Below are 57,671 nucleotides of genomic sequence, written 5' to 3'. Positions count from 1 at the left end.
GTGCTGGTGCGCCACGCGGGCAGCACGCCGGGGGCCCCGTTCACTACGCCGGAAGAGGTGCGGGCAAGCACGTTGCGCACGATGCGGGTACGCCAGGTGATGGACAGCGAAGTGGTGTGGCGGCTGAAAGCCGACATGCTGGCGGATATTGCTGACTACATCACCGCCACGGGCGGGTGCTTCCCGTACAACTGCCGGCGGGTCCTCGACCGATTGGACTACGTGCGCCAGGCGGGGGTTGAGAACGCGCAGATCAACGCGGCGCTGTCGACAATCCTGGAGGTGCCGCTGGACCAGATGCCGCCGTTGGAGGCAGACGAGCATGAGCGTGTGAAGAGCGGGTGGTCGGATGGATTCAACGACATCTACTACCAGTCCTGGTTGCTGCGGGATCTGCAGGTCATGCACGCACAGATGATGCGGGAGTATCCGCGGCGAGCTCCCGCCCCGTGGTTGCCGCGGTTGTTCAGCGATCCGCTGCGCGATACCCGTTTTGTCTGGTAGCGGGAGCATGATGGGCATCATCTGCCAGGGCAGGTAACACCGCTTTTGTAGGGTCGAGCTTGCTCGACTGCTCTCCGCTCAGCCATCGAAATGCCCGAAGCACAGTGCGGACCAACGGTCCGCACCCACCCAAGGCAGGCACCGCTGCGCTACCGTCACCCGCCGATATACGCGGTGATTTCCGCTTCGGCCAGCAGCTGCCGCAACTGCGCCACCGACGCACGTCGCATAGGCTTCTCATCCACCGGCGACAGCGGTGCCTGGCGCAGGGCATCGTAGGGCAGCACGGCCAGGTCGAAGGTCAGCTCCTCGGCACTGAACACCCACACCGGCACATCCAGGCTGCGCTCGCGATCCATGCGCAGGCGACGCGTCCGCGATTCGGCGGGAATGCCGTGTTCGTCCAGGAAGCGGTGCACGGCTTCCGGGTCGTCGCTGTGCAGGTGCAGCTGCACGGGGCTGTTGGCGTCGGCGGTGCCCTCCAGCACAGGGCCGGCCAGGCGCGGGGCGAAGCCGTGCAGGAACTCCAGCGCACGCATGGCGGCCTCTCGGCGGCGCTGCAGTTCGTTGCCGTGCTGGGGGCCGGAGAACAGTCGCTGGTACTCGCGCAGGGCGTCTTCGATCTCGGTGTTGCGGGGCAGGGAGGCATCGTCGTGGATGCCGAGCCGGCTGGCGGCCTTCAACTTGGCCTGGTGGTAGTCGCGGATGCCGCCTTCAGCCATCAGGCGGGCGGCTTCGTGGGCGAGGCGGTGGCGCCGCTCGCGGGTCTGGCTGGCAGCATGCTGACGGGCGCGATGCATGCGATGACTCCCTGTTGCGACCTGGCTACAGATTAGCGCACGGATGTGACATCTGCGTGGGTATGGCGCGGAGATGCCAACCAACGGTTGGCACCCACCGATGCTTTGGCAGGTGCCGACCTTGGTCGGCACGGGGCGCCAACCAAGGTTGGCAGCTACCAGAGCAGCGCGGGGCTGTGCCCGGCGGATGCATCGATGCCAATCAACGGTTGGCACCCACCGACGCTTTGGTAGGTGCCGACCTTGGTCGGCACGAGGCGCCAACCAAGGTTGGCCTCTACCAGGGTCGCATCGGTGCCAACCAACGGTTGGCACCCACCCATACCTGCCTCTTAGAAGATATCGAACGCGGCGGCGTCGGCCTGCGGCGTATTGAGGTTCAGGTCGTAGTCGGTCAGGCGGTCCATGTCTTCCACCTTCACCCACTCGGTCGCGCCGTTGAGCGTGGCCTGGACCATGCCGCTGGGCGGCTCGTTCTGCGCGATCGGGGTGTCCTTCAGCGCGGTGCGCATGTAGTCGATCCAGATCGGCAGGGCCGCCTTGCCACCGTACTCGCGGTAGCCCAGCGAGCGGAAGTCGTCGCGGCCCACCCACACGGTGGTCACGTACGGGCCGCCGAAGCCGGAGAACCAGGCGTCGCGGTGGTCGTTGGTGGAGCCGGTCTTGCCGCCCACGTCCTCGCGGCCGAGCACCTTGGCCTGCACGCCGGTACCGCGCTGGACGACGTCGCGCATCATCGATACCAGCTGGTAGGCGGTGCGGGCGTCGATCGCACGCGGAGCGGTGCGGGCATCGGGGTTGGCCGGCGCGGCCGGGGTTTCGGTCTTGGCTTCGGCCTTGGCCGCAGCGGCCGGGTCCACCTTCGGGGCCGGGGCGCCGAAGTTGAAGCCGTCCACCACCTGGTTCACCGGCTGGTCGCTGCTGCCGGCGCAGTCGCGGCAGGCCAGCGCCGGGTTTTCCTTGAACACCAGGTTGCCGTCGCGGTCATTGACCTGGTCGATCAGCCAGGTGTCCACGCGCGAGCCGCCGTTGGCGAACACAGCGTAGCCACGGGCCACCGACAGCGGGGTCAGCGAGGCGGTACCCAGCGACATCGACAGGTTCGGCGGCAGTTCGGATTCGGCGAAACCAAATTCGCTGATGTACTTGCGCGCGTAGTCCACGCCCATGCCATCGAGCAGGCGCACCGAGACCAGGTTGCGCGACTGCACCAGCGCCTCACGCAGGCGCATCGGGCCGCGGAAGCCGCCGCCGTCGTTCTGCGGGGCCCAGGTCTTGCCGCGGCGGTCGCGGAACACGACGGGCGCGTCGAGCACGATCGAGGCCGGGTTGTAGCCCTTGTCGAAGGCCGCGGCGTAGATGAAGGGCTTGAAGCTGGAACCCGGCTGGCGTCGGGCCTGGGTGGCACGGTTGAACTTGTTGCCGGAGAAGCTGAAGCCACCGACCAGCGCCTTCAGGGCGCCGTTGTGGGCGTCCAGCGAGACCAGCGCGGACTGGCCGCGCGGGATCTGGTCCAGCAGCCACTCGCCTTCCTTGGCACCGGCACGCACGCGCACGATGTCGCCGCGCTGCACCAGCTTGCCCGGGGTCTTGTTGGTCCACTTGGCGGCACCGGCCGGCAGCACGATCTCGCTGCGGTTGGCCAGCACCACGGTGGCGCTGCCATCGGCGCCGGTGCTGGCGACGATCGCCGGCAGCAGGCCGGCCTGGCCGTACATGCCGCGCAGGTGCTCGGCCAGGGCGGCGGCGTCTTCGCCGGCACCCACCTGCACCTGCTTCTCCACGCCGTGCCAGCCGTGGCGGTGGTCGTACAGCAGCAGGCCGTCGCGCACCGACTGGTTGGCGGCGGTCTGCAGGGTGGAGTCGATGGTGGTGGTGACGTGGTAACCCTTGTTGACCACATCCCCGCCGAAGCGGGCGATCATTTCCTGGCGCACCAGCTCGGCCACGTACGGCGCGTCGACCTGCACCGGCGGCTCATGGGCGGTGGCGTGCATCGGCACGGCCTTGGCCGCGTCGGCCTCGGCCTGGCTGACGAACTTCAGGTCGGCCATGCGCTGCAGCACGTAATTGTCGCGGCGCTGGCGGGCGCGCTCCGGATTGGAGATCGGATTGCCCGAGGACGGGAACTTGGGGATGCCGGCCAGCGAGGCCATCTCGTCCAGGTCCAGCTCGTTCAGCTTCTTGCCGTAGTAGAACTCGGCGGCGGCGGCCACGCCGTAGGCGCGGTTGCCGAAGAAACTCTTGTTCAGGTACAGCTCGAAGATCTCGTCCTTGCTCAGCTCGGACTCGATCTTCCGTGCCAGCAGGATCTCGGCCAGCTTGCGGGTGTAGCTGTACTCGGAGCTGAGGAAGAACTGGCGGGCCACCTGCTGGGTGATGGTGGAACCACCCGGCACGCGCTTGTCGTTGGTGGTGGCCAGCAGCCACACCGCACGGCCGATGCCCATGTAGTCCACGCCGCCATGCTCGTAGAAGCGGGCGTCCTCGGTGGCCAGGAAGGCCTGCTTCAGGCGCTCGGGCACGTCCTTCATGGTGATCGGGGTGCGCCGGGTCTCGCCGAACACCGCCATCAGCTTGCCGTCGGCAGCATAGACGTACATCGGCTCCTGCATTTCCACGTCGCGCAGGGTCTGCACGTCGGGAAGCTTGGAGGACACAGCGTAGTACAGACCGCCCACGGCGGCCGCGCCGATCAGCGCCAGGACCAGGACAATCAGGAAGATCCAGCGCAGCCAGCGGCGGAGTCGAGTCATCGGGTTCAGATTCCGATTGCGAATTTCGTGGTCGCAGAGTATAGATTACGCAAGGTGGCGGCTGGGGTCGGCACCGGGGAGCGCAAGGGGAACAGTCAGGGGCTGCATCGTGAATCCGTGAGGAACTTCACAGCAGGGCCGTTGCCATTTGCTAAGAATACGTTATTAATGCTCGGGCGCAGGTCTTGCGTCCAAGTGCCCGTCGGCAGGGGAGAAACCGTGGGGCTCATCCCAAAAAGTCAGTCGCCGCTTGTAGGCGTCGACATCAGTTCGACTGCGGTAAAGCTTTTGCAGCTGTCCCGCAGCGGCAATCGTTTCCGTGTGGAACATTACGCTGTGGAACCTCTTCCGCCGAACGCGGTGGTAGAGAAGAACATCGTGGAAGTGGAGGCCGTGGGTGAGGCCATCCGCCGTGCGATGAACCGTTCAGGCAGCAAGGCCAAGCTGGCCGCTGCCGCCGTCGCCGGGTCGGCGGTGATCACCAAGGTGATCCCGATGCCGGCCGAGCTCGACGAGAACGACATGGAAGCCCAGATCGAGCTGGAAGCGGTCAACTACATTCCGTACCCGATCGAGGAAGTGAACCTGGACTTCGAGGTGATCGGGGCGATCCCGAACAACCCGGAGATGGTCCAGGTGCTGCTGGCCGCGTCGCGTTCGGAGAACGTGGAACTGCGCCAGTCGGCCCTGGAACTGGGTGGCCTGCAGGCCAAGGTGATGGACGTGGAGGCCTTCGCGGTCGAGAACGCCTACGCCCTGGTCGCCAGCGAGCTGCCGGTGTCCATCGACGGCGTGGTCGCGCTGGTCGATATCGGCGCCACCATGACCACCCTCAACGTCCTGCGCGGCGGCCGCAGCCTGTACAGCCGCGAACAGGTGTTCGGTGGCAAGCAGCTGACCGACGAGATCATGCGCCGTTACGGCCTGAGCTACGAGGAGGCCGGCCTGGCCAAGCGCCAGGGCGGGCTGCCGGAAAGCTACGAGATGGAAGTGCTGGAGCCGTTCAAGGAAGCCACGGTCCAGCAGATCAGCCGCCTGCTGCAGTTCTTCTATGCAGGCAGTGAGTTCAACCGCGTTGATCACATCGTGCTGGCCGGCGGCTGCGCCGTGCTGGGCGGGCTGCCGGAAATGGTCGAGGAGCAGCTGGGCGTGCCGACCGTGGTCGCCAACCCGCTGGCACAGATGACGTTGGGCCCGAAGGTGAACGCGCATGCGCTGGCCCAGGATGCCCCCGCGCTGATGATCGCCACCGGTCTGGCGCTGAGGAGCTTCGACTGATGGCACGCATCAATCTATTGCCCTGGCGCGCCGAGCGGCGCAAGCAACGCCAGCGCGAGTTCTACGCAATGCTGGGCATGGCCGCGATCGGTGGCCTGCTGCTGTCGCTGCTGATCTGGTTCTATTACGACCGGCAGGTGAGCGGCCAGATGGACCGCAATGCCTATCTGGAAGCCGAGATCGAGAAGGTCAAGGAACAGAACAAGGAGATCGATCGCCTCGATGCGCAGAAGGACCGCCTGCTGGCCCGCAAGAAGGTGATCGAGGAACTGCAGGCCAAGCGCTCGCAGATGGTCCACCTGTTCGACGCGTTGGTGCGCACGATTCCCGACGGCGTGGTGCTGACCGCCCTGCAGCAGGAGGGGGACATGCTCACCCTCGAGGGACGCACCCAGTCCAATGCACGCGTGTCGGCTTACATGCGCAACCTGGAAACCTCCGGCTGGATGACCAACCCGGAGCTGTCGATCATCCAGGCCAGTGCCGGCGACAAGAGTGCAGCCGGTCCGGTATCGGACATCAAGGCACTGCCGTACATGTTCAAGGTCACGGTGAAGCTGCCGGCGCAGAGTGAAGAGACAGGCACTGCCGGTTTGAATGCGGATGGCAGCGTGGCGGCTGCCCCGGCTGCGACGCCCGCCGTGGCGCCGCTTGCCGCCGGCCCCGATGCGGCGGCCCCGGCTGCTGCACCAGCACCGGCCCAACCGGCGGCGGCCCCGGCCGCAGCACCCGCCAGCGCACCGGCGCCTGCACCGGCCAAGCCGAACCAGCCCGCCGCACCGGCTCCGGCCGCCAGGCCTGAGGGCAGCCGCCTGGCGCAGCCGCCGCAGGCCTCTTACGCCCCGCTGCAGGGGGACCGCGCATGAGCCAGAAAATCGATCTGAAGAACCTGGATTTCAACGACATCGGCAACTGGCCGCAGAAGGCCAAGATCGTCTTCTGTTCGTTGCTGGCCCTGGTCATCATGTTCGTTGCATGGATGCTGCTGATCAGCGGCAAGCGCGATGAACTGGCCAGCCTGGAATCGAAGGAAAGCGATCTGCGTACCGAGTTCTCCAAGCAGCAGGAACGCGCGGTGAACCTGGGGCCGCTGAAGCAGCAGCTGGCGCAGATGGAGCAGGTGCTGCAGCAGATGCTGCGGCAGCTGCCCAGCAAGACCGAAATGCCGGACCTGATCATCGACATCTCGCAGACCGCGCTGTCCAGCGGCCTGACCAGCCAGCTGTTCGAACCGGAACAGGAGCAGGTCAAGGAGTTCTACGCCGAGAAGCCGATCAAGCTGAAGATGGTGGGCAGCTACCACCAGTTCGGTGCGTTCGTCAGTGGCGTGGCCTCGCTGCCGCGCGTGGTGATCCTGACCATGCACGACATCAATCTGAAGCCGGCGGACAAGGCTGGCGGCGGTGGTTCGCGTGCCGGTGCGCTGGAATTGTCCGGCACGGTCAAGACCTACCGGTATCTCGACGAGACCGAGGTGCAGGAACAGCAGAAGGCTGAAGCCGGCAAGGAGGGCAGCAAGTGATCCGTTCCTTCTTTGCACGCTGCGGGATGGCCGCTGCCGTGTTGCTGCTGGCCGCCTGCGGCCGTGGCGTGACCAGCACGCCGGGCGATGCGCCGAATCTCGAGAAGTGGGTGGAAGGCGAACGTGCCCGGCCGGCGCAGCCGCTGGAACCGTTGCCTGTGATGCAGCAGTTCGAGACCTTCGAATACTCCGCGCAGGGCCTGCGTGATCCGTTCACCGATGCCTGGACCAATCCGCAGGGGAATGGCGGATTGCGGCCGGATCCGAACCGGCGCAAGGAGCCCCTGGAGGGCTTCCCGCTGGACGCACTGGACATGGTCGGTACCATCGGCACCGGCGGCGGCACCGTCGCACTGGTGATGGGGCCGGACAAGGTGACCTACCGGGTGCGCCCGGGCGGTTACCTGGGGCAGAGCGACGGGCGGGTCACTGCGGTCTTCGAAGACCGTGTGGAGCTGATCGAACTGGTGCCGGATGGCGCGGGTGGCTGGCTGGAACGGCCGGCAACGCTCTCGCTTGAAGATCAATGATCGTTTACTGGGGATAGCACGATGACCTTTCACCAAGCCAAGGGGCTGCGTCCCAACCGGCGCTCTACCTTGAACCGTGTCAGCGCGTTGGGAGTCGCGCTGATGCTGGCCTGCGCTCCGGCGCTGGCCGCCGCACCGGCGGAGAAGCCGGTGGGCACCACCGTCGCACCGGCCGCGGCACCGGCCGGCCTGTCGGTGGCCAAGATCGATTTCAAGCGCGGCGATGATGGCGCGGGCCGCCTGATCGTGCAGTTTGACGGCCAGGGCGCGATCCCGGACCTGCGCACGCAGGGCAACAGCGTGGTGGTCGACGTGGGCAATGCCCGCCTGCCGGCCAACCTGCAGAAGCCATTGAACGTCGTCGACTTCGCCACGCCGGTGCAGCGCATCGACGCCAAGCCGTCCGGCGCCGGCACCCAGCTGGTGCTGAGCACCGGCGGTGCGGTGGAGTCGCTGGCCTACCAGAGCGGCAACGAATACGTGGTGGAGATCAGCGCGCGGCAGGCTCCGGCCGCCGTCGGTGCAGTGACCGCCGGCAGCGTCACCCAGGCCGCAAAGGCCGTCGGCCAACGTGGCTTCACCGGCAAGCCGGTGACCTTCAACTTCCAGGACGTGCCAGTGCGCACCGTGCTGCAGTTGATCGCCGAAGAGTCCAACCTCAACGTGGTGGCCTCCGACTCGGTGCAGGGCAATGTGACCCTGCGCCTGGTCAACGTGCCGTGGGACCAGGCACTGGACATCGTGCTGCGTGCCAAGGGCCTGGACAAGCGACGCGATGGCAGCGTGATCTGGGTCGGCCCGCAGGCAGAGCTGGCCAAGTTCGAGCAGGAGAAGGAAGACGCGCGCATCGCCATCGAGAACCGCGAAGACCTGGTGACCGATTACGTCCAGATCAACTACCACAGCGCCACCCAGATCTTCAAAGCCCTGACCGAAGCCAAGGGCATCGGCGGTGGTGGCGGTGGTGGCGCAGGTGGCGGTGGTGGTGGGTCGTCGCAGGAGGAGAGTGGCTTCCTGTCCGGCCGTGGCCGCATCGTTGCCGACGAGCGCACCAACACGCTGATGATCAGCGACATTCCGAAGAAGATCGCGCGCATGCGTGAGCTGATCAACGTGATCGACCGCCCGGTCGACCAGGTGCTGATCGAAAGCCGCATCGTGATCGCCACCGATACGTTCGCGCGTGAGCTGGGCGCGCGGTCGGCATCAGTGGCAGCCGCGACAACGCCTACTTCAGCGGCAATCTGGAAGCCAACGAGGCAACCCGCAAATCGCAGGTCGAAGCCAATGCGACCAACGCCAAGGCCTACCGCGACTGGCTGGCCGGTGGCAGTACGGGCCCGGCGCCGGTGCCGGTCGGCTCGGCAATCACCCGTGGCCTGAACTGGGCCATGCCGGCGGCGTCCACCAACCCGGCAGGCTCGCTTGCGCTGTCGATCCTCAATGCCGGCTACCTGCTGGACGTCGAGCTGTCGGCCATGCAAGAGGAGTCGCGTGGTGAAGTGATCTCCAACCCGCGCGTGGTCACCACCAACCAGCGCGAGGCCCTGATCAAGCAGGGTAAGGAAATCGGCTATGTGACCATCAGCGCCGGTGCGGGCGGTGTCGCTACGCCGAACGTGCAGTTCAAGGAAGTGGTGCTGGAACTGAAGGTCACCCCGACTATCACCAACGACAACCGCGTGTTCCTCAACATGCAGGTGAAGAAGGATGAAGTGGACCGGCTGATCCAGCTGGAAGGCTATGGCACCGTGCCGTCGATCAACCGCCGCGAAGTGAACACCGCAGTGCTGGTCGAGGACGGGCAGACCGTGGTCATCGGTGGTGTGTACGAGTTCACCGACCGCAACAGCATCAGCAAGGTTCCGTTCCTGGGCGATGTACCGTTCCTGGGCAACCTGTTCAAGAAGCGTGGCCGCAGCAAGGACAAGGCCGAGCTGCTGGTGTTCGTTACCCCGAAGGTGCTGCGCGTAGCCAGGCAGAACTGAGCCAGCGCACCCGCGACACGAAGAAGGGCCGCCATGTGCGGCCCTTCTTCGTTCATGCCGGACGTAATCCGCGGATGATCCGGTAGATCCACGCCCTGCGTGGAGGAGAGGCCCGTTCAGCCGTTCTTGATGCCAATCGCAGGGCACCCTGCGATGATGTGGGGAACCCGTGCCGTCCCGCGCCGGTCAAAGGCCCCCATGAACCTGCCACCGCCGATGCCCGAAACCGCCTCGCCGCCGCCCGCGCCGGCCGCCTCCCGCCTGCATGGCGCCTTCAACCAGTTGCGCGACGCGCTGTCGGCCGAAATCGTCGGCCAGGCGGCTTTGGTCGAACGCCTGTTGATCGCATTGCTGGCCGACGGGCACCTGCTGGTGGAGGGCGCCCCGGGACTGGCCAAGACCACGGCCATCCGCGCACTGGCCTCGCGCCTGGAGGCGGATTTCGCCCGCGTGCAGTTCACCCCCGACCTGCTGCCGGCCGACCTGACCGGCACCGAGATCTGGCGCCCGCAGGAAGGGCACTTCGAATTCGTACCCGGCCCGATCTTCCACCCGATCCTGCTGGCCGATGAAATCAATCGCGCGCCAGCCAAGGTGCAGTCGGCACTGCTGGAAGCGATGGGCGAGCGCCAGGTCACCGTTGGCCGCCACACCTATGCGTTGCCGCCGCTGTTCCTGGTGATGGCCACGCAGAACCCGATCGAGCAGGAAGGTACCTTCCCGCTGCCGGAAGCGCAGCTGGACCGTTTCCTGATGCACGTACGCATCGGCTATCCGGACCAGGCCGCCGAATCGGAGATCCTGCGGCTCGCCCGCGAGCGTGCCCGTGGCGCACTGGGCGAGGCGGCACCCGCACCGGAGAAGCTGCCGATGCAGGATGTGTTCGACGCCCGCCGCGAAGTGCTGGACCTGCACATGGCGTCGGCGCTGGAGCGCTACCTGGTCGAACTTGTGCTGGCCTCGCGTGATCCGTCGCGCTATGACGCCGGCCTCGGGCGCCGCATCGCCTGGGGCGCAAGCCCGCGTGGTTCCATCGCGCTGGAACGCTGCGCCCGTGCACGCGCCTGGTTGGCCGGCCGTGACTTCGTCACCCCCGACGATGTGCGTGCGGTTGCCGCCGACGTGCTGCGCCATCGCGTGCTGCCCAGCTACGAAGCCACCGCCGAAGGCTGGGATGGCGAACGCCTGGTGCAGGAGCTGCTGGCCCGGGTGCCGGCACCCTGAGCCCGCGCATGACCGATCCATCCCTGGAAGCCGCATCCACCGTCAGTGATGGCGACGGACTGCGCCCGCACCTGTCCGAACTGGTGGCCCTGCGCCGGCTGGCACAGCGGCCGCCGCCGCCACGCCGTGGCCGTGCAGGCAACGCCGGGCAGGCGCCGTCGCCGCTGCGTGGGCGTGGCATGGAGTACGCCGAGTCACGCGAGTACGTGGCCGGTGATGATGCACGACATATCGACTGGCGCGTGACCGCGCGGACCGGCCGTGCCCATACCAAGCTGTTCCAGGCCGAACGCGAGCGGGTAAGCCTGATCGTGGCCGATACGTCGCCGGCGCTGTATTTCGGCACCCGCGTGCGATTCAAGTCGGTGCAGGCGGCACGCGCGGGCGCCGTCGCCGCGTGGTCGGCGCAGCGTCGCGGTGACCGCGTGGGTGCCCTGCGTGGCAGTGATCGCGAAGCGCCGATTGCACCTGCGGGTGGGCCGCGTGGTGTACTGCGCGTGCTCGACGCACTCACCCGCTGGTATACACAGCCGCCCGCCGACGATCTCGGCCTGGAACGCGCGCTGGACCATGCCGCCCGCGTGCTGCGCCCCGGGGCGCGCATGCTGGTGCTGGCCGATCCGCAGCAGGCCGCGCGGATTCCCGTCGTGCGCTGGAGCGCGCTGGCCCAGCACCATGACCTCAGCCTGGTGCTGCTGGTCGATCCCCTCGAACTGCAACCGCCGTCGGCGGCCCTGCAGTTCCAGACCGCGCAGCAGCGCATTGGCCTCGACCTGCGTCGCAGCGAGGTGCAGGCGCACTGGCAGGCGCACTTCGTCGAACCACTGCAGGCGCTGCGCCGCCAGCTCGGCGCACGCCGCGTTGACGTGCAGGTGTTGTCCACCGATGCGTCCAGCGACGCCTGGTTGGCACCACCGGTAACCGAGGTGCCGGCATGAGCGCCAACCTTCCGCTACGCGATGTGCAGTTGCCGCCGGCACCGTCGTGGTGGCCGCCGGCCCCCGGCTATCTGATGGTCGGTGGCGCGGTGTTGCTGGTGATCCTGGCGCTGGCCCTGCTGTGGTGGAAACGCCGCCGTCGTCGCCAACGCTGGTTGCAGGCGTTCGACCAGGAGCTGACCACCACCGCCGATGCCGCCGCGGAACTGGCGGCGATCGCCGGCCTGCTGCGTCGCGCCGCGCGACAGGCACAGCCCGGCAGTGAATCCCTGCGTGACGATGCCTGGTGGCAGCGCGTGGATCCGAAGGGCACGTTGCCGGATGCGCGCCGCAACCTCCTGGCCGAAGGTGCCTATCGTCCCCGCGTGGACGCCAGCGAAGTGGCGGCCGTGCGTAGCTGGGCGCGCGAGCGCTACCTGGCGATGCTGCTGGAGCGCCGCCGATGAACCTGCTGGCAAGTTACTGGCCATGGCCGGACCTGCAGCTGGCGTGGCCGCTGGCCCTGCTGGCGTTGCCGCTGCCACTGCTGATGCGCTGGTGGAAGCGTCGTGCCGATCCCGGCGCTGCGCTGCGCGTGCCCTATGCGGCGACGGAACTGGAAGCGCTGGCCGGTGGCGGCCGCGTTGATGTTTCGTGGCTGCGTACGCTGCTGTTGTGGCTGGGCTGGTGCGCGCTGTGCGTCGCACTGGCTCGCCCGCAACAGCTGGGCGAAGCGATCACGCCACCGCAGCAGGGCCGGCAGATGATGCTGGCGATGGACGTGTCCGGCAGCATGGGCGAGGGCGACATGGTGCTGGGTGGGCAGGTGGTGGATCGCCTCACCGCAGCCAAGGCCGTGCTGGCCGATTTCCTGGATCGCCGTGCCGGCGATCGCATCGGCCTGCTGATCTTCGGGGACCGTGCTTATACGCTCACGCCGCTCACTGCGGACCTGGCCAGCGTGCGCGACCAGCTGCGCGACAGCGTGGTCGGCCTGGCCGGGCGCGAGACGGCCATCGGTGATGCCATCGGCCTGGCGGTGAAGCGCCTGCGCAGCCAGCCGGAAGGGCAACGTGTACTGATCCTGCTGACCGACGGCGTCAGCAATGCCGGCGTGCTGGAACCGCTGCGTGCGGCCGAAGTCGCGCAGGCTGAAGGGGTGCGCATCCACACCGTCGCGTTCGGTGGTGATGGCAGCATGCGCTTCCTCGGTATTCCGATTTCCGCTGACCAGGACCCGGTCGACGAGGCCACGTTGAAGAAGATTGCCAGTCTGACCGGTGGCCAGTTCTTCCGCGCACGCGATACCGCGCAGCTGGCCGGCATCTACGCCGAACTGGATCGTCTGAAGCCGATCGCTGCGAAGGGGCCGAGCCTGCGCCCGCGCGAGGAGCGCTATGCGTGGCCATTGGGCCTGGCCTTGCTGCTGGGGGCATTGGCATGGGTGTGGCCGGAGCGCCGTCGATGATCGCGTTGGCATCCCACCTTCCCGACTGGAATGCACTGCACTTCCTGCGCCCGGAATGGCTGTGGGCTTTGCTGGCCTTGCCGGTGATTCTCGCCGTGGCACTGTACCGGCAGCGGCGCAGCGATGCGTGGCGGCAGGCGGTGGATGCGCACCTGTTGCCGCATCTGCTGGCCGCCGGTGCTCGCCGTCGCGTGCGGCTGCCATTGGCAGTGCTGCTGGGTTGGACGCTGGCAGCACTGGCGATGGCGGGGCCGAGCTGGCGGCAGCAGGCACAGCCGATGTTCCAGCCCAGCGCACCGCTGCTGATCGTGCTGGATCTGTCCAGCCGCATCACTGCCACCGACCTGCCACCGTCGCGCCTGCTGCAGGCAAGGGCCAAGGTCGGCGAGCTCCTGCGTGCACGCAAGGGTGGGCAGGTGGGGCTGGTGGTGTACGCCGAAGATGCCTACACCGTCGCGCCGCTGACCGATGACGGCAGCAACGTCGCGCTGTATCTGGATGCCTTGTCGCCGGATGTGATGCCGCGTGATGGCCAGCGTGCCGACCGTGGCATCGACTGGGCCACGCGGCTGATGCGGCAGATCGCTGCAGCGCAGGGACAGATCCTGCTGGTCACCGATCAAGCCGATGGTGAAGCTGCATTGGCGGCCGCGCAGGCACGTGGGCTCGGCCTGCAGGTGTCGGTGCTGGGGCTCGGTACACCGGCGGGTGCGGCGTATCGTGACGACAGCGGACAGATCCGCCAGGCTGCGCTGGACGAAGGTCGCCTGCGTGCGGTGGCCACGGCAGGTGGCGGTCGCTATGCGCGCATCACCGCCGATGGCAGTGACCTGCGCGCACTGGGTGTGCTTGATGCACGCGAAGGTACTGCGGCGCAGCGGCCCGGCGAGGGCAGGCAATGGCGCGATGAAGGATTCTGGCTGCTGCCACCGGTGATGCTGCTGGCGCTGCTCGCCTTCCGCCGCCGCGCGCTGCTGGCCGCAGTACTGGCGGTGGGCCTGCTGCCATGGATGGGGGATGTGCAGGCGCAGGCAGCTCCAGCGCCCGCTTCGCCGCCATCGCAGGGCACGCTGTGGAAGCGCGCCGACCAGTTGCAGCACCAGCGCCTGGCCGACGGCGTGCAGGCCTATCGCGCGGGCGACTTCGCCACTGCGCGCAAGCAGTTCGAGGGCATCGACAGTGATGCGGGCTGGTACAACCTGGCCAACACGCTGGCGCGCCAGGGCAGCTACGACGAAGCCATCGCCGCCTACGACCGCGCGCTGGCGCTGCATCCCGGCATGGCCGATGCGGTCGCCAACCGTGCCGTGGTTGATGCCGCACGCAAGCGCAAGCAGTCGGGGGGGCGGGGCCAGGACCAGCAGAAACCGCAGCAGAACGGGCAGCAGAAGCAGCAGAACAATTCACAGGGCCAGCGGAACCCGCAGGGCCAGCAACCGCAGCAGGGCCAGAAGGATCCAGGACAGGGTCAGCCACCATCTCAGCAGGGCCAGCAGGGGCAGCCCCAGGCGGGTAACGACGACGCGCAGTCGGCGCCTCAGCCCGGTGAGCGTGGCCGCGATGGACAGCAGGCGCCACCACAGGTGGAGGATGCCAAGGCGCAGGCCCAGGCTGATGAGCAGCAGCGCCAGCGCATGCAGCAGGCGATGCAGCAGGCACGTGAGGGCAAGGGCGAACAGGATGGCAAACCCGTGCCAGGCAGTGACGGCACTACTCCGCGCCAACGCGAGGAGCAACAGGCGGTCGAGGCGTGGATGCGACGCGTGCCGGATGATCCGGGCGCATTGCTGCGGGCCAAGTTCCAGCTGGAAAACGAGCGCAGGAAGAGGGAAGGGCGATGACGCGGGCGATCAACATGCACGGGCATTGGCCCCGACAGGTACTGGCGGCGCTGCTGCTGTGGCTGCCGCTGCTGGCCTGGGCGCAGCCGCGCGCGTGGCTGGACCGCGACCGCATCGCGATGGGCGACACGGTCACGCTCAATGTCGAGAGCGACCAGGGCGCCCCTGACTTCACACCGTTGCGTACCGACTTCGACCTCAGCGGGCAGACCAGCAGCCGCCAGGTGGAGTGGAGCAACGGCAGCATGCAGCAGCGCAACCTGTATGGCGTGGCGCTGACGCCACGGCGTAGTGGTGCACTGGTGGTGCCGGGCCTGCAGGTGGGCAGCGTCCGTACCGCGCCGCTGACCCTGCAGGTGGATGCCGCTGCCGTGGCCGGCCCCGACAGCAATGCGGTGGCATTCATCGAAACCGTTGTCGATGACGAAACGCCGTATGTGCAGCAGAGCGTAGGCGTGGTGGTGAGGCTGTTCTTCGCCTCTCAGCTGGCCTCTGGCGAACTGGTGCTGGATACCCCGGCGGGTGCGTCGCTACAGCGGGTAGGCGATGACCGCACCGATGTGCGGCAGGTCAACGGCCGCCGCTACAACGTGGTCGAGCGCCGCTTCCTGCTGATCCCCGAGCGCAGCGGTGCACTTCGGCTGGCCGGTGCGCGCTTCAGTGGGCGCAGTGCCGGTGGCTTCTTCGACGACTTCTTCGGCGGCGGCGACGGCCGCATGAATGCCACCGGCGCCGATCGCACGCTGCAGGTGCAGGCGCAACCGGCACAGGCGCCGCAGCCATGGCTTCCGCTGCAAAGCCTCCAGCTGCGCTACACCAGTGCGCCGACCAGCGCCCGTACCGGTGAGGCCGCCACTGTGGTGGTCGAGGCGATTGCCGAAGGGGCAACCCGCGCACAGTTCACCGACCTGCCGGTGCCGGATCTGGGCACCCATGCGCAGGTATTCGCCGAACCTGCGCAGTACGAAGAATCGTTCAATGGCAGCACGCCGCGGCTGAAGATCACCCGCCGCTACTCGATCGTGCCGCGCCAGCCAGGCTCGCTGGTGGTGCCGGGGCCGCGCCTGCCGTGGTGGGATGTGCGCGCAGGCAAGGCGCAGGAAGCGAAGCTGCCGGACCTGACACTGGCTGTCGCAGCCGGCAGTGGCGGTGGCAGTGCTTCACCTGCGCCGCTGCCGCCGATCGACACCGATGCTGCGCTGCCGGGTGGCGATGGCCAGGACAGCCGCATCGCCGCGACCGATCCGCGCGCCAGCGGCCTGGCCGAACGCCCGTGGCCGTGGATGGGCGCGGCCATCGGACTGGCGCTGCTGTGGCTGCTGACCCTGTTGTGGGGCTGGCAGCGAGGCCGCCGACCGCGTGCGGCGACGCCTGCAGCCGGCAGGCCCTCTGTGCCGACTGTGGCGCGCGGACGTGCCGGCCTGACCGAGCTGCGCCGCACGCTGGATGGCGAAGGCTTCGATCAGGTGGAAGCGCAGCTGTGCGCGATGGCCGGGGTTGAGCGCATCGAGCAGGTCATCGCGCGGTTGGATGACCCTGGCCAGCGCCAGGTGCTGCAGGACCTGCAGCAGGCACGCTGGGGCGGGCAGGGCGATCTGGCATCGCTACGCGCGCGTCTGCGCGAGGTCTTCCGTGACGGACCGCACTGGTCGGCGGCTACCGGCGCCGCTGACACTGGCCTGGCGCCGCTGTATCCAACGCGGCGAACCTGAACCGGCGCCGCTTGCGCGCTTTGTTAGAGTGCATTCATTTTTCGAGGAAACCCGCGCATGACAGCAGCTGCTGCCGACAAGAAGAAGTTGCCCCTGCATTGGAAGATGGGCATCGGCTTTGCGATCGGCCTGATCCTGGGACTGATCGTGCACGCCCTGGGCGGCAGCGTCGATGGTCTGCAGGCCGGTGCCAAGTGGGTAATGGACTACATCACCACCCCGGCGTCGGGCCTGTTCCTCAACCTGATCTTCATGCTGATCGTGCCGCTGATCTTCTCGGCGCTGATCATGGGCGTGTCGGAGATGGGCGACATCCGCGCCCTTGGCCGCATCGGCTGGAAGACCCTGGCGTATACCGTGCTGCTGTCCGGCATTGCCGTGGGCATCGGCCTGGTGCTGGTCAACCTGCTCAAGCCGGGTGCCGGCGTCGATCCGCAGGTCGCCGCGATGATGCTCTCGGAGAATGCCGAGCGCAGCAAGGAAATCGTTGCTGGCATCCATGGCACGCCGAAGGGCATGGACATGCTGCTGTCGATCGTGCCGAGCAACGTGCTGCAGGCCGCGTCCGACAACGGCGCGATCCTGTCGCTGATGTTCTTCGCGCTGATGTTCGGCATCGGCATGGTGCTGACCGACGATGAGAAGGTCGCGCCGCTGCGCCGCGCCATCGAGGGCGTGTTCGAAATCTCGATGACCCTGATCAACCTGGTCATCCGCCTGGCCCCGTATGCGGTGGCCTGCTTCATGTTCAACCTGGCCGCGCTGTTCGGCTTCGAGCTGATCATCCGCCTCGGTGCCTACGTGGGCGTGGTGGTGCTGGCACTCGGCCTGCACATGATCGTGACCTACGGTACCGCCGTGTGGCTGTCCGGCCGTTCGCCGCTGTCGTTCTTCCGCGATACCCAGGAAGCGACGGTGATGGCGTTCTCCACCGCCTCCAGCAACGCCACCCTGCCGACCGCGCTGCGCGTGGCCGACCAGATGGGCCTGCCGCAGCGCGTGTCGCGCTTCGTGCTGACCGTGGGCGCCACCGCCAACCAGAACGGCACCGCGCTGTTCGAGGGCGTGACGGTGATCTTCCTGGCCCAGTTCTTCGGCGTGGACCTGAGCATCGGCCAGCAGATCATGGTGATGGCGGTCTGCATCCTCGGTGGCATCGGCACCGCCGGCGTGCCGTCGGGCTCGCTGCCGGTGGTGGCGATGATCTGTGCGATGGTGGGCGTGAACCCGCTGGGCATTGGCCTGATCCTGGGCGTGAACCACTTCCTGGACATGTGCCGTACGGCGCTGAACGTGACCGGCGACCTGGCCCTGACCACCCTGGTGGCCAAGGGTGAATCGCACGACGGCCCGGCGCTGGGCCCGCAGCAGGACTGAGTCCAACGCCACCGCTGGCGACCTGATCGGGGTCGGATTCCTTTCCGCAAGGAAAGGGCTCCGACCCCGCTTCACATGCGGAATCCGGGGGAGATGACGACGTTGCCGGCCAGCGGCCGGCACGACCGGGCAAGGTGAACCGACCCCCCGCCCGGCGACTATGGGACAATAGGCCGCCCGCACGTCCGCGGCCGCCTCCCGATTCCGACAGAACCATGACGCAGCCTACCCGTCGCCAGTTGGCCAACGCCATCCGCTTCCTTGCCGCCGATGCGGTTGAAACCGCAAAGTCCGGCCACCCCGGCATGCCCATGGGCATGGCCGACATCGCCGAAGTCCTCTGGAACGACTATCTCCGCCATAACCCGAGCAACCCGCACTGGTTCAACCGCGACCGTTTCGTGCTGTCCAACGGCCACGGTTCGATGCTGCAGTACGCGCTGCTGCACCTGAGTGGTTACGACCTGCCGATCGAGCAGCTGAAGCTGTTCCGCCAGCTGGGCAGCCACACCGCCGGTCACCCGGAGCGCCACGAGACCCCGGGCGTGGAAACCACCACCGGCCCGCTGGGCCAGGGTTTCGCCAATGCCGTGGGCTTCGCCCTGGCCGAGAAGCTGCTGGCACAGCGCTTCAACCGCCCGGAGCTGGAAGTGGTCGACCACCGCACCTGGGTGTTCATGGGCGATGGCTGCCTGATGGAAGGCGTGTCGCATGAAGCCGCTTCGCTGGCCGGTACCTGGGGCCTGCACAAGCTGGTCTGCTTCTGGGACAACAACCACATCTCCATCGACGGCAACGTCGAGGGCTGGTTCACCGACAACACCCCGGAGCGTTTCGAGGCCTATGGCTGGAACGTGGTGCGCGATGTCGATGGCCATGACCCGGAGAGCATCAAGGCCGGCATCGAGGCCGCGCTGTCGCAGAGCGACAAGCCGACCCTGATCTGCTGCCGCACCACCATTGGCTTTGGTTCGCCGAACAAGGCGGGCAAGGAATCCAGCCACGGCGCACCGCTGGGCAAGGACGAACTGGAAGCCACCCGCAAGCAGCTGGGCTGGGAATACGGTCCGTTCGAGATCCCGCAGGCGATCTACGACGGCTGGCGCGCCAACGGCGCCGGCACGCTGCGCCAGGCCGAATGGGAACAGCTGTTCGACAAGTACGCCAGCCAGTACCCGGCTGAAGCGGCCGAACTGACCCGCCGCTCGCATGGCGAACTGCCGGCCGACTTCGTTGCCAAGGCCGATGCCTACATCGCCCAGGTGGCCGCCGAAGGCCCGACGATCGCCTCGCGCAAGGCGTCGCAGCTGGCCATCGAAGCCTATGCACCGCTGCTGCCGGAAATCGTCGGCGGCTCGGCTGACCTGGCGCACTCCAACCTGACCCTGTGGAAGGGCAGCAAGTCGGTTGCCAGCGACGACGCCAACGCCAACTACGTGTACTACGGCGTGCGCGAGTTCGGCATGACCGCCATCGCCAACGGCCTGGCCCTGCACGGTGGCTTCATTCCGTTCGACGCCACCTTCCTGGTGTTCAGCGACTACGCCCGCAACGGCGTGCGCATGAGCGCGCTGATCCCGGCCCACGCCATCCACGTCTACACCCACGACTCGATCGGCCTGGGCGAAGACGGCCCGACCCACCAGCCGGTGGAGCACCTGGCTTCGCTGCGCTACATCCCGAACAACGACGTGTGGCGTCCGTGCGATGCGGTCGAGTCGGCGGTGAGCTGGAAGGCTGCGATCACCCGCCAGGACGGCCCGAGCTGCCTGGTGTTCAGCCGCCAGAACCTGCCGCACCAGCCGCGCAACGCCGAGCAGATCGCCCAGATCGAGCGCGGTGGCTACGTGCTGGCCGACGCTGCCGGTACCCCGGACGTGATCCTGATCGCCACCGGTTCGGAAGTCTCGCTGGCCACCGAAGCCAAGGCCCAGCTGGACGCGGCCGGCCTCAAGACCCGCGTGGTCTCGATGCCGTCCACCGACGTGTTCCTGCGCCAGGATGCGGCCTACCGTGAATCGGTGCTGCCGAACGCCGTGCGCAAGCGCGTGGCGGTGGAAGCCGGCGTCACCGGCTTCTGGCGCCAGTTCGTCGGCCTGGACGGTGCCGTGATCGGTATCGACACCTTCGGTGCCTCGGCCCCGGCCGACCAGCTGTACAAGCACTTCGGCATCACCACTGCCCACGTGGTGGAAGCGGCCAAGTCGCTGTAAGCAGCTTCGCGACGTAATGAGGAAAGGCCGGCGCACGCCGGCCTTTTCTTTGCCGCAGGAAAAAGGGGACGGAGGGGATTAAGTCGTTTGTGCACATGCGACTTAATCCCCTCCGTCCCCTTTTCTCAGGCGGTGCGCGCCAGTGCCAGCCGCAGGAGGCGCGCGTCCAGGCGCTCGGCGAAGTCCTTCGGTGCCTGCAGGCCCATGCGCTGCAGGTACACCGCATCGCCGTCGCCTGCCGGTTGGCGCAGCGCTGCCCAGACGGTACGCAGCTTGCCGGCGCGGGTCTGCGTATTGGCCTTCAGCCAGGCCAGCGCCTTCACCAGCACCTGCTCGATCTCGTTGAAATCGCTGCCCAGCGGATAGTCGGGCAGGCTGCCATCGGCGCGGAACGGGGCCAACGCCGCTGCCAGCGCCTGCGGCGTGTTGCGCTGCTGGCGCGCCGGATCCGGTTGCGCGGCCGCCAACAGCTTGCGCGAGGCCTGCGCCTGCTGCAGCAGCTCACCCTGGAACGGCGCCTCGGTGATCGCGGTCATTGCGTGCACGCAGTCCTCGTCGGTCAGCCCGCGCAGGTCGGCGATGCCGTATTCGTTGAGGTAGATGTCACGCAGGTGGCGCGGGATGGTGGTGTGCCCGTAGTTCCAGCGCACGTTGGATGCGCGCTGGCCCTTGTCATCGCGCGCGGCGCGGAACATCAGCACGCTGCGCGCTTCCGGCAGTGCATGTGCCATCGCCACGAAGTTGTACTGGCCGCCCACACCGGATACCACGCGTCCATCGTCCAGCGCGTCCGACACCGCCGCGCCCAGCGCGGTGGCCATCATGCAGGAGTTGAAGAAGCGCGCATGGCGGCGCTGCAGGCGTTCCAGCGTTTCGTTGCCGCCGTACAGCTGGTTGATCTCGCTGATGCGGCGCATGCCGATCGCGCGGCATTCGTCTTCCGGCAGCGTGCGCAGCCACTCGTAGAATTCCGGCGAGCCCAGGTAGAACGCGCCGTGCAGGTACTCACCCTCGGCGGCCAGGGTGGCGTGGTCGATCGACAACGTGCTGCCGTTCTCGATGCGCTGCATCAGCGCCAGGTCGTCGTGCACCTTGCGCTTGATCACCCCGGTCTGCACCAGCCGGCGGAAGCCTTCGTTGAGCATCTCGCTGCAGCCGTACAGGCCCACCTCGAACGGATCCAGTCCGCCGATCTCCTGCACCAGCGGGTGGCTGGCAAGCTGTGGATCCAGCGCATGCAGCACGCGGCGGTAGCGCGCGTTGTCGGTGTGGCGCAGCACCAGCGCATGGCTGAGCGCGTCGGCCAGCGTGCCGATGCCGATCTGCAGGGTGCCGCCGTCGCGCACCAGCGTGCTGGCGTACAGGCCGATGGCGTAGTCGGCATCGCCCACCGGCTGCCGCGGCAGCCCGAACAGCGCCGGGTACGGCGGCGGCGGGGTGATCACCAGATCGAAGAACGACACATCGACCGTGGCCGAGCCGCCCATGTAAGGCAGCTGCGGATCGATCTCGGCGATGAGCAACGGGCGCGGCAGCCCGCGCGCGGTCATCGCATCCAGCGTGTCCTGGGTGATGTCGTTGTTGCACGACAGCGAAAGCCGGCGATCGTTCGGCCGCATCGCCACCTTCTGCACGATCACCTGCGGCGCGCGTTGCGCGACCGCATCGGCGGCGTGGGTGTAGTTCAGGCTGGTATAGCTGGACTGCGCCTGGCGCGAACCGAGCAGGGCGCCGGACTGCATGTAGAACTCTTCCACCTGCACATGTGCCGGCAGCGCATCGCGCGCGATCGCATCGGCATAGGCCAGGCGCGGGAAATCGTCGCCGAAATGGCGCTGCGCGAACGGCGCCATGAAGCGCGCTTCCAGGCCGTTGCCGCGCGCCTTCGGCGGGTTCAGCGACAGCGCGGTATACAGCTGCAGCGGTCGCGATGGATCGTGCTCGACGCGTGCATAAAGGGCATTGAGCAGCCGATGCGGCTTGCCCAGTGCCAGCGGTGCCCCGATCCGCAGCGGCCCGTCCACGCGCGCAAACAACCAGTCGACGGCGGCGTCCAGGTCGGTGAGGTGTTCGGTCATGCGCGGCGGTCCTGCGTGTGGGGGAGTGCTGGCATTACAGCATGTCGGGCTTGAACCGCCGTCGACGCGAGACTTCGGCGCCGGACACCATGAACTGGCCATCGCCCCGGTAATGCACCGTGCGCGGCAGTTTCGGCCGGGGCGCGACGTGGGCGCGCACGATTTCCCAGATGAACAGGTTGCTCGATTGCACCTGGCTGTCGTCGTAGAGTCGGCATTCGAAGCACGAATGACATTGGCCGACCAGCGGCGCGCCGACCTCGCGCGCGGGCAGCGCATCGAGCTCGAAACGGGCGAACTTGTCGACCTCGCGGCCGCTGCAGTTGCCGATGTCGACCACGGTGTCGAGCAGTTCCACCCCCGGCACATTGATCACGCAATCGCCGCTGCCACGGGCCAGCGCGTGGCTGTGGTTCGCGTCCCACAGGTAGGTGGCGACCAATGACGGCGAGAAACCCATCACCATGTGCCAGCCCAGCGTCATCAGGTTGCGCTGGCCACGCCAGGCGGTACTGACCAGCACGATCGGGCCAGGTTCGAGGAAGCGGCGGGCCTGCTCGACCGGGAAATCCTTCTTGGGCAGCGGCTTCATCCGGGGCCTGGGGCGGGAGGCATCGATGCTGGCGCAGCCAGGATGAACCTGGAGTCGAGGGGCTTGACAGGCGATTCGATTACGCGCGTAATCGGTTTATCGATTACGGACGTAAACAATGACTCCGATCAGCGAAGCCGAAGCCGTTGTGATGGAGGTGCTGTGGCAGCAGGCACCGCGTAGCGCCGATGAAGTGGTCGCCGCACTGGCCCACCGCGACTGGGCCGAACCGACCATCAAGACCCTGCTCAATCGTCTGCTGACCAAGGGCGCGATTGCTGCCGAGCGTGATGGCCGGCGCTACCTGTACCGGCCGCTGCTGCAGCGCCAGGCTTGGGTGGCGGCACAGAGCCAGGATTTCATCGGTCGTGTCTTTGAAGGGCGCGTGGCGCCGCTGGTCGCGCACTTCAGCGAGCGCGGCCAGTTGAGCGCGCAGGACATCACCGAACTGAAGAAACTGATCCAGGAGCTGGACCATGACTGAGCTGCTCAACGGAGTGTGGCAGGCCAGCCTGTGGTTGGCGGTGGGCGCGGTCCTGCTGGCGGTGATGCGGCCGCTGCTGGTGCGATTGGGGGGCGCTGGTCTGGCATACCGCAGCTGGTGGCTGCTGCTGATGCTGCTGCTGGCACTGATGCTGCCGTTGCCGCAGGTTGCGTTGTTGCAGCAGGTACCCACGCTGCCGCTGAAAGTGCTGCCCGGTGCCATTGATGGCGCGGCCGGCCAGTCCTTGCCATGGGCCGGGTTGTTGCTGGCATTCTGGGCCGTGGGCACGGGCCTCTGCCTGCTGCGCGACCTGCGCGCGCAGCGTCGATTCGAACGGCGCATGGGTCCACTGACGCCGCGCACCGATGGCAGCTGGCAGGCCAGCGCCGACCCGGGCCTGCCAGCGCTGGTTGGCCTGTGGCGGCCGCGCATCGTGGTCGGCCCTGACTTCGACCAGCACTTCAGTGCACAGGAACAGCACCTGATCCTGCAGCACGAACGCAGCCACCGTCGCAATGGCGACCACTGGGCCAACGGCGCGCTGCTGCTGGTGCGCGCGCTGTTCTGGTTCCACCCGCTGCTGCCGTGGGCCGCGCGCCGCTTCCTGCGCGACCAGGAACTGGCCTGCGATGCCCGCACCATCGGCCCGCAGCCTGCGCTGCGCGGCCTCTATGCCAGCATGCTGCTGAAGGCGCAGCTGGTCCACCCGGTTGCGCCAGCGGTCTGCCATTGGCGCAGCCAACCCGTGTTGAAGGAGCGTATCGCCATGTTGAAGCAGTCCAAGCGGAAGGCATTGCCGTGGGTGTCGGGACAGGTACTGGTGGTCGGGGTGTGCCTGGGAATGGGAGCGGTGGCGTGGGCCAGCCAGGGCGGAGGCGCGGGAGGCCCGGCAGGGTCCGTCATGGATCGGGAGATCCAGGTCGACAAGATGCCGCCGCCGTCCTATCCGAAATCTGCGGTCGAGCAGCGCCAGGTGGGCGTGGTGAACCTGCGCGTGGAAGTGGATGCCCAAGGCCGTCCCACCGACGTCCAGGTGCTCAGCGCCACCAATCCGGGGGTGTTCGATGCTGTCTCGATTGCTGCGGCGCGCAGCTGGACCTATCGGCCCGCAGTGAAGAACGGCAAGCCGGTGGCCGGTGCCGTGCGCGTCCCGATTACCTACGCCATGGATGACACCGAGGACACGAAGTGAAGCGAGCGCCGCTGCTGATGATGGCGGTGCTGCTGGCGGGATGTGCAACCCAGGATCGCCTGACCACCGCCGATACCCGCAGCGAGAATGTGGGTCACCAGCGCCTGCGACCCGATGCGGGGGGAGGGACCGGCCAGATCCAGCCCTACGCGCTGGCCGCCAGCGAAGGCTACCGCATGCCACAACTGCATACGGCACCGGACCCAGTAGTGGGCGAGCGTGATCCACGCACCTCGCTGCCGCCGACTACGGTCTGCCTGCAGGTGGTGGTGGATGCGCAGGGCAGCGTTGAGCGCAGCATCCCGCTGACCGACCGCAGCGAATGCAGTGCGGGTGAGGCACCGGAGAATGCGCCCTTGCTGCAGGCAGCGCAGGAGGCGGTTGCCATGTGGAAGTACTCGTCCGCCGCAGTCTGCCACTTCGCGGCAGGCAAAGTGCCGGCTGATCGCGGCGACTGCCGCAGTGCCGAGCGCATCGAGCCGGTGCCGGTCAGCCTGCTGTACGCCTTCACCTTCGAGGTCGTGAAGGGCCAGCAGACGGTCCGCATGCAGGGAAAATGATCGCGCGTGATGCCGGGTAGCGCCGGGCCATGCCCGGCCAGTACAGCGACGTCGATCAGGCGCCGCCCTGGATGTTGGCCTTCACTGCGGGCTGCATCAGTTTCGGTTCTTCCAGCGTGGCATCGCGGGCCTGTCGCACGCTGATGAACTCCGCCTCGGCTACGCCGTCATGCACGTGGATGTTGTGCGCGCGCTGTTCGCCGATGGTGGTTTCGTTGGCAAAGCCGCGTCCACCCGGGCCGTAGTCGTGGCAGACGAACACGCGCGTTGCATCGGGCAAGGCCAGCAGGCGCTGGATCGAACGGTACAGCTGTGCGGCATCGCCGCCCGGGAAATCGCAGCGGGCGGTGCCGCCGTCGGGCATGAACAGCGAGTCGCCGGTGAACAGCGCATCGTCGATCAGGTAGGCGATGCTGTCGCTGGTATGGCCGGGCACGGCGATCACCTGGCAGCGCAGTTCGCCCAGAGCGAAGGTTTCGCCGTCGCTGAACAGGTGATCGAAGATTTCATCTGCGGCAGGAAGCTGCAGGCCATAGCGTGGTGCAAACGTTGCCTGTACCGCGCGGATGCCTTCGCCGATGGCCAGCGTGGCCTGCGGGAAACGATGCTTCAGGCGGCGCCCGGCCGACACATGGTCAGCGTGGGCATGGGTTTCCAGCAGCCAGCGCAGCTGCAGACCGTGTTGCTCGATGGCCTGCAACGCGGCATGCAGCGGCGCTTCACTGCTGGCGTCGGTATCCGGGTCGTAGTCCAGGACCGGGTCGATCAGCGCTGCCTCGCTACTGGCCGGGTCGCTGACCAGGTAGCTGAAGGTATTGCTGTCACGGTGGAAGAACGACTGCACCTGGACTGACATTGGAACCCTCCTCAGCGCGCGCCGAGCACGCGGTTCAGCAACTGCGCCAGGTTTTCACCGGCCAGCCGCAGCTGCGCTTCGGCCAGCGGCCGGTAGCGCTCGGTGTATTCGTCACCGATTTTACGCGTGGCCGGATAAACGCCAGCTTGCATGGAAATGCCGCAGCTGGCCTCGGCCCACGTCTGCGGGTCGCGCTGCGGGTTGGACTGGCGCGCCAGCTTCGGCGCGCGCTGGCTCTGCAGCAGCGGCAGGTAGCCCGCGTCGTCCAGCTTGCGGGTGTTGAGCATGCCGCTGTCCCACAGCGAGTGCAGGTTGGTACCGCGGTTGCCGAACTGCAGCTGGAAATCGTTGCCGCCCTTGTCGTGCGCGTAACCGGCGTGCATCGGCTGATGGATGTCGCCGACCAGGTGCACGACGAACTTCAGCGCCTGCAGACGCTCGCCATCGGTCAGGCTGCGGTCGCCGAGGATGGTGCTCTGTGCCTTCAGGGCCTCGACGATGCAGTTGCCGTTCCTGCAGTGCTTCGGTGCTTCGTAATGGCAATTGTCTTCGGCGATGTTGACGTAGTGCCAGCCGGCCGAACGACGACCCAGGCCCGGGTCCTTGGCGCGCAACTGGTCGGCCCAGGGCGCGATGCTGGCCAGCGTGGCGTCCGGTTCGGTGGCCAGCAGGCGATCCACTTCGGCACGGGCGGTGGGATTGAGGCGGGCGTCGGCGACTTCGGCGACAAGGCGGTGGCCTTGCGCGCCCCAGGCATGGGCCGGGGCGGAAGCGGACAGCAGGGCCGGCGCCAGGGCGGCGGCGAGGAACAGGGAGTGCAGGGCTTTCATGTGCACATTCTAGCGGGGTAGGTGGATTGAAGAGCGGCGCGTTCCTGTTCCGAAGCGGGAGCGCAGCGGGAGGCGCGGCGTGTCCCGGCTCTGCTCCCCGCCCCGCCCCAGCTCCGGAACCGCTTCAGTCCCAGGCACAAAAAAGCCCCGGCAATCACCGGGGCAACATGCTGCGAGGGTTTTGCGTATGGCGGGGGAGCGGGGGCGAAGCCCCCGCGCCCAACACACCGCTTAGAACTTGAAGACGTACGAAGCGCCGTAGACCAGCGGATCGATGTTGACCGTGCCGATCTTCTCGCCGTTCAACTTCACCTTGCTGTCGATGTCGATCCAGCGCATGTCCACACGCAGGGCGCCCTTCTCGCCGATCGCGAAGTCGATGCCCGCATGCGCGGCCAGACCCCACGAATCCTGCAGCTTCAGCTTGCTGCCGGCCAGCGCACCGGTGGTGTCTTCGCTGAAGAAGGTCGTGTAGTTCACGCCCGCGCCGACGAACGGCGAGACCTTGCCCTTGCTGTTGAAGTGGTACTGCAGGGTGACCACCGGCGGCAACTGCTTGGTGCTGCCGACGCGGCCGAGGCCATTGATGTTGATGTCGTGCTTGAACGGCAGCGCGGCCAGCACTTCGATGCCCAGGTTGTCGGCAATGAAGTACTCGCCGGTGATGGTCGGCTTGACGTCGTTGTCGACGTCGACCTTCAGCGTGTGGCCGGCCAGCCAGCCGTTGTTCGACTTCGGCGCCACCTGGTGGACGCCGGCCGAGACGGTCCAGTCGCCCTTTGACTGGGCCATGGCCGGGGCGGCGGCGAGGGACAGGGCGGCAGCCAGGCCGGCCAGGATCAGGGGGGAGGTCTTGCGCATGGGGGTGATCTCGTTGCTGGGTGGATGGCGACAGTCTCGGCCTCACGCCGTGCTAACGCTTTGATCCGGATCAAATCCTTTCCGCCGGCCCTCTGGCCCGGGCGCTGGCCCACGGTGGCCAGCCCCGGTTTGCTAGACTTGTGGGCCCTATCCATCCCGCCGCACCCGTAGCGGCCGCAGGAGCTTGAGAAATGGCAATCAAGGTTGGTATCAACGGTTTCGGTCGCATCGGGCGTAACGTCCTGCGCTCGGCGGTGCTGAACTTCGGCGACGACATCGAAATCGTGGCCATCAACGATCTGCTGGAGCCGGACTACCTGGCGTACATGCTCAAGTACGACTCCGTGCACGGCCGCTTCAAGGCCGACGTGGCGGTGCAGGGCAACGACCTGCTGGTCAACGGCAAGAAGATCCGCCTGACCCAGGAACGCGACCCGGCCAACCTGAAGTGGGATGAAGTCGGTGCCGACGTGGTGCTGGAAGCCACCGGCCTGTTCCTGACCAAGGAAACCGCGCAGAAGCACATCGATGCCGGCGCCAAGAAGGTCATCATGTCGGCGCCGTCGAAGGACGACACGCCGATGTTCGTCTACGGCGTGAACGACAAGACCTACGCCGGCCAGGCGATCATTTCCAACGCCTCGTGCACCACCAACTGCCTGGCCCCGCTGGCCAAGGTCATCAATGACAAGTGGGGCATCAAGCGCGGCCTGATGACCACCGTGCATGCGGCAACCGCCACCCAGAAGACCGTCGATGGCCCGTCCAACAAGGACTGGCGCGGTGGCCGTGGCATCCTGGAGAACATCATCCCGTCGTCCACCGGTGCGGCCAAGGCCGTCGGCGTGGTCATCCCGGAACTGAACAAGAAGCTGACCGGCATGAGCTTCCGCGTCCCGACCTCGGACGTGTCGGTGGTCGACCTGACCGTCGAACTGGAAAAGGAAGCCACCTACGCCGAGATCTGCGCGGAAGTGAAGGCACAGAGCGAAGGCCCGCTGAAGGGCATCCTGGGCTACACCGAAGACAAGGTGGTGGCCACCGATTTCCGCGGCGAAACCTGCACTTCGGTGTTCGACGCCGACGCTGGCATCGCCCTGGACGGCACCTTCGTCAAGCTGGTGACCTGGTACGACAACGAGTGGGGCTACTCGAACAAGTGCCTGGAAATGGCCAAGGTCATCGCCGCCAAGTAAGGCCGGCGAAGATCGCACACGGACCCCGGCCTGGCCGGGGTTCGTCGTTTATGGGGCCGGCCCTGTCGTAGCATGGGCCGGTCGACCGCTGCCGCTGGGGCGCGGGAACGCTATGGAAGCACGCAATGGAAGCACTGATTGCCCTGGTCGTACTGGTCCTGCTGGCCATCCCGCTGCTGCTGGTAGTGGCGCTGGTGATGATTGCCGGCCTGCGCCGCCGCGTCGCCGCGCTGGAAAGCGCCATGGCTGTCGCGCCGGTCGCCGCCATGCACGCGCCTGAACGGCCTGCGGCCCCCCCTGTGGCCAGTGTCGATCCACCGTTCCTGCGGCCGGTGGCGGCTGCTGCACCGCCTCCGCCTCCGCCTCAGCCAACGCCGGTGCGCGAAGCGGTGCCTGCGGCAACGGAGGCGCCGCGCCCGATCGCCCCACCGCCGGTGCCACCCGCGCCGATGCAGCCACCATTGCCTTCCGGACCGGCGCTGCCGAACTTCATCGAGCGCGGCATTGGCGCGGTCAAGCGCTGGTTCACCGAGGGCAACGTGCCGGTGAAGATCGGCATGCTGGTGCTGCTGGCCGGTGTCGCTGCGCTGCTGAAGTACGTCAGCGACCAGGGCTGGCTGGTGCTGCCGATCGAGCTGCGCCTGGCCGGTGTTACCGTCGGTGCACTGGGCCTGCTGGCGTTCGGCTGGCACCAGCGCGAGCGTCGGCGCCTGTTTGCGCTGGCCTTGCAGGGTGGTGCCATCGGCGTGCTGCTGCTGACCATCTTCGCGGCCTTCAAGCGTTTCGAGCTGATTCCGCCGGGCTTCGCCTTCGTCAGCTCCATTGCACTGGTGGCCGCGCTGTGCGTGCTGGCGGTGGTGCAGAACTCGCGCACGCTGGCGGTGCTGGGCATCCTCGCCGGCTTCATGGCACCGCTGTGGCTGTCCACCGGCAGCGGCAACCACGTGGGGTTGTTCAGCTACTACGCCGTGCTCAACGCCGGCATCTTCGCCATTGCCTGGTTCCGACCGTGGCGCGCGCTGAACCTGCTGGGCTTCGCCTTCACCTTCGGTATCGGCACGTTCTGGGGCGTGCTGCAGTACGCGCCTGACAAGTTCAGCAGCACCGAGCCGTTCCTGCTGCTGTTCTTCGCCTTCTACCTGCTGATCCCATTGCTCTACGCACGCCGGCAGCCCGCCGGGCAGCGTGACCTGGTCGATGGCAGCCTGGTGTTCGGTACGCCGTTGGTCGCGTTCTCGTTGCAGGCGGGGATGCTGTACCAGCAGCCGATGACGCTGGCGCTGTGCGCACTGGGCCTGGCCGCGATCTACGCGGCGCTGGCGTGGGCGTTGATCAGGCGCGCGTCGTACACCGTGCTGGCGCAGTCGCACGCGGTGCTGGCGGTGGGCTTTGCCACGCTGGCGGTGCCGCTGGCCTTGTCGGCGCGGGCCACCGGCGCGGTCTTCGCGCTGGAAGGCGCCGGACTGGCCTGGTTGGGCCTGCGCCAGAAGCGCTGGCTGCCGCAGGTGTCCGGCGCGCTGCTGCAGATGGGCGCTGCGTTCGCCTTCGTGGCCGGTGGCGATCACTGGCATGAGGACCTGCGCTTCCTGATCAATCCGACTGCCATCGGGGCGCTGCTGCTGGCCCTGGCCGGCTTCGCGTCGGCCTGGAGCTACCAGCGCAGGTCACGCCGTGAGATCGCCCTGGTCTACTACCTGTGGGGCCTGCTGTGGTGGCTGGGCGGCATGGTGCATGAGATCACCCGCTTCTTCCCGTACCGCACCGAAGTGGACGCGTTGCTGGTGCTGGCCGCCGTCACTGCCTGGCTGGCCGCCGAAATGCAGCGCCGTCAGCCGGCACGCGCACTGGGCGTGACCGCGCTGGCCATGCTGGCGCTGGGCTTCCCGCTGGCGCTGATGCAGAGCGACGCGCACCATCAGCCGTTCGCCGGCTACGGTGCGCTGGCCTGGGCGGTGTTCGCGGTGATGGGCGTGCGCACGCTGCTCTGCCTGCGCCAGGGGGGCGACAGCGTGGCGCGCATCGCGCAGTTCCTGTGGTGGCTGTTGTGGCCGTCTCTGCTTTCGCTGCTGGCCCTGTGGGGCGGTGGCGAGGCCGGTCTGGCACAGGGCTGGACCACGTTGCTGGTGACGGTGCCGTGGCTGCTGATGGCGGCGCTGTCGCTGTGGCGCTGGAATGCGCTGCGCTGGCCGCTGGGTGCAGCGTTCGATCGCGTGCGCCAGCCGCTGCAGTGTGTGCTGTTCGGCCTGTTGTCGATCGGCTGGCTGTTCGGACAGCTGCTGCCGGGCGATGCTGCGCCGCTGCTCTGGCTGCCGGTATTGAATCCGGCCGATCTCGGACAGTGGCTGAGCCTGTTGCTGCTTGCACGCTGGCTGTACAGCGATCAGGCGCCGAAGACCCTGTCGGGAATGCGCATGCCGCTGCTGTCACTGGCAACGTTCGTCGCGCTGACCAGCGTGGTGCTGCATGGCGTGCATCAGTGGGGTGGCCTGTCGTGGAGTGCGTCGATGATGCGTTCCAGCCTGGCGCAGACCAGCCTGACCGTGCTGTGGAGCGTGCTCGGCGTGATTGCCTGGGTGTGGGGATCGCGCCGTGGCCAGCGCGTGTTGTGGATGGTCGGTGCCGTGCTGATGGGCGTGGTGCTGGCCAAGCTGGTCATCGTCGATCGCCAGCACCTGGGCAACCTGCTGGGCATCGCATCGTTCATCGCCTACGGCCTGCTGTGCACGGTCGTGGGTTATCTGGCACCGGCGCCGCCCAGCGCGGCGCCGTCCGTGGAGGAAAAACAATGAGGAAGTGGAGCAGGGCGCTGCTGCCGGCGATGTTCGGCATGCTGGCCGCCGTCGCGGTGCAGGCCGCCGACTACCGCACGCAGTACGCCGAGCAGTGGCCGCTGACGCTGTCCAGCGCACAGTCCGGTGCGTACAGGGTGGTTCTGGAGCCGGCGATCTATCGCCGTGCAGGTGCCGCAGACCTGGGTGACCTGCAGGTGTTCAACGCCGCCGGCCAATCGTTGCCATCGGCATTGCTGGCGCCGGACCAGCCACTGGCACAGCCGCCGGTGCAGCGTGAGCTGCCGTGGTTTGCGCTGCCGCCGCTGGCCGAAGCACAGCGCAACGATCTGCAGTTGCTGACCGAGCGCGATACCGATGGCCGTGTCCGTCGCGTCGAAGCACGCGTGAGCGGCGGTGCGGCAGCGAACGGGCAGGGTGATTGGCTGATCGATGCCAGCGTGCTCGGCCAGCAACCGTTGGCGGCACTGGTGCTGGACTGGGCTGACAGCGGACAGCCGTTGCAGGCGCAGGTGCAGCTGGATGCCAGCGACGACCTGCAGCACTGGCGTCCGATCGGGCGTGACATCCCGCTGGTCGACCTGCAGCGTGCTGGCAAGCGCCTGCTGCAGCGCCGCCTGCAGGTGGACGGCGAGGCGCGCTATCTGCGCGTGCTGGCGCAGGGCGATGCGCGCCTGCCGACGCTGCGCAGCGTGCTGGCCGAGCTGCCGCCGGCGCCGGCCACGCTGCCGTGGGAGTGGCTGTCGCTGGAACCGACCTCGAAGGGCAAGGGTGAATACACCTTCGAACTCGACGGCCGTTTCCCGGTAGCGCGCGCGGATGTGACCAGCGCCGACAACAGCCTGGTGCAGTGGACGTTGTTCAGCCGCGATGACGAGAGTGCGGAATGGCAGCGCCGCAGTGCGCCATGGATTGCGTACCAACTGCAGCAGGGCGCGCAGGGCCAGCGCCAGCAATCAGCGGCCCAGCCGCTGGGGGGCGTGCATCGTGACCGCTACTGGAAGCTGGTGGCGAACCCGGCGGAAACTGCGACCGCACCGACCCTGCGCCTGGGCTACCAGCCGGAAGTACTGGTGTTCCTGAGCCAGGGGGCAGCACCGTATGCACTGGCAGTGGGCAGCGCGACCGCGCGCCGCATGGAAGCGCCGATCGGTGTGTTGATCGAGGAACTGCGGCAGCGCAATGATCCGTCGTGGCAGCCGACGCTGGCGCGCCTGGAGGGCAGCCCGGAGCTGCTGGCCGGTGACGCGGCGCTGAAGCCGCAGCGCGACTGGAAGGCGTGGTTGCTGTGGGCACTGCTGGGGCTGGGGGTGCTGGTGGTGGGTGGCCTGGCGGTCAGCCTGCTTCGGCAGAAGCCTGCGCCTTCGGCGTAGTTTCCGGCGAACGGCGGAGCCCCTCGTGGGTGGTCATTCTTCGAGCAAAAGCCGCGCTTGGCCGGGCGGGTGGGTTGTCTGGGGGACGCCGTGAATACGTCCCTGTAGGCTCGGTCGCCGCATCCATGCGGCTCACGCCCCCAGCCAACCCACCCGCCCGGCCACGGACAGTTTCCGTGTGCGTCCACCCACGTAGAAAAAAAGAAAAGCAAAAGCGGGTCGCGCGCTTCGCGCACCCCTTCTTTCTTCAACCGACACCACACACTGCTCTTGCGTTTGCCATCCGCTCTACCTCATGAACCTGTCGAGGCCGGGGCGGTGCGGGTTGGCAGGGGTGTCAGCCGCATGGATGCGGCTGCCAAGCCTCCACGGACGGATTCACGGCGTCCCCTGCCAGCCCGCACCGCCCCGGCCCACCCACAGCATCACAAGGCGCCAGCGCTTTGGCTTTGGCCGCTGCTGTTGCTGTTGCTGTGCGCCTCTGCCTGCCGCAGGCATCGGCCCTCCCACCACCCGCACCCGATACAATGGCCGTCTGCCGTACCCCGGCATCCCGTCCCCGAGCCAAAGAGTTGCCCATGTCCATCGTCCGCATGACCGACCTCGACCTCTCCGGCAAGCGCGTGCTGATCCGCCAGGATCTGAACGTGCCGATCGAGAATGGCCGCATCACCTCCGAACAGCGCATCACTGCTTCGCTGCCGACGCTCAAGCACGCGCTGGAGCAGGGCGCGGCGGTGATGGTCACCTCGCACCTGGGGCGCCCGAAGGAAGGTGTGTGGAGCGAGGCCGATTCGCTGGCGCCGGTGGCCCAGCGCCTGTCCGAGCTGCTCGGTCGCGAGGTTCCGCTGGTGCGCGACTGGGTCGACGGCGTCGAGGTCCAGCCGGGCCAGCTGGTGCTGCTGGAAAACTGCCGCATGAACGTCGGCGAGGGCAAGGACGATGAAGCCCTGTCGAAGAAGTACGCCGCCCTGTGCGATGTGTTCGTGATGGACGCCTTCGGCACCGCGCACCGTGCGCAGGCCTCCACCCACGGTGTCATCCGCTTCGCCCCGGTTGCTGCCGGTGGCCCGCTGCTGATGGCCGAACTGGACGCGCTGGCGCAGGCGCTGGATGCACCGGCCAAGCCGCTGCTGGCCATCGTCGCCGGCAGCAAGGTCAGCACCAAGCTGGAACTGCTGGCCAACCTGGTCGGCAAGGTCGACCAGCTGATCGTCGGTGGTGGCATCGCCAACACCTTCATCGCTGCCGCCGGCTACAACGTCGGCAAGTCGCTGTACGAGCCGGACCTGCTGGACACCGCGAAGAAGATCGTGGCCGATGCCAAGGCGCGCGGCGCCGACATCCCGCTGCCGGTGGACGTGGTGACCGCCAAGCAGTTCATGCCCGACGCGGTCGCCGAGGTGAAGGCGGTCGACGCCGTTGCCGAAGATGATCTGATCCTGGACATCGGCCCGCAGACCGCGGCGCAGTACGCGCAGCTGATCGAGAAGGCTGGCACCGTGGTCTGGAACGGCCCGGTCGGTGTGTTCGAGTTCGAAGCCTTCAGCAAGGGCACCGAAGCGCTGGCCCGCGCCATCGCCAGCTCCAAGGCGTTCTCCATCGCCGGTGGCGGCGACACCCTGGCGGCGGTCGACAAGTTCGATATCGCCCAGCAGGTCAGCTACATCTCCACCGGCGGCGGCGCGTTCCTGGAGTTCCTGGAGGGCAAGACCCTGCCGGCGGTGGCCGCACTCGACGCGCGCGGCGCATGAGTGCCGGGCACGGCAAGGATGTCCTGTTCTTCGACCTGGACGGCACGCTGATCGACTCGCAGGTGGGCATCACCGCCTGCATCGCCTATGCGCTGCAGAAGATGGACCATCCGGTGCCGCCGCAGGAGACGCTGCTGGGCTGGATCGGTCCTTCGCTGCGTACCACCTTCACGCCACTGTTCGTCGAACCAGCGCGGGTGGAGCAGGCGGTGGGCTATTACCGCGAGCGCTTCGATGCCGAAGGCTGGCGCGAACACACGGTGTACCCGCAGGTGGAAGACACCCTGCGCACGCTGCATGGCCGAGGCCACCGCCTGGCGGTGGTCACCGCCAAGAACGAGCCGCATGCGCGCCGCATCCTTGCGCACCTGCCGTTTGGCGGGCTGTTCGAGGAGATCGTCGGTTCGACCCTGGACGGCTCGCGCAGCCACAAGCCCGAGCTGGTCGGGGAGGCACTGCGCCGCCTGCAGCTGCAGCCCGCACAGTGCTGGATGATCGGCGACCGCCGCATGGACATCGAGGGCGCACGCCACCACGGCCTGCGCAGCGTGGGCGTGCTGTGGGGTTTTGGCGGTGAGGCCGAACTGACCGAAGCCGGTGCGGGCCAGCTGGCTCGCGAGCCGGCACAGCTGAAGACGCTGTTGGCCTAGCCACCCCGCCTGGAGAGCTGGCCCCACGCTCGGCTGATTGCGGCCCACGGTGCAGCCGGGCATGGCCCGGCTCTACAGAACACCCTGCGCCAGCGTATGTCCGGGTGATGTCCGTTCCATGACCCGCGAAGTCAGGCAGCACAAGGCTGTAACCGTATACATGCGGCGTGAAGGATGTGCTAATTTCCGTTCTTTATCGGGAGAGGCCCATTCACCATGTTCGAGCGTCAGCGTCGCACCAAGATCCTTGCCACCCTCGGTCCGGCCACTGATCCGCCGGGCGTGCTGGAGGATCTGTTCCGCGCCGGCGTCAACGTGGTGCGCCTCAACTTCAGCCATGGTGACCCGTCCGGCCAGGCCAAGCGTGCCGCCGAAGTGCGTGCCGCCGCCGCCCGCGTCGGCGTGGAAGTGGGCATCCTGGCCGACCTGCCGGGCCCGAAGATCCGCATCGAGCGCTTCGCAGAAGGCAAGGTGCAGCTGAAGGCGGGCAACCGCTTCGACCTGATCGCCAGCACCAGCGCCGGCCCGGGTGATGCCACCCAGGTGGGTGTGAGCTACCTCGGCCTGCCGCAGGACGTGGGTCCGGGCGACGTCCTGCTGCTCGACGACGGCCTGATGCAGCTGCAGGTGGTGGAGGTGCAGGGCGAACGCATCATCAATACCGTACTGAACGACGGTGTGCTGTCCGACCGCAAGGGCCTGAACAAGCAGGGCGGCGGCCTCTCGTTGGGCGCGCTGACCGAGCGCGACAAGGAACTGATCGGCATCGTCGCCAAGATCGGTGTCGACTTCATCGCTGTGTCGTTCTGCCGCAACGCGCAGGACATGAACGATGCGCGTGACATCGCCCGCTCGCATGGCTGTGATGCTGCACTGGTGTCGAAGATCGAGCGCACCGAGGCCATTGAGAACCTGGAAGAAATCGTCGAGGCCAGCGACGTGGTGATGGTCGCCCGTGGCGACCTTGGCGTGGAGATCGGCGATGCCGAACTGCCGGGCCTGCAGAAGAAGATCATCAAGGCCTCGCTGGCACAGAACAAGGTGGTGATCACCGCCACGCAGATGCTGCAGTCGATGGTGGAAAGCCCGATTCCGACCCGTGCCGAAGTGCTGGACGTGGCCAACTCGGTCATCGACGGCACCGATGCGGTGATGCTGTCGGCCGAGACCGCTGCAGGTGCCTGGCCGGTCAAGGCGGTCGAAGCAATGGCGCGCATCTGCCTGGGGGCCGAGCGCCAGTTCCAGACCGAGACCGACTTCAACGCTTCGCCGCGCAACCTCGAGCGTGCCGACCAGGCCATTGCCATGGCCACCATGTTCCTGTCCCAGCACGTGGGCGTGCGCGCGATCGTGGCAATGACCGAGTCCGGTGGCACCGCGCGTTACCTATCGCGTTTCCGCGCCAAGGCGCCGGTGTTCGCGGTGACCCGCCATGACGGCGCGCGCCGGCAGATGGCGCTGATGCGCGATGTGTTCCCGATCAACTTCGACAGCCGCGGCCTGACCCCGCGCGAAGCCGCGCGCGGCAGCATCCGCCTGCTGGTGGAAGCCGAACTGCTGCAGGCCGGCGACCGCGTCGTGTTCACCAGCGGCGAGCACATGGAAACCCACGGTGCCACCAATACCCTGCGCCTGCTGGAAGTGGGTGAAGACGGCCGCGCCATTGGGCTGGGCGATCTGTAAACCCAGTCGGTCTTGGGTCGGAGCCGCTGCGCGGATCCGACCCGGGGTCAGATCCCCAAAGGGGCTCTGACCCCATGCCGCAGGACATCCCTTGTCCTGCGCGGACATTGGAATCGTTTCCATCCTGGCCTCGACACCGGGGCAACGGGCAGCGGGGCTATACTTACGTTTTTCCCGCACCCGCCACAGGAAATACATGAGCATCGAACAGCTGGCCGAAACCGCCCAGGCCATGGTCGCCCCGGGCAAGGGCATCATCGCGATCGACGAATCCACCGCTACCATCGCCAAGCGTTTCGCCGGCGTCGGTATCGAGAACACCGAGGAGAACCGTCGTGCCTACCGCGAGCTGCTGCTGACCACGCCGAAGCTCAACGAGCACATTTCCGGCGCCATCCTGTACGACGAAACCATCCGCCAGTCGACCAGGGACGGCGTGCCGTTCGCCAAGTACATGGCCGACCACGGCATGATTCCGGGCATCAAGGTGGACAAGGGTGCGCACCCTCTGGCCGGCTGCCCGGGCGAGCTGGTCACCGAAGGCCTGGACGGCCTGCGCGAGCGCCTGCAGGAGTACTACAAGCTGGGTGCGCGCTTCGCCAAGTGGCGTGCGGTCATCAACATCGGCGAGAGCATTCCGTCGGGCACCTGCATCGAGTCCAACGCCCATGCGCTGGCCCGTTATGCCGCCCTGTGCCAGGAATGCGGCCTGGTGCCGATGGTCGAGCCGGAAGTGATCATGGACGGCGACCACGACATCGAGACCTGCTACGAAGTCACCGAAGCCACCCTGCGTTCGCTGTTCGACGCGCTGTACCAGCAGAACGTGCTGCTGGAAGGCACCATCCTGAAGGCGTCCATGGTCATCTCCGGCAAGAACTGCGATGAGCAGGCCGACGTCGAGGAAGTGGCCGAGTCGACCGTGATGTGCCTGAAGAGCACCGTGCCGGCCATCCTGCCGGGCGTGGTGTTCCTGTCCGGTGGCCAGAGCGACGAGCAGTCCACCGAGCACCTGAACGCGATGAACCAGCTGGGCAACCTGCCGTGGCCGCTGAGCTTCTCCTACGGCCGCGCCATGCAGCAGGCCGCGCTGAAGCTGTGGGCCAAGGACATGAAGGGCAACTACGCAGCCGCCCAGAAGACCGTGTACGAGCGTGCCAAGGACAACGGCCTGGCTGCGCTGGGCAAGTGGAACGGTTGATCCGTCCCATCGCTGGATGAACAAGGCAGCGCCGGCATCACGCCGGCGTTTGCTTTTGCGGGTATCTTTTCCGCCCCCGCGTGCCCGGCCGGTACGCGGGAACCACATGGAAGGCCAAGGAGAAACAACATGCGTTTGGCAGCAATCACACTGGCCGTAGCCACGGTCCTGGTCGCCGGCGGGTGCAACCGTATCGGCGGCGGCGCAGAGGCAGGCAAGGCCGCGTCGCTCGATTTCGACAAGCCGGTGTCCGGCGAGATCACCTCGCGCAGCGGCATCAACTTCAATGATGGCAGCCATCACCAGCTCTACCAGATCAAGCTGGAAGACAAGGATCTGGTCGGCCTGAAACTTACTGGTGCCCTCAGCGGCTCGATCGCCGTTTTCAACAACGGCAGTCTTGTTTCCACCAGCAACACCGGTTACGAACGCGAAGGCGACGTCTCGCTGGCGTTCCGTGCCAATGGCGGCGGCACCTACCAGGTGGCGGTCAATGCCGATGGCCCGACCGCCTTTGGTCCGTATCGCCTGCGAGCCGAGAAGCTGAAACCTTACGACGGCAAGCCGTTGGCGGGCAGTGGCGAAATCGTGGACATGCTGGCCAGTGATTCGCAGGACTACACCCTGCAGGTGGACAAGGCCGGCCTGTACGAAATCCGCCTGGTGTCGGATGTCTTCGATCCGGTGCTGAAGCTGTCGGGCCAGGGCGTTGAAGCCGAAAACGACGATGGCAACGACAGCACCAACTCGCGGCTGACCCTGTCGCTGAAGCCGGGCAAGTACACCCTGACCGCGCGTGGCCTCGGCAGCGGTGTCAATGGCATGTTCACCCTGTCTGCCTCCCGCATCGAACTGCCGGGGAATCTGGTCGAGCGCGATGGCACTGCCCTGCCGAAGTCGGGCAGCGTGTACACCATGCTGGACAACGAAGGCCGTCGCCGCTTCCTGCTGACCCTGGACCGGCCGGCCGACGTGCGCCTGGATGCGATTTCCAGCCAGGTCGATACCGTGCTGCGCGTGGTCGGTGGCGATGTCGAGCTGACCGACGACGACGGTGGCAACGGTACCAACTCGCGCCTGGAGGAGACTCTGCCGGCCGGTCATTACACCGTCGACGTGTCCAGCCTGAACAATGGCGCAGGCATGGTCGAGGTGCGCGTGCAGGTGGAAGGGGCCAGCGCCGATGGCGCTGCCGCCTCGGCTGCACGTGCCGCTGCCGACGCTGCAGCCGCCGTGGCCGATGACGCCGCTGCGGTGGAAGCTGCCAGTCGTTGAGCGTGATCCACGCCATGCGTGGATGACATCAATGGTGCAACTGAGAAGGCCGGGCAATGCCCGGCCTTTTCCTTTCCGCGCTGCGTCGCGATTCAATGCGCGGCGGCAAAACCCGCGTCACCCAGGGGCGGCAGCATCGACCCGCGCGGTTCGCTGTCGGCGCTTTGCCCGGCGGCACTCAACGCCTGCTGGTAGGCCTTGGCCGTAGCGGTATTGAACGCCACCAGCACGATGCGAATCGGTTGCGCGTGGCTGCGCTGCCAGGCCAGTGTTTCGGTCACTGCGATCTGCGCGGCCTGGTACAGCGGATAGCCGTATACGCCGCAGCTGATGGCTGGGAATGCGATCGACTGCACGCCCAGCGATTCGGCCAGCTGCAGCGACTTCCAGTAACAGTTGGCGAGCAACGCCGGTTCATCGCGCTGGCCGTCGTGCCAGACCGGGCCCACCGTGTGCAGTACGTAGCGTGCAGGCAAAGCGTAAGCACTGGTGGCGCGCACTTCGCCGGTCGGGCAACGTACGCCCGGGCGCAGCTCCGGCAGCTGCGCGCATTCGGCCAGCAACGCGGGCCCGGCCGCACGATGGATCGCGCCGTCGACACCGCCACCACCGAGCAGCGTTTCATTGGCCGCGTTGACGATCGCATCCACCGCCAGGGTCGTGATGTCGCCCTGCCAAACTTCGATCTTCATGCGTCCGTCTCCTGCCTGTGAGGTGATCCGCGCAGCATCTGCGCCGGCTGTTCCCACGGTAGGGGACAGGGCATCGATACTGCGTCATGACCGTCTCACGCGCTGCGATCCGACGGCCTTCACGCACGATGGCGGGCGACGCCTTCATGCAGGCTGAAGCAGAAGGGGGTCGGAGCCCTTTCCCTGCGGAAAAGGGAGCCGACCCCGGGCATGTAACAGGATGGGGTCAGAGCCTTTTCCGGATGGAAAGGGCTCTGAGCCCGGGTGTCACGGCAGGCCGGCCAGCCAGTCGTCGTCGGAACCCTCGTTCACGTCGGCAAACAGCGGCGTGGAGAAGTAGCGTTCACCGGTGTCCGGCAGCATCGCCAGAATCACTGAACCCGGTTCGGCACGTGCGGCCACGTCCAGTGCGCTGGCCACGGTAGCGCCGGCGGAGATGCCGACGAAGATGCCTTCCTCGGCGGCCAGTCGGCGCGCGGTGGCGATCGCGCGGTCATCTTCCACCGTCAGCAGTTCATCCACCACATCACGGTTGAGCACGTCGGGCACGAAGTCCGGGGTCCAGCCCTGGATCTTGTGCGGCTTCCAGTCATCGCCCTTCAGCAGTGCGGCGCCGGCTGGCTCGGTGGCGATGATGCGGGTCTGCGGACGCGCGACCTTCAGCACTTCGCCCACGCCGGTGAGCGTACCGCCCGTGCCCCAGCCGCTGACGAAGTAGTCCAGCCGCTTGCCGGCGAAGTCGCGCAGGATTTCGGCGGCGGTGGTGTTGCGGTGATACGCCGGATTGGCCGGGTTGGCGAACTGGCTGGCCAGGAACCAGCCGTGCTGCTCGGCCAGTTCGCGCGCCTTGCGCACCATGCCGCTGCCGCGTTCGGCGGCCGGGGTCAGGATCACCTTGGCGCCATAGGCGCGCATCAGCTTGCGGCGCTCCACCGAGAAGGTCTCGACCATGGTCGCCACGAACTTGTAGCCGCGCGCGGCGGCGACCATCGCCAGCGCCACGCCGGTGTTGCCAGAAGTGGCTTCGACGATGGTGTCGCCCGGCTTGAGCAGGCCACGCGCTTCGGCGTCGAGGATGATCGCCAGCGCCAGGCGGTCCTTGACCGAGCCGCCTGGGTTGAACGACTCGACCTTGGCGTAGACGCTGACCTGCGGCGGCGCCAGGCGCTGCAGCTTGACGATGGGGGTGTTGCCGACGGTATCGAGGATGGAGTCGTACAGGGCCATGGAAGCGCTCCGGAAACAGGGCCGCGCCGGACGCCGGCGGGCAGAAGGGGAGGGCTGGCTGTTCAGGCCAGCGGCTGCCGGCTGACCGTAGCGCCGGCATATGACGCCCGGAAATGACCAGATACCTTTCTTAAACAACCTTTGGTTATAAGTTGGTGACGGCAATTGACCCTAGAGTGGACCTCCGCCCCACGCCGCCCGCCTCCCATGACGCTGACCCAGCTGCGCTACCTGGTCGCCATCGCCGACGCCGAGCTGAACATCACGCTGGCCGCCTCGCGCGTGCACGCCACCCAGCCCGGCCTGTCCAAGCAGCTCAAGCAGCTGGAAGACGAGCTCGGCTTCCTGTTGTTCGTGCGCAAGGGCCGCAGCCTGGAGTCGGTCACCCCGGCCGGCACCGAGGTCATCGCCCGCGCCCGCGCGGTGCTGGCCGAGGCCAACAACATCCGCACCTACGCGGCCAACCAGCGCCGCGAGAGCCAGGGCCAGCTGATCCTGACCACCACCCACACGCAGGCGCGCTTCGTGCTGCCGCCGGCGGTGGCAGCGATCAAGCAGGCCTATCCCCAGGTGAGCGTGCACCTGCAGCAGGCCGGTGAAACCGACGCACTGGACCGCTTGAACCAGGGTGACGCGGATATCGCGATCATCAGCACCGCCGGCAGTGAGCCCACCGATGGCATCGCGGTGCCGCTGTTCCGCTGGCGACGCCTGGTGGTGGTACCCAAGGGGCACCCGCTGGACCGCGCCGGCCGCGCGCCGGACCTGGCCGCGTTGGCCCGGCAGCCGCTGATCAGCTACGAATCCTCGACCCGCCCGAATTCCTCGTTGCAGCGCGCCTTCGCTGCAAACGGCCTGGCGCCGGACCTGGCGCTGACCGCGCTCGATGCGGACCTGATCAAGACCTATGTGCGTACCGGTCTGGGCGTGGGCCTGCTGGCCGAGATGGCGGTCAGTTCCAGCGACGAAGACCTGCGCTCGTGGCCGGCGCCGGACCCGATCAGCGAGTGCATTGCCTGGGCGGTGTTGCCGCGCGACCGGGTGCTGCGCGATTACGCGCTGGAGCTGGTGCACGTGCTGGCACCGCAGATTGATCCGCGCGATCTGCGCAGGGTGCTGGATGGCAACCAGGCCGCCGCGTGGCCGGTGCCCCCGACGTGGGAGTCACTGACCCAGACCATCACGGTGTGAGGGGTTGGTCGAGCAGGGCTTGCAGCCCTGCACCTGCTGCGGACAAAGGCAACAGCAACAGCAGAAGCGGCATTCCGTGGGTTGGCGGGGCGGTGTCGGAGTGCGGGGACGCTGCAAGTACGTCCCTGTAAGCTTGGCAGCCGCATCCATGCGGCTGACACCCCGCACTCCGACACCGCCCTACCTCTGACAGATTCCGGCGGCTGTCGGTAGGTGTCGACCTTGGTCGACACGATAGATCCACGCCATGCGTGGATGCTTTTCGATTCCAGTTCGAAATATTCGATTCCGATGGAGATTCATCCACGCATGGCGTGGATCTACTGCAGATCGCAGAGATCTGTCGAAGGCGGGGTGGGTCCGGTTGCGGGAGTGTCCGCGGCATGGATGCCGCGGCCAAGCCCCCATGGGTGAGGGCGCTTTGCTTGCGAAGCACTGCTTCGCAAGCGCCCGAACGCACAGCCGCCAGCGGCTGGGCCGGACCGCGGAGCGGGGTTTACGGCGTCTCCTGCAACCGGACCCACCCCGCCTACCCACAGGAAGCCCGCTTTTGCTTCGGCTGTTGCTGTTGCTCCAGCTCGCAGCGGGTGCAGGGCGCAGCCCTGCCGATAAACCCCCTCCTGCGACGGTTCGTCGCACGGGTAACCCTGGACCCGCCTCTACACTAGCGGGGTGACCCGCCTGTCCCGCCCGCAGCGTCTTCTGCTCCAGCTCGCCATCCTGGCGACGCTGCTGATGGTGCTTGCGCCGCTGGTCAGCCGCGCGCTGCAGGCGCCGCCGATGGACCACACTGCAATGGCGGGCATGGACCACGCCGCCATGGGCCATGACATGCACGACATGGCCATGGCCGGGCACGATCAGCACGGCGCCGCGCCGGCAGCGCCCCGCCCCGCGGCCGATCCCCACGCCATGCATGGCGAAGCCTGCGAATACTGTGTACTGGCCATGCGCCTGCTGCCATGGCTGGCGGTGCTGGTGCTGCTGTTGCCGCTGCTGTGGCGGCCGCGCCTGGTGTTCCCGTGGTCGCAACAGGTGCTGCCCGCACCGCACTGGCCCGCACATGCCGCACGTGGGCCACCGCGCGTCTCCATCGTCCGCTGATATCCCCGTGAATCTGCCGCACGACGCCTGACCGGGCGCCGTGCGCGCGTGCGTACCTTGGAGCTGTTCCGATGAAAATGACTTCCCGCCCCGCGGGCGCCTGCGCGCGCCTGCCGGTTGCCCTTGGCCTGGCCGTGACCACGTCACTGGCCTACGCTGCGCCTGCCGAAGAGGCGCGTACCCTCGATACGATGGTGGTCACCGCCGCCGCACCGTCCTCGCCGCTGCACTGGGTGACCGACCCACGCCTGCCGCGGCAGCCGGTGCCGGCCAGTGATGGTGCCGATTTCCTGAAAACCGTTCCCGGATTCTCTGCCATCCGCAATGGCGGCACCAACGGCGACCCGGTGCTGCGCGGCATGTTCGGTTCGCGCCTGAACATCCTCAGCAACGACGGCAACCTGATCGGTGCCTGCCCGTCGCGCATGGACAATCCGCTGTCCTACATCGCGCCGGAAAGCTTCGACCGGTTGACCATCATCAAGGGCCCGCAGAGCGTGCGCTGGGGCGCAGGTGCCTCGGCCGGTACCGTGCGCTTCGAGCGCGACACGCCGCGCTTCGATGAACCAGGCCTGCGTGCCGATGCCAGCGCGTTGGTCGGCTCGCGCAACCGCAACGACCAGGTGCTGGACCTGACCCTGGGCAATCCGACCGGCTATGTGCGCGCCAGCGGCAACCGGTCCGAGGCCGATGACTACAAGGACGGCCACGGTGATGTGGTGCCGTCGAAGTGGCGCAAGTGGAACGGTGACGTGGCCATCGGCTGGACGCCGGATGCCGACACGCTGCTGGAAATCTCCGCCGGTGCCGGCGATGCCATTGCGCGCTACGCCGGGCGCGGCATGGACGGTGCTGCGTTCGAACGCACCAGCTATGCCGCGCGCTTCGAGAAGCGCAACCTGCCCGGTGCGTGGGATACGTTGCAGGCCAACGTGTACTACAACGAAGCCGACCATGTGATGGACAACTACACGCTGCGCACGCCGAACCCGCACAGCATGATGCCGATGCCGATGGCCTCGAACGTGGACCGCCGTACCCAGGGCGGCCGGGTCAGTTCCGAGTGGCGTTGGCAGGACGTGCAACTGGTGGCCGGTGTGGATGGCGAAGACAGCCGCCATCGTGGCCGCATGGGCATGGGCCGCGACACCTACCGCCAGGCCGCCTGGGAGACCGATGCCAACTTCCGCCGCTACGGCGTGTTCACCGAGTTGACCCTGGGCGCCGGCACCGACCAGCGCTGGATCAGTGGCCTGCGCATCGACCGTGCCAGCGTCCGCGATGAGCGGCAATCGATCCGCGGCATGATGGGCAACCGGCCCAATCCCAGCGCCGGGCAGACGCGCAAGGAATGGCTCGGCAGCGGTTTCCTGCGTTACGAGCAGGACCTTGCCGATCGCCTGACCTGGTACGCCGGCCTCGGTCACAGTGAGCGCATGCCCGACTACTGGGAGCTGTTCTCGCCCAACCATGGCCCGGCCGGTGCAGTGAACGCGTTCACCGGCGTGCAGCCCGAGCGCACCACCCAGCTCGACGTCGGCCTGCAGTACAAGGGGCCGCGTGTGCAGGCGTGGGTTTCGGCGTACGCCGGGCAGATCCAGGACTACATCCTGTTCACCTACCACGGCAGCGGCATGATGGGCATGAGCCAGGCCCGCAACGTCGATGCGCGCATCGCCGGTGCCGAAGCCGGGCTGGAAGTGAGCCTGGCCGGGCAGTGGAAGCTGGGTGGCACGCTGGCCTATGCCTGGGGTGAGAACCGCGACCAGCAGCGTCCGTTGCCGCAGATGCCACCGCTGGAAGCGCGCCTGAGTGCGAACTGGGAAGGCGAGCGCTGGAGTGCCGGTGCGCTGCTGCGCGCGGTGACCCACCAGCATCGTGTCGCCGATGGCCAGGGCAATGTGGTAGCGCAGGACCTGGGGCCGAGTGCCGGCTTCGCCACCTTCGGGCTCAACGCAGCCTACCGTTTCAGTTCGCAGCTGCAGCTCAGCGCGGGCGTCGACAACCTGTTCGACCGCGTCTACAGCGAGCACCTGAACCTGGCCGGCAGTGCCGACTTCGGCTTCCCGGCCGACCCGGTGCGCATCAACGAGCCCGGGCGCAGCCTGTGGATGAAGGTGAACTACCGGTACTGATCCGCCGGGTGAAAAAAAACCGGGGCCGGATCCCCGCCAGGATCCGTCCCCGCCCGACGCCCTCTGTCGGGCAGCTTCGACTCTACGATGGCAACGCCCGTGGTGCACGGCTGGATACAACCCGACACACGCCGACACCGCCAAGGGCAGCCTTGCACGGAACGGGTTCAAGGCGCTATCACGGCTTCGGTTCCACGATGGTAAACGCTTGGCACATACCGCTTTTGCGGGGCCTTGCCTACACTCGGCGGCCGTGGATCAATCAGGACCATTCATGTTGGCTCGTATCGCTTCGACCCTGGCCCTTGGCCTCAGCCTGGCCGTGTTGGCCGGGTGCGCAGGCAAACAGGAGGCCGCCGCGCGTCGGCAGGGCGAAGCAGTGCCGGTCACGGCGCAGGTGGTGCAGCCCATGCAGTGGAACGACACCCTGCAGGCGCTGGGCACGGCCAAGGCGCGCGAGTCGATCAGCGTCACCGCCAAGGTCAGCGAAATCGTCGAGAAGGTGCATTTCGAAAGCGGCCAGCACATCGCCGCCGGCGCACCGATCGTGACGCTGCGCGGGCAGGCCCAGGAAGCGGCGCTGGTGCAGGCGCAGGCCACCTTCCACGAGGCCGACCAGTTGTACAAGCGCCAGCGCGAGCTGGCCTCCCAGCGGCTGGTGTCCAGCGCCACGCTGGATACGCAGAAGTCGATCCGTGATGCCGCCGAGGCGCGCGTGATGCAGATGCAGGCCGACATCGGTGATCGCCGTGTACGCGCACCTTTCGCCGGCGTGCTCGGCATCCGCCAGGTCAGCCCGGGCTCGCTGGTGACTCCGACCACGGTCATCGCCACGCTCGACGACATCGAGCACATGCACATCGATTTCCAGGTGCCGGAAGTGGAACTGGCCGCACTGGGCGTCGGTGACAAGGTCAGCGCCACCAGCGTGGCGTGGCCGGGCCGCACCTTCGAGGGCGTGGTCAGTACCATCGACGCACGCATCGACCCGGCGACCCGTGCGGTGACCGTGCGCGGCGATTTCGCCAACAGCGACCACGCGCTGCGCCCGGGCATGCTGCTGGACGTGCGCCTGTTCCGCCCCGAGCGCCCGGCGCTGGTGGTGCCGGAAATCGCCGTGGTGCAGGTGGGCCGCGACACGTTCGTGTACCGCATCAAGAGCGACGACAGCGTCGAGCGCGTGGACGTGGTGACCGGTGCGCGCCGTGCCGGCGTGGTTGAGATCAAGCAGGGCCTGGAAGCCGGCCAGCGCATCGTGGTCGATGGCACCGGCAAGCTGCGCCCGGGCCTGAAGGTCGCGGCCAAGGATGCGGCCCCGGCCAGCGGTGCCAAGCCGGCGGATGCACCGGCGCCGGTCGCGGCCGAGGGCCACGGCGGATGAAGCTGTCCGACATCTCCATCCAGCGGCCGGTGTTCGCCGTGGTGATGAGCCTGTTGCTGCTGGTGCTGGGCGTGATGTCCTTCACCCGCCTGACCCTGCGCGAACTGCCCGCCATCGATCCGCCGATCGTGTCGGTGTCGGTGGACTACACCGGCGCCTCGGCGGCGGTCATCGAAAGCCGCATCACCCAGGTACTGGAAGATGCGCTGGCCGGCATCGAAGGCATCGATACGATCAATGCGCGCAGCACCAACGGCCGCTCGCAGGTCAGCATCGAGTTCACCTCCAACCGCGATATCGAAGCGGCGGCCAATGACGTGCGCGATGCGGTCAGCCGCGTCGCCGACCGCATGCCCGAAGAAGCGCGTCCGCCGGAAATCGCCAAGGTCGAGAGCGATGCCGACCCGATCATCTGGTTCAACATGGTGTCCTCGACCATGGACACGCTGGAGCTGAGCGACTACGCCGACCGCTACGTGGTCGATCGTTTCTCCAGCCTCGATGGCGTGGCCCAGGTCCGCATCGGTGGCCGCCAGCGCTATGCGATGCGCATCTGGCTGGACCGTGACCAGCTGGCCGCGCGCGGGCTGACCACTGGCGATGTGGAAACCGCACTGCGCAACGAGAACGTGGAATTGCCGGCCGGCCGCATCGAGTCGACCGACCGTGACTTCACCCTGCGCGTGGAGCGCAACTACATCAAGCCGGAAGACTTTGCGACCATCCCGCTGGGCAAGGGCCGCGACGGTTACGTGGTGCGCATGGGCGACGTGGCGAAGATTGAACTGGCTTCGGCCGAGCGTCGCGCGTACTACCGCAGCAACGGCGAGCCGGGCATCGGCCTGGGCATCGTCAAGACCTCCACTGCCAACTCGCTGGACGTGGCGCGTACCGCGCGCGCTGAAGCCGAGCGGGTGGCGCTGACCCTGCCCAAGGGCACGCAGATCTTCGTCGCCTTCGACAACACCACCTTCATCGAAGCGGCGGTGGACCGCGTCTATGCCACGCTGGTGGAAGCGATGATCCTGGTGCTGGCGGTGATCTGGCTGTTCCTCGGCAGTTTCCGCGCCGCGTTGATCCCGGCGGTGACGGTGCCGGTCTGCCTGGTCGCGGCGTTCATCGCGCTGTATGCGTTCGATTTCTCGATCAACCTGCTGACCCTGCTGGCCCTGGTGCTGTGCATCGGCCTGGTGGTGGACGATGCGATCGTGGTGGTGGAAAACGTGCAGCGCCGCATCGACCTGGGCGAGCCCCCGCTGGTGGCCTCCAAGCGTGGCACCACGCAGGTCGCCTTCGCGGTGATCGCCACCACCGCCGTGCTGGTGGCGGTGTTCCTGCCGGTCGGTTTCCTGGAAGGCAATACCGGCCGCCTGTTCCGCGAACTGGCGGTGGCGCTGGCGGCAGCGGTTGCGTTGTCCGCGTTCGTGGCGCTGACGCTGACGCCGATGATGGCCTCCAAACTGCTCAAGCCGCACACCGGGCAGGCACCGCGCGGCCTGCATGGCTTCGTCAACCGCAACCTGGAGCGCCTGGCCTCCGGCTATGGCCGCGTGCTCGACCATCACGTGGACCGCACGTGGATCTACCTGCTGGTGATGGTGGCCGCGCTGGCCGCCAGCTGGGGCCTGCTGAAACTGCTGCCGTCGGAGCTGGCGCCGGCCGAAGACCGCGGTTCGTTCCAGATCATGATCGACGGCCCGGAAGGCGCCGGCTACGACTACACCGTGCAGCAGGTACAGCAGGTGGAAGCGCTGCTGGCCCCTCACGTCGGCCCGGACAAGCCGATCGTGCGTGCCAACCCCCGCGTGCCCGGCGGCTTCGGTGCCAGCGAGGAAATGCACACCGGCCGCGTCAGCATCTTCCTGCAGCCGTGGCGCCAGCGCAGCGAGGCCACGCCGGACGTGGCCAACGCACTGCAGAAGGAACTGGACACCATCCGCGGCGTGCGCGTGCGTACGCAGGTGGGCGGCGGGCTGGTGCGCAGTGGCGGCCAGCCATTCCAGATCGTGCTGGGCGGCCCGGAATACGCGGAGATCGCGCAGTGGCGTGACCGCATCCTGCTGCGCATGGCCGACAATCCGGGCCTGGTCGGCCCGGATTCGGACTACAAGGAAACCCGGCCGCAGATGCGGGTGAACATCGACCGCCAGCGTGCGGCGGATCTCGGCGTGCCGGTCACCGCGATCGGTTCGGCACTGGAAACCATGATGGGCTCGCGCCGCGTCACCACCTTCGTCGACAACGGCGAAGAGTACGACGTGCTGGTGCAGGCCGGTCGCGATGGCCGTGCCAGCCCGGCCGACCTGGCCGCGATCCGTGTGCGTGCCACCTCCGGCGAACTGGTGCCGCTGTCCAACCTGGTCACGCTCAGTGAAGTGGCCGAGGCGGGCACGCTGAACCGCTTCAACCGCCTGCGCTCGATCACCATCACCGCCGGCCTGGCACCGGGCTATCCGCTGGGCGAGGCCATCGCCTGGGCGCAGAACGTGGCCCGCGAGGAACTGCCGCAGTACGCGCAGGTGAACTGGAAGGGCGAATCGCGCGAGTACCAGAGTGCGGGTGGCGCGGTGCTGCTGACCTTCGCCATGGCCCTGCTGGTGGTTTACCTGGTGCTGGCCGCGCAGTTCGAGAGCTTCATCCACCCGCTCACCATCATGCTGACCGTGCCGCTGGGCGTGCTCGGTGCCTTGGTCGGGTTATGGGTGAGCGGCGGTACGGTGAACCTGTTCAGCCAGATCGGCATCGTCATGCTGGTCGGCCTGGCAGCGAAGAACGGCATCCTCATCGTCGAATTCGCCAACCAGCTGCGCGACGACGGAAGAACCGTGCGCGAGGCGATCATCGAATCGGCGATGGTGCGCCTGCGCCCGATCCTGATGACCTCGATCGCCACCGTGGTCGGCGCGATTCCGCTGGTGGTGGCCGGTGGCCCCGGCTCGGCCAGCCGTGGCACGATCGGCATCGTGATCATCTTCGGCGTGACTCTTTCGACGTTCCTGTCGCTGTTCGTGGTGCCGGCGTTCTACGCGCGGCTGGCCCCGTACACCCGCTCGCCGGAAGCGGTGAAGCGCGAGCTGGAGAAGCAGGAAGCCGAATCGCCCTCGGTGGGCGGGCATGCCTGACCGGCCTGCCGGCGGGGTCGGACCAGGGGTCGGATCCCTTTCCGGAACGGAAAGGGCTCTGACCCCGCCACTACAGGGAGAAGGTTTCCGCCTGCGCCCCTGGCGCCCGGAAGACCTGGAATCCCTGCTGCGCCATGCAAACGACGCCGAGGTATCGCGGGGCCTGCGTGATCGCTTTCCGTACCCGTACACGCGCGAGGATGGCGAGGCCTTCCTCGCCGGCCGCGTGCTGGCCCCCGGAACCCTGAACCTGGCCATCGAGATCGACGGCCAGGCCTGCGGCAGCGTCGGTGCCCAGCAGGGCGTGGCCGAGCGTGGGCATACCGCCGAACTGGGTTACTGGCTGGGCCAGGCCTACTGGGGCCAGGGCGTGATGACCCGCGTGGTCGGCCTGTTCGCACCGTGGGTGATGGACGAACTGCGCCTGTTCAGGCTGCAGGCTACCGTGGTCGACTTCAACCTCGGCTCGGCCCGGGTGCTGGAGAAGAACGGCTTCCAGGAAGAGGGCGTGGAGCGCTGTGCGGTCTACAAGCGCGGCGTCCTGCACGACCTGCGCCGCTTCGCCCGGGTGCGCACCCAGCTGCCCTGAGCAGCCGGGGAAGGGGAGGGGTAGAGTCGACTGTCAGTCGACTATCGCGCGCAGCGCGGGCTCTTCTGCGACCGGGGCCAACGGCAGTGGACCAACAGTCGACTCTACCGGGCATCATGGCGTCAGCGCAGCCATCCCACCCACCCATCCCGCAGCCCCCATTGATCCGGCGCTACCGCAGCGGCCTTCGATCAGGGAGAATCGACCGGTCCCTTCCAGCCGACGGGACGTCCTTACAACCCGCCGACTGGAGAGAGCGCGCGTGGAAGCAACCGTACATTTCATCAACAGCATCATCTGGAGCAAGGCACTGATCTTCGTGTGCCTGGGCGCCGGCCTGTTCTTCAGCCTGCGCACGCGCTTCATGCAGATCCGCGGCTTCCTCGAGATGTGCCGCCTCACCGTCAAGGGTGAGAAATCCGACGCCGGCGTGTCCTCGTTCCAGGCCCTGGCCATGTCGATGGCCGGCCGCATGGGCATCGGCAACATCGCCGGCGTGGCCACCGCCATCGCCTTCGGCGGCCCCGGTGCGATCTTCTGGATGTGGGTGATGGGCTTCCTCGGCGCGTCCACGTCGTACGTGGAATGCACCCTGGCGCAGATCTACAAGACCAAGGACGCTGAAGGCCGCTACCGCGGTGGCCCGGCCTACTACATCGAAAAGGCCATGGGCCTGAAGTGGTACGCGCTGGCCTTCGCCATCGCCACGATCATCGCCGCCGGCTTCCTGATGCCGGGCGTGCAGGCCAACGCGATCGCCGACAGCATCATCAACGCCTGCCGCGGTACTGCCCTGTGCGGTCCGCTCGATGGCCAGGCCTTCGGCATGGAGTCGGTGCAGGCGCTGAAGCTGGGCATCGGCATCGTGGTCGCGCTGCTGCTGGGCGTGGTGATCTTCGGCGGCGTCAAGCGCATCGCCAACTTCGCCGAAGTGGTGGTGCCGTTCATGGCCGCCGGCTTCATCCTGATGGCCATCGTCATCATGATCATCAACTACGACCGCGTGCCGGAGATGTTCAACATCATCTTCAGCAGCGCCTTCGGCACCCACGCCGCGTTCGGCGCGATGATGGGCCTGGCAGTGGAGTGGGGCATCAAGCGCGGTATCTACGCCAACGAAGCCGGCCAGGGTTCGGGCCCGCATGCAGCGGCCGCCTCGGAAGTCTCGCACCCGGCCAAGCAGGGCTACGTGCAGGCCTTCGCCATCTACTTCGACACGATGATGGTGTGCACCGCTACCGCCTTCCTGATCCTGGCCAGCGGCACCTACAACGTCTACTCGCCCGCAGGTGCCGGCGCCCCGCCGATCTTCCAGGGCCTGGCCGGCATTCCCGAAGGCGCCGGTTACGCCCAGGCCGGCGTAGAAGCCGTGCTGCCGGGCTGGGGTTCGGCGTTCGTGTCCATCGCCATCTTCTTCTTCGCCTTCACCACCATCATGGCGTACTACTACATGGCCGAGACCAACCTCAGCTATGTGAACCACAACAGGAAGCGCCCGCTGACCGTGCTGGTGCTGCGCCTGGGCATCATCGGCATGGTGGTGTTCGGCGCGTTCCATAATGCGACCCTGGCCTGGGCGCTGGGTGACATCGGCGTCGGCCTGATGGCCTGGCTGAACATCATTGCCATCCTCATCATCCAGAAGCCGGCCATGCTCGCCCTGCGTGATTACGAACGACAGAAGAAGCTCGGCCTCGATCCAATCTTCGACCCCGATGCCCTGGGCATCAAGAACGCCGATTTCTGGCGTCAACGCAAGCTGGAGTTGTCCCGTAGTGAATGATCCCTGGAAGAATGCCCGCCGCCCGTCGTCGCGACCGCCGCGGGCCACCCCGCTGCCACCGCGTGAGGGCGGCACCCCGCCGCCGCCGGGGCGCGGCAACGACGAACTGCGCCTGTATGGCTGGAACGCCGTACAGGCGCTGTTCGCCAAGCGCCCGCAGGCGCTGCGCAAGCTGTACCTGGTGGACGCGCTGATTCCGCGCATGCAGCCGGTGCTGAAGTGGTGCGTGGCCAACCGCGTGGGCTATCGCGTGGTGGAGGAAGGCGATCTCAACAAGCTGGCTGCCACGACCCATCACGAGGGCCTGGTGGCCGACGTGCTGCGTGCGCCGGTCGTGCCGCTGGCGCAGTGGCTGGCCGATCTGGAGCAGGGCCCGGTGCTGGCGTTGTGGCTGGATGGTGTCGGCAACCCGCACAACTTCGGCGCGATCCTGCGCTCGGCCGCGCATTTCGGCGTCAAGGCGCTGCTGCTGCCGGCCGGCAGCACGCTGGCGCTGTCCGGTGCTGCCGCACGCGTGGCCGAAGGCGGGGCGGAGTCGGTGCCGCTGGTGCAGTTGCCGGAGACTGCAGAGGCGATGGCGCAGCTGCGCAGTGCCGGCTTCGGGCTGGCGGCGACCCTCGTTGAGGGTGGCGACGACGTGTTCCGTGCGTCGCTGCCGGAGCGGCTGGTGTACGTGATGGGCGCCGAAGGCGAGGGCATGGACCGCGGCCTGGCCAGCGAATGCGACATGCGGGTCTCGATTCCCGGCAGTGGCGCGGTGGAGAGCCTGAACGTGGCCTCGGCCACGGCCGTGCTGCTGGCGCAGTGGGCCAGTCGACGCGGGTGATCCCGTATCCGGGGTCGCATGATCGGGGTCGGATCCCTCGCCGCAGGCGAGGGCTCTGACCCTGCCGGGTTCCTGATTCAGGACCCGCCTTGGTGGGTGCGAACCTTGGTTCGCACCGCGCTTCCAGTTGCGCTCGCCGGGCATGGCCCGGCACCACCGCATCACTCGTTCGGAGGCGTGGTCGCCTTGGCTTCGCTGCCGAAACTGCCATCGGCTTCCGCCGCCAGGTACGCGAACACCGTATACGCGGCCACGTTCTGCGCCAGCGCCTTCGGGTCGATCTTGTCCAGGGTGTCGTCGGCGGTGTGGTGCAGGTGGAAGTAGTCCGAGCCGTCCTGCGCCAGCCACGCCCACGCACCGCCCTTGGCGGCCAGCGGGCCGACGTCCGGGCCCGGGCCACCCTTGTCGGCCTGGTACTCGATGCCCAGCGGCTTCATCACTTCGGCAATCTGCTTCGTCGCTTCACGTGAGCCTTCCGGATTCGGTGAACCGGTATTGAAGGCGTAGATGCGGCCTGCGCCGAAGTCGCTCTCGGCGGCCAGCTGGTGCAGGGCCACGTCCTTGGCGTGTGCCTCGGCATAGGCCTTGCCGCCGTAGAGGCCCTGCTCCTCGTTGGCGAAGGCGATCACGCGGATGGTGCGCTTCGGTGCCTGCTTGAGCTGGCCGATCAGGTGGCCGGCGGCCATCGTGATGCCCACGCCCGCGCCGTCATCCACGGCGCCGGTGCCCAGGTCCCACGAATCCAGGTGACCACCGATCACCACCACTTCCTTCGGCAGGCTGCGGCCGGTGATCTCGCCGATCACGTTGTACGAGGTCGCCGTACCATCCCAGCCACAGTCCAGTGCCACCTTCACCGTGGTGCTGCCACGGGCCAGCAGGCGCGCCAGCTGGTCGGCATCGGGCACCGACAGTGCCGCCGACGGCACCGGGGTCAGGCCATCATCGAAACGGGTGATGCCGGTGTGCGGCACGCGGTGGGAGTCGGTACCGGCCGAGCGCATCAGGAAGCCCACCGCGCCCTTGCGGATCGCTTCTGACGGTCCCTTGCTGCGGATTGCACCGCCGCGGCCGTAGTCGCGGCCATCGCGGAACGGCAGCATCTGGTAATCGACGAAGGCGATCTTGCCCTTCAGCGAACCGGCCGGTGCCGCCTGCAGGGCGGCCAGATCGGCGAAGCGCACCACCTCCGCTTCCACCGTGCCGCCCGGGCTGCCGCCCAGCGCAGTGATCTGCAGCGGCTGCGGGTTCTTGCCGGTCACGGCAGCGTGTTCACTGCGGCGCTCCCACTTCGGGAAGGTCACCGGTTCCTTCCACACCTTGTCGAAGCCCAGTGCCTTGAACTTGGCTTCGGCCCAGGCCACGGCGCGGGCGTCGGCCTCGCTGCCGGCGATGCGCGGGCCGATTTCGGTGGTGAGCGATTCGACCACCTTCCAGCCGGTGTCATCGGCCAGCGCCTGGTCACGCAGCTGTGCGGCGGTGGCCAGCGACGCCGGGGGCAGGGTGGTGGTATGCGGCGCCGCGAAGGCCGGGGCGGCCAGCAGGGCGAGGGAGGATGCGATGGCAAGGACGCGGCGACGCATGGACAACTCCGGGAAGGGACCTAAGCCTTGGAGCTTAACAGTCGTTCAGCCCGGCGCATGGGCGGGAGGTCATGGCTGGCGCGAACGCTGTTTTCCGCCATGTCCGGCAAAGCGAAAGCCCCGCCGGAGCGGGGCTTTCGCGCAGCTGCGGTAGTGCCGGCCGCTGGCCGGCTTCCGTATGTGCTGGCCTTGCCGGCCAGCGGCCGGCACTACCGTTCTGCCGCCTTATTTCTTCAGGCTGTCGCGGATCTCGCGCAGCAGCACCACTTCCTCGGCCGGTGCGGCCGGTGCAGCCTCCTGCTTGCGCGACAGGCGGTTGATCGCCTTGACCACGATGAAGATGGCGAAGGCCACGATCACGAACTGGATGATGGTATTGATGAAGTCGCCGTAGCCAACCACCACGGCCGGAATCTCCTTGCCATCCGGACCCAGGTGGGCCGGCGACAGGGTCCAGGCCAGGCTGGAGAAGTCCACGCGGCCGATCAGGTAGCCCAGCGGCGGCATGATGATCTTCTCGACCAGCGCCGTCACGATCTTGCCGAAGGCCGCGCCGATCACCACGCCGACGGCGAGGTCGATGACGTTGCCGCGCATCGCGAATTCCTTGAACTCGGTGAGCATTCCCATTGTTGTTTTTCTCCGGTGGGGAAGTGGACAGCGCGCAGGGTAGCGCAGGTGATGTCAGCCGGCGATCACGCCGTGGCGCTCGGCCACGTTTTCCAGGCGCGCGCTGAAGCGGTCGCCGGGCTTCAGTGCAGCCACGCCGGACGGGGTGCCCATGAACACCAGGTCGCCGGCACGCAGCTGCCACAGCTTGGACAGCTCGTGCAGGATCTCCGGCACGTTCCAGATCATCTGGTCCAGCAGCGCCTGCTGGCGCACCTCGCCGTTGACCTCCAGCGACAGGTTGAGCGCGGCCAGGTCGCCGACCTCTTCGGCGTGGACGATTTCGCTGATCGGCGCGGAGGCATCGAAGCCCTTGGCCGCGTCCCACGGGTGGCCCTTGTCCTTGGCCGCAGCCTGCAGGTCGCGGCGGGTCAGGTCCAGGCCGACGGCGTAGCCGTAGACCAGTGCTTCGGCATCGGCCACGGCCAGTTCGCCTGCGGGCGCATCACGGCCGATCGCCACCACCAGCTCCACTTCGTGGTGCAGGTTGGCGGTCGCCGGCGGGTAGGGGATGGCGTCGTCATGGCCGACCACGATCGCATCGGCCGGCTTGCTGAAGAACATCGGGCGGCCACGGTCATCGGCCGCCGGCACCGCCGCGCCCATTTCGCGGGCGTGGTCGGCGAAGTTGCGGCCGACGCAGTAGATGCGGTGCACGGGGAAACTGCCACCGCCCACCACCGGTACACGCGGCAGGGCTACGGCAGGGATCACATCGGAGACATCGGACATGCGGGCATCCAAGAAGGGCGTGCCCGCAGTCTAGAACGCATGGCGCCCGCCGTCAGCGGGCGCGCAGGAGGTGGATCAGCGCGAGGCCGGCAACACCGGCTTGCGTACCACGCGGTACTCGCCTTCGACCACGGTCGGGTCGACCGGACGGGCAACACCCGGCTTGCGCGAGGCCAGCAGCTTCCACGCCAGGCCCACCAGGATCATCGCCGCACCGACGAACACGCCGATGAACACCATCGCGGCCAGGATCGCCAGGCCAAGCAGGCCCACGGCAACGCGCACCAACGGATGGCGCGGCTTGCGCGGCGCGAACAGGGTGCGGAACTGGTTGAAGGCGGATGCGCGATTGAACATGGCGGCTCGATAGGCTGGGATCAGCGAAACCAGAGTATCGGGACGCGCCACTGTCATTGAGTGAAAAACTCGTTAAATATAGCCTGTGCTTATTACGGATCAATGACTTGTGTTCATGTCGCAGCCAGTCACCTGAGTGGGCGTGCGACAATGCGGGTTTACTGTCCGAGCCTTCGCCATGACTGCCGCTGCCGCCCTGATCGCCCTTGATGCCATTGCAGATGGCGCGTTTGCCGAGGTCGAAGCGGTGGTTGATGGCGATGCCGAATCGCTGGTGCTGTACCGCGACGGTGCGCAGGTGCGCGCGTTCCTGAACATCTGCCCGCACGCCGGCCGCCGCCTGGACTGGGCCCCGGGCCAGTTCCTGAAGAGCCGTGAAGGCCACCTGGTCTGCGCCGCGCATGGCGCCTCGTTCGCGCTGGACAGCGGCGACTGCATCGCCGGCCCCTGCAAGGGCGACCGCCTGCGCGCGGTGCCGGTGGACGTGCGCGACGGGCAGGTCTATCTGGCTTGAGGCCAGAAACAGTCGAGCACGGCTCGACTCTACAAAAGCCGTGTCGACCAAGGTCGACACCTACCAGAGCGAGATCCGTGCCGACCAACGGTCGGCACCCACCACCAGCCGCGTGAACCTGTCGAAGGCGGGGCACTGTGGGTTTGCGGGGTGTGAGCGGCATGGATGCCGCGACCAAGCCCCCATGGATGGGTTTACGGCGTCCCCGCAAACCCACAGTGCCCCGCCATCCCACGGAATGCCCGCTGTTGCTGTTGCTTCG

The 57,671-nt window shown here is 67.4% G+C and carries 46 protein-coding genes and 1 pseudogene (1 of these 47 running past the window's edge); 34 read left to right on the top strand and 13 right to left on the bottom strand.

Going from position 1 to position 57,671, the window contains the following annotated elements; all coding sequences use genetic code 11:
* Positions 1-504, top strand: partial view of a hypothetical protein gene (locus tag AC5P6X_RS20655; protein WP_108270674.1) — the 3' portion only. Its footprint begins 240 nt before the window's first position; 504 of the gene's 744 nt are visible here — the last part of the coding sequence; the start codon falls outside the window, past its left edge; its stop codon occupies positions 502-504.
* A 155-nt stretch (positions 505-659) separates the two neighbouring features.
* On the opposite strand, the gene AC5P6X_RS20650 is transcribed toward AC5P6X_RS20655, so the two are convergent.
* Complete coding sequence (locus AC5P6X_RS20650) at positions 660-1,304, bottom strand: hypothetical protein (RefSeq protein WP_043034094.1); 645 nt, start codon at positions 1,302-1,304, stop codon at positions 660-662.
* 332 nt (positions 1,305-1,636) lie between these two features.
* Positions 1,637-4,060, bottom strand: coding sequence for a penicillin-binding protein 1A (locus AC5P6X_RS20645; protein WP_005410861.1), 2,424 nt, complete (start codon positions 4,058-4,060; stop codon positions 1,637-1,639).
* Positions 4,061-4,279: 219 nt separating this feature from the next.
* On the opposite strand from AC5P6X_RS20645, the gene AC5P6X_RS20640 reads away from it, so the two are divergent.
* The 13 genes and pseudogenes from AC5P6X_RS20640 to tkt all read left to right on the top strand — a co-directional run bounded on the left by AC5P6X_RS20640 (position 4,280) and on the right by tkt (position 20,130).
* Positions 4,280-5,338 carry a pilus assembly protein PilM gene (locus tag AC5P6X_RS20640; RefSeq protein ID WP_005410860.1) on the top strand — a complete coding sequence of 353 codons (1,059 nt, stop codon included), beginning with the start codon at positions 4,280-4,282 and terminating at the stop codon, positions 5,336-5,338.
* Positions 5,338-6,204, top strand: a complete 867-nt coding sequence (locus AC5P6X_RS20635) for a PilN domain-containing protein (protein ID WP_088436874.1) — start codon at positions 5,338-5,340, stop codon at positions 6,202-6,204. The genes AC5P6X_RS20640 and AC5P6X_RS20635 overlap by 1 nt, the downstream gene beginning before the upstream one ends.
* Positions 6,201-6,860 carry a type IV pilus inner membrane component PilO gene (locus tag AC5P6X_RS20630; RefSeq protein WP_049450471.1) on the top strand — a complete coding sequence of 220 codons (660 nt, stop codon included), beginning with the start codon at positions 6,201-6,203 and terminating at the stop codon, positions 6,858-6,860. The genes AC5P6X_RS20635 and AC5P6X_RS20630 overlap by 4 nt, the downstream gene beginning before the upstream one ends.
* A gap of 26 nt (positions 6,861-6,886) precedes the next feature.
* Positions 6,887-7,390 (top strand): pilus assembly protein PilP, encoded by a 504-nt coding sequence (locus AC5P6X_RS20625; protein ID WP_044571441.1) that lies wholly within the window; start codon positions 6,887-6,889, stop codon positions 7,388-7,390.
* Positions 7,391-7,411: 21 nt separating this feature from the next.
* Positions 7,412-9,378: pseudogene (locus tag AC5P6X_RS20620) on the top strand (type IV pilus secretin PilQ).
* A 198-nt stretch (positions 9,379-9,576) separates the two neighbouring features.
* Positions 9,577-10,602, top strand: a complete 1,026-nt coding sequence (locus AC5P6X_RS20615) for an AAA family ATPase (protein WP_049450468.1) — start codon at positions 9,577-9,579, stop codon at positions 10,600-10,602.
* An 8-nt stretch (positions 10,603-10,610) separates the two neighbouring features.
* A complete protein-coding gene (locus AC5P6X_RS20610; RefSeq protein ID WP_049450467.1) occupies positions 10,611-11,540 on the top strand; it encodes a DUF58 domain-containing protein in 930 nt (309 codons plus the stop codon).
* Positions 11,537-11,986 carry a DUF4381 family protein gene (locus tag AC5P6X_RS20605; RefSeq protein WP_049450466.1) on the top strand — a complete coding sequence of 150 codons (450 nt, stop codon included), beginning with the start codon at positions 11,537-11,539 and terminating at the stop codon, positions 11,984-11,986. The genes AC5P6X_RS20610 and AC5P6X_RS20605 overlap by 4 nt, the downstream gene beginning before the upstream one ends.
* Positions 11,983-12,987, top strand: coding sequence for a vWA domain-containing protein (locus AC5P6X_RS20600; RefSeq protein ID WP_495215590.1), 1,005 nt, complete (start codon positions 11,983-11,985; stop codon positions 12,985-12,987). The genes AC5P6X_RS20605 and AC5P6X_RS20600 overlap by 4 nt, the downstream gene beginning before the upstream one ends.
* On the top strand, positions 12,984-14,828 hold the full coding sequence (locus AC5P6X_RS20595; RefSeq protein WP_108270669.1) for a VWA domain-containing protein: 1,845 nt from the start codon (positions 12,984-12,986) through the stop codon (positions 14,826-14,828). Before AC5P6X_RS20600 ends, AC5P6X_RS20595 begins: the two co-directional genes overlap by 4 nt.
* On the top strand, positions 14,825-16,540 hold the full coding sequence (locus tag AC5P6X_RS20590) for a BatD family protein (protein WP_049450463.1): 1,716 nt from the start codon (positions 14,825-14,827) through the stop codon (positions 16,538-16,540). The genes AC5P6X_RS20595 and AC5P6X_RS20590 overlap by 4 nt, the downstream gene beginning before the upstream one ends.
* 57 nt (positions 16,541-16,597) lie before the next feature.
* Complete coding sequence (locus AC5P6X_RS20585) at positions 16,598-17,917, top strand: dicarboxylate/amino acid:cation symporter (RefSeq protein WP_024958479.1); 1,320 nt, start codon at positions 16,598-16,600, stop codon at positions 17,915-17,917.
* Positions 17,918-18,132: 215 nt separating this feature from the next.
* Positions 18,133-20,130, top strand: a complete 1,998-nt coding sequence (gene tkt, locus AC5P6X_RS20580) for a transketolase (RefSeq protein WP_005410847.1) — start codon at positions 18,133-18,135, stop codon at positions 20,128-20,130.
* A 125-nt stretch (positions 20,131-20,255) separates the two neighbouring features.
* Here the strand turns inward: tkt and AC5P6X_RS20575 are convergent, their stop codons facing one another.
* Positions 20,256-22,208, bottom strand: a complete 1,953-nt coding sequence (locus AC5P6X_RS20575) for an acetyl-CoA hydrolase/transferase C-terminal domain-containing protein (protein WP_049450461.1) — start codon at positions 22,206-22,208, stop codon at positions 20,256-20,258.
* 34 nt (positions 22,209-22,242) lie between these two features.
* Complete coding sequence (locus AC5P6X_RS20570; RefSeq protein WP_049450458.1) at positions 22,243-22,800, bottom strand: flavin reductase family protein; 558 nt, start codon at positions 22,798-22,800, stop codon at positions 22,243-22,245.
* A gap of 118 nt (positions 22,801-22,918) precedes the next feature.
* On the opposite strand from AC5P6X_RS20570, the gene AC5P6X_RS20565 reads away from it, so the two are divergent.
* The 3 genes from AC5P6X_RS20565 to AC5P6X_RS20555 are packed head-to-tail and all read left to right on the top strand — an operon-like array spanning position 22,919 to position 25,036.
* Complete coding sequence (locus AC5P6X_RS20565) at positions 22,919-23,284, top strand: BlaI/MecI/CopY family transcriptional regulator (protein ID WP_049450457.1); 366 nt, start codon at positions 22,919-22,921, stop codon at positions 23,282-23,284.
* Entirely contained in the window at positions 23,277-24,476 is a 1,200-nt protein-coding gene (locus tag AC5P6X_RS20560) for a M56 family metallopeptidase (RefSeq protein WP_108270670.1), read from the top strand. Before AC5P6X_RS20565 ends, AC5P6X_RS20560 begins: the two co-directional genes overlap by 8 nt.
* On the top strand, positions 24,473-25,036 hold the full coding sequence (locus AC5P6X_RS20555; protein ID WP_049450455.1) for a hypothetical protein: 564 nt from the start codon (positions 24,473-24,475) through the stop codon (positions 25,034-25,036). Before AC5P6X_RS20560 ends, AC5P6X_RS20555 begins: the two co-directional genes overlap by 4 nt.
* Positions 25,037-25,091: 55 nt before the next feature.
* Here the strand turns inward: AC5P6X_RS20555 and AC5P6X_RS20550 are convergent, their stop codons facing one another.
* From AC5P6X_RS20550 to AC5P6X_RS20540, 3 genes are all read right to left on the bottom strand, one after another.
* Positions 25,092-25,892 (bottom strand): MBL fold metallo-hydrolase, encoded by an 801-nt coding sequence (locus tag AC5P6X_RS20550; RefSeq protein ID WP_088436868.1) that lies wholly within the window; start codon positions 25,890-25,892, stop codon positions 25,092-25,094.
* 11 nt (positions 25,893-25,903) lie between these two features.
* Positions 25,904-26,722 (bottom strand): S1/P1 nuclease, encoded by an 819-nt coding sequence (locus tag AC5P6X_RS20545; protein ID WP_108270671.1) that lies wholly within the window; start codon positions 26,720-26,722, stop codon positions 25,904-25,906.
* A gap of 231 nt (positions 26,723-26,953) precedes the next feature.
* Positions 26,954-27,583, bottom strand: a complete 630-nt coding sequence (locus tag AC5P6X_RS20540; RefSeq protein ID WP_005410839.1) for an OmpW/AlkL family protein — start codon at positions 27,581-27,583, stop codon at positions 26,954-26,956.
* Between the two features lie 191 nt (positions 27,584-27,774).
* On the opposite strand from AC5P6X_RS20540, the gene gap reads away from it, so the two are divergent.
* The 8 genes from gap (at position 27,775) to AC5P6X_RS20500 (ending at position 39,504) form a co-directional block, all read left to right on the top strand.
* On the top strand, positions 27,775-28,779 hold the full coding sequence (gene gap / locus AC5P6X_RS20535) for a type I glyceraldehyde-3-phosphate dehydrogenase (protein ID WP_005414333.1): 1,005 nt from the start codon (positions 27,775-27,777) through the stop codon (positions 28,777-28,779).
* A 125-nt stretch (positions 28,780-28,904) separates the two neighbouring features.
* Positions 28,905-31,568 carry a DUF2339 domain-containing protein gene (locus AC5P6X_RS20530; RefSeq protein WP_108270672.1) on the top strand — a complete coding sequence of 888 codons (2,664 nt, stop codon included), beginning with the start codon at positions 28,905-28,907 and terminating at the stop codon, positions 31,566-31,568.
* Positions 31,565-32,941 (top strand): DUF3999 domain-containing protein, encoded by a 1,377-nt coding sequence (locus AC5P6X_RS20525; RefSeq protein WP_108270673.1) that lies wholly within the window; start codon positions 31,565-31,567, stop codon positions 32,939-32,941. Before AC5P6X_RS20530 ends, AC5P6X_RS20525 begins: the two co-directional genes overlap by 4 nt.
* Positions 32,942-33,519: 578 nt before the next feature.
* Complete coding sequence (locus tag AC5P6X_RS20520; RefSeq protein ID WP_108270621.1) at positions 33,520-34,695, top strand: phosphoglycerate kinase; 1,176 nt, start codon at positions 33,520-33,522, stop codon at positions 34,693-34,695.
* Positions 34,692-35,345, top strand: coding sequence for an HAD hydrolase-like protein (locus AC5P6X_RS20515; RefSeq protein WP_108270620.1), 654 nt, complete (start codon positions 34,692-34,694; stop codon positions 35,343-35,345). Before AC5P6X_RS20520 ends, AC5P6X_RS20515 begins: the two co-directional genes overlap by 4 nt.
* Before the next feature lie 216 nt (positions 35,346-35,561).
* Positions 35,562-37,028 carry a pyruvate kinase gene (gene pyk / locus AC5P6X_RS20510; RefSeq protein ID WP_005410833.1) on the top strand — a complete coding sequence of 489 codons (1,467 nt, stop codon included), beginning with the start codon at positions 35,562-35,564 and terminating at the stop codon, positions 37,026-37,028.
* Positions 37,029-37,224: 196 nt separating this feature from the next.
* A complete protein-coding gene (locus tag AC5P6X_RS20505) occupies positions 37,225-38,229 on the top strand; it encodes a class I fructose-bisphosphate aldolase (RefSeq protein WP_005410832.1) in 1,005 nt (334 codons plus the stop codon).
* Between the two features lie 129 nt (positions 38,230-38,358).
* A complete protein-coding gene (locus AC5P6X_RS20500) occupies positions 38,359-39,504 on the top strand; it encodes a hypothetical protein (RefSeq protein WP_005414328.1) in 1,146 nt (381 codons plus the stop codon).
* Between the two features lie 92 nt (positions 39,505-39,596).
* On the opposite strand, the gene AC5P6X_RS20495 is transcribed toward AC5P6X_RS20500, so the two are convergent.
* Positions 39,597-40,196, bottom strand: a complete 600-nt coding sequence (locus AC5P6X_RS20495) for an O-acetyl-ADP-ribose deacetylase (protein ID WP_108270619.1) — start codon at positions 40,194-40,196, stop codon at positions 39,597-39,599.
* Positions 40,197-40,463: 267 nt separating this feature from the next.
* Positions 40,464-41,423: a cysteine synthase A gene (cysK, locus tag AC5P6X_RS20490; protein ID WP_005410829.1), complete on the bottom strand. Its 960-nt coding sequence runs from the start codon at positions 41,421-41,423 to the stop codon at positions 40,464-40,466.
* 207 nt (positions 41,424-41,630) lie between these two features.
* Here cysK and AC5P6X_RS20485 point away from each other — a divergent pair, with 207 nt between their 5' ends.
* From AC5P6X_RS20485 to AC5P6X_RS20450, 8 genes are all read left to right on the top strand, one after another.
* Complete coding sequence (locus AC5P6X_RS20485) at positions 41,631-42,614, top strand: LysR family transcriptional regulator (protein ID WP_005410828.1); 984 nt, start codon at positions 41,631-41,633, stop codon at positions 42,612-42,614.
* Between the two features lie 672 nt (positions 42,615-43,286).
* Positions 43,287-43,718 (top strand): DUF2946 domain-containing protein, encoded by a 432-nt coding sequence (locus tag AC5P6X_RS20480; RefSeq protein ID WP_087802747.1) that lies wholly within the window; start codon positions 43,287-43,289, stop codon positions 43,716-43,718.
* Positions 43,719-43,789: 71 nt separating this feature from the next.
* The gene (locus tag AC5P6X_RS20475) at positions 43,790-45,853 is read left to right on the top strand and encodes a TonB-dependent copper receptor (RefSeq protein WP_149501304.1); all 2,064 of its coding nucleotides are present in this window, start codon (positions 43,790-43,792) and stop codon (positions 45,851-45,853) included.
* Positions 45,854-46,127: 274 nt separating this feature from the next.
* Positions 46,128-47,234, top strand: coding sequence for an efflux RND transporter periplasmic adaptor subunit (locus AC5P6X_RS20470; protein ID WP_049448774.1), 1,107 nt, complete (start codon positions 46,128-46,130; stop codon positions 47,232-47,234).
* A complete protein-coding gene (locus AC5P6X_RS20465; RefSeq protein WP_049448776.1) occupies positions 47,231-50,356 on the top strand; it encodes an efflux RND transporter permease subunit in 3,126 nt (1,041 codons plus the stop codon). The genes AC5P6X_RS20470 and AC5P6X_RS20465 overlap by 4 nt, the downstream gene beginning before the upstream one ends.
* Complete coding sequence (locus AC5P6X_RS20460) at positions 50,349-50,945, top strand: GNAT family N-acetyltransferase (protein ID WP_099606033.1); 597 nt, start codon at positions 50,349-50,351, stop codon at positions 50,943-50,945. The genes AC5P6X_RS20465 and AC5P6X_RS20460 overlap by 8 nt, the downstream gene beginning before the upstream one ends.
* A 262-nt stretch (positions 50,946-51,207) precedes the next feature.
* Positions 51,208-52,728, top strand: a complete 1,521-nt coding sequence (locus AC5P6X_RS20455) for an alanine/glycine:cation symporter family protein (RefSeq protein WP_005414320.1) — start codon at positions 51,208-51,210, stop codon at positions 52,726-52,728.
* Entirely contained in the window at positions 52,721-53,554 is an 834-nt protein-coding gene (locus tag AC5P6X_RS20450; RefSeq protein ID WP_049448781.1) for a TrmH family RNA methyltransferase, read from the top strand. The genes AC5P6X_RS20455 and AC5P6X_RS20450 overlap by 8 nt, the downstream gene beginning before the upstream one ends.
* A 161-nt stretch (positions 53,555-53,715) precedes the next feature.
* Here AC5P6X_RS20450 and AC5P6X_RS20445 read toward each other — a convergent pair whose 3' ends face one another.
* The 4 genes from AC5P6X_RS20445 to AC5P6X_RS20430 all read right to left on the bottom strand — a co-directional run bounded on the left by AC5P6X_RS20445 (position 53,716) and on the right by AC5P6X_RS20430 (position 56,895).
* On the bottom strand, positions 53,716-55,137 hold the full coding sequence (locus AC5P6X_RS20445) for a M28 family peptidase (protein ID WP_019660192.1): 1,422 nt from the start codon (positions 55,135-55,137) through the stop codon (positions 53,716-53,718).
* 225 nt (positions 55,138-55,362) lie between these two features.
* The gene (gene mscL / locus AC5P6X_RS20440) at positions 55,363-55,767 is read right to left on the bottom strand and encodes a large-conductance mechanosensitive channel protein MscL (RefSeq protein ID WP_014038282.1); all 405 of its coding nucleotides are present in this window, start codon (positions 55,765-55,767) and stop codon (positions 55,363-55,365) included.
* Positions 55,768-55,821: 54 nt separating this feature from the next.
* Entirely contained in the window at positions 55,822-56,538 is a 717-nt protein-coding gene (locus AC5P6X_RS20435) for a fumarylacetoacetate hydrolase family protein (RefSeq protein WP_012481114.1), read from the bottom strand.
* A 75-nt stretch (positions 56,539-56,613) separates the two neighbouring features.
* On the bottom strand, positions 56,614-56,895 hold the full coding sequence (locus tag AC5P6X_RS20430) for a hypothetical protein (protein ID WP_005410817.1): 282 nt from the start codon (positions 56,893-56,895) through the stop codon (positions 56,614-56,616).
* 178 nt (positions 56,896-57,073) lie between these two features.
* Between AC5P6X_RS20430 and AC5P6X_RS20425 the strand changes: the two genes are divergently transcribed.
* A complete protein-coding gene (locus AC5P6X_RS20425; protein WP_012511947.1) occupies positions 57,074-57,409 on the top strand; it encodes a Rieske (2Fe-2S) protein in 336 nt (111 codons plus the stop codon).
* The last annotated feature ends 262 nt before the right edge of the window (positions 57,410-57,671 follow it).

The organism is Stenotrophomonas sp. YJH_SMC_40 (assembly GCF_059368615.1).
Note: the sequence above shows the minus strand (reverse complement) of the source record. Positions and strands in the feature narration are given on the sequence as shown.

Excerpts from the sequence above, each read along its gene's own strand:
- AC5P6X_RS20650 (WP_043034094.1), bottom strand. The coding sequence starts at position 1,304 with ATGCATCGCGCCCGTCAGCATGCTGCCAGCCAGACCCGCGAGCGGCGC.
- AC5P6X_RS20645 (WP_005410861.1), bottom strand. The coding sequence starts at position 4,060 with ATGACTCGACTCCGCCGCTGGCTGCGCTGGATCTTCCTGATTGTCCTG.
- AC5P6X_RS20635 (WP_088436874.1), top strand. The coding sequence starts at position 5,338 with ATGGCACGCATCAATCTATTGCCCTGGCGCGCCGAGCGGCGCAAGCAA.
- AC5P6X_RS20630 (WP_049450471.1), top strand. The coding sequence starts at position 6,201 with ATGAGCCAGAAAATCGATCTGAAGAACCTGGATTTCAACGACATCGGC.
- AC5P6X_RS20625 (WP_044571441.1), top strand. The coding sequence starts at position 6,887 with ATGGCCGCTGCCGTGTTGCTGCTGGCCGCCTGCGGCCGTGGCGTGACC.
- AC5P6X_RS20615 (WP_049450468.1), top strand. The coding sequence starts at position 9,577 with ATGAACCTGCCACCGCCGATGCCCGAAACCGCCTCGCCGCCGCCCGCG.
- AC5P6X_RS20610 (WP_049450467.1), top strand. The coding sequence starts at position 10,611 with ATGACCGATCCATCCCTGGAAGCCGCATCCACCGTCAGTGATGGCGAC.
- AC5P6X_RS20605 (WP_049450466.1), top strand. The coding sequence starts at position 11,537 with ATGAGCGCCAACCTTCCGCTACGCGATGTGCAGTTGCCGCCGGCACCG.
- AC5P6X_RS20600 (WP_495215590.1), top strand. The coding sequence starts at position 11,983 with ATGAACCTGCTGGCAAGTTACTGGCCATGGCCGGACCTGCAGCTGGCG.
- AC5P6X_RS20595 (WP_108270669.1), top strand. The coding sequence starts at position 12,984 with ATGATCGCGTTGGCATCCCACCTTCCCGACTGGAATGCACTGCACTTC.
- AC5P6X_RS20590 (WP_049450463.1), top strand. The coding sequence starts at position 14,825 with ATGACGCGGGCGATCAACATGCACGGGCATTGGCCCCGACAGGTACTG.
- AC5P6X_RS20585 (WP_024958479.1), top strand. The coding sequence starts at position 16,598 with ATGACAGCAGCTGCTGCCGACAAGAAGAAGTTGCCCCTGCATTGGAAG.
- tkt (WP_005410847.1), top strand. The coding sequence starts at position 18,133 with ATGACGCAGCCTACCCGTCGCCAGTTGGCCAACGCCATCCGCTTCCTT.
- AC5P6X_RS20575 (WP_049450461.1), bottom strand. The coding sequence starts at position 22,208 with ATGACCGAACACCTCACCGACCTGGACGCCGCCGTCGACTGGTTGTTT.
- AC5P6X_RS20570 (WP_049450458.1), bottom strand. The coding sequence starts at position 22,800 with ATGAAGCCGCTGCCCAAGAAGGATTTCCCGGTCGAGCAGGCCCGCCGC.
- AC5P6X_RS20565 (WP_049450457.1), top strand. The coding sequence starts at position 22,919 with ATGACTCCGATCAGCGAAGCCGAAGCCGTTGTGATGGAGGTGCTGTGG.
- AC5P6X_RS20560 (WP_108270670.1), top strand. The coding sequence starts at position 23,277 with ATGACTGAGCTGCTCAACGGAGTGTGGCAGGCCAGCCTGTGGTTGGCG.
- AC5P6X_RS20550 (WP_088436868.1), bottom strand. The coding sequence starts at position 25,892 with ATGTCAGTCCAGGTGCAGTCGTTCTTCCACCGTGACAGCAATACCTTC.
- AC5P6X_RS20545 (WP_108270671.1), bottom strand. The coding sequence starts at position 26,722 with ATGAAAGCCCTGCACTCCCTGTTCCTCGCCGCCGCCCTGGCGCCGGCC.
- AC5P6X_RS20540 (WP_005410839.1), bottom strand. The coding sequence starts at position 27,583 with ATGCGCAAGACCTCCCCCCTGATCCTGGCCGGCCTGGCTGCCGCCCTG.
- gap (WP_005414333.1), top strand. The coding sequence starts at position 27,775 with ATGGCAATCAAGGTTGGTATCAACGGTTTCGGTCGCATCGGGCGTAAC.
- AC5P6X_RS20530 (WP_108270672.1), top strand. The coding sequence starts at position 28,905 with ATGGAAGCACTGATTGCCCTGGTCGTACTGGTCCTGCTGGCCATCCCG.
- AC5P6X_RS20525 (WP_108270673.1), top strand. The coding sequence starts at position 31,565 with ATGAGGAAGTGGAGCAGGGCGCTGCTGCCGGCGATGTTCGGCATGCTG.
- AC5P6X_RS20520 (WP_108270621.1), top strand. The coding sequence starts at position 33,520 with ATGTCCATCGTCCGCATGACCGACCTCGACCTCTCCGGCAAGCGCGTG.
- AC5P6X_RS20515 (WP_108270620.1), top strand. The coding sequence starts at position 34,692 with ATGAGTGCCGGGCACGGCAAGGATGTCCTGTTCTTCGACCTGGACGGC.
- pyk (WP_005410833.1), top strand. The coding sequence starts at position 35,562 with ATGTTCGAGCGTCAGCGTCGCACCAAGATCCTTGCCACCCTCGGTCCG.
- AC5P6X_RS20505 (WP_005410832.1), top strand. The coding sequence starts at position 37,225 with ATGAGCATCGAACAGCTGGCCGAAACCGCCCAGGCCATGGTCGCCCCG.
- AC5P6X_RS20500 (WP_005414328.1), top strand. The coding sequence starts at position 38,359 with ATGCGTTTGGCAGCAATCACACTGGCCGTAGCCACGGTCCTGGTCGCC.
- AC5P6X_RS20495 (WP_108270619.1), bottom strand. The coding sequence starts at position 40,196 with ATGAAGATCGAAGTTTGGCAGGGCGACATCACGACCCTGGCGGTGGAT.
- cysK (WP_005410829.1), bottom strand. The coding sequence starts at position 41,423 with ATGGCCCTGTACGACTCCATCCTCGATACCGTCGGCAACACCCCCATC.
- AC5P6X_RS20485 (WP_005410828.1), top strand. The coding sequence starts at position 41,631 with ATGACGCTGACCCAGCTGCGCTACCTGGTCGCCATCGCCGACGCCGAG.
- AC5P6X_RS20475 (WP_149501304.1), top strand. The coding sequence starts at position 43,790 with ATGAAAATGACTTCCCGCCCCGCGGGCGCCTGCGCGCGCCTGCCGGTT.
- AC5P6X_RS20470 (WP_049448774.1), top strand. The coding sequence starts at position 46,128 with ATGTTGGCTCGTATCGCTTCGACCCTGGCCCTTGGCCTCAGCCTGGCC.
- AC5P6X_RS20465 (WP_049448776.1), top strand. The coding sequence starts at position 47,231 with ATGAAGCTGTCCGACATCTCCATCCAGCGGCCGGTGTTCGCCGTGGTG.
- AC5P6X_RS20460 (WP_099606033.1), top strand. The coding sequence starts at position 50,349 with ATGCCTGACCGGCCTGCCGGCGGGGTCGGACCAGGGGTCGGATCCCTT.
- AC5P6X_RS20445 (WP_019660192.1), bottom strand. The coding sequence starts at position 55,137 with ATGCGTCGCCGCGTCCTTGCCATCGCATCCTCCCTCGCCCTGCTGGCC.
- mscL (WP_014038282.1), bottom strand. The coding sequence starts at position 55,767 with ATGGGAATGCTCACCGAGTTCAAGGAATTCGCGATGCGCGGCAACGTC.
- AC5P6X_RS20435 (WP_012481114.1), bottom strand. The coding sequence starts at position 56,538 with ATGTCCGATGTCTCCGATGTGATCCCTGCCGTAGCCCTGCCGCGTGTA.
- AC5P6X_RS20430 (WP_005410817.1), bottom strand. The coding sequence starts at position 56,895 with ATGTTCAATCGCGCATCCGCCTTCAACCAGTTCCGCACCCTGTTCGCG.
- AC5P6X_RS20425 (WP_012511947.1), top strand. The coding sequence starts at position 57,074 with ATGACTGCCGCTGCCGCCCTGATCGCCCTTGATGCCATTGCAGATGGC.